A 51402-nucleotide genomic window follows, 5' to 3' on the forward strand; every position below is an offset into this window, starting at 1 on the left:
GCATTGCGGGCTTTTTTATTTGGCGATATCACATTAATTATGTGTATTGATTTGACCAGTCGTGAGCGGTTCTAGATCCGCATCGATGATCTCTTCAATAAAGTCTTCAACCACTTGCTCCACTTCATCGTCATCTTCTTCGAAGTAAGCTAGGTGGAAAATAGCGTCGCCTTCGTTCACGAGTGGCAGTGTTTGTTGGCCAATAACGATACCGCCTTTACGCGCCGTTAGCTCAATTTCACTGTGTCCAAGTGGTGCGCTGATGTACGCCAACACCTGACCTTTATCTACTTTTTCGCCTAGTGTGACTAGGGTACGTAGAATGCCATCGCTTTCTGCGCGCAACCAACTGGTTGATTTTGCAATCACGGTGTTTGGCAGCTTTTTACGGCTAGCACGCAGCATACCAATAGCTTGCATCACACGCTGTACGCCAATAAAACCAGCACTGATACAAATAGGTTCAAAGCGCAATGCTTCGCCCGCTTCGTAAGTCAGTACAGGAATACCCAGACGCTCTGCTTCACTGCGAAGTGAACCATCACGCAGAGGGGCATCCACCGTTACAGGTGTTGCAAACGCTTGAGCAATTCTTAGTGTTTCTGGGTTGCTCAAATCCGCACGGATTTGAGGCAAGTTTGTACGATGAATCGCACCAGTATGCAAATCTAAGATGTAGTCACAGCGTTTTGCCACTTGTGAGAAAAAGGTATGTGCCATGCGTGAAGCAAGCGAGCCTTTTTCACTACCCGGGAAGCATCGGTTTAAATCACGACGGTCAGGCAAGTAGCGAGACTTATGGATAAAACCAAATACGTTCACGATAGGCACCGCAATGAGGGTACCTTTCAGTTTGTTCACATCAATGGTGTTGATTAACTGACGAACGATTTCTACGCCATTCAGTTCATCGCCATGGATAGCAGCGTTAACCATCAATGTTGGACCAGCCAATTTACCATTGATGATTTCGACTGGAATCGATAAAGGTGAGTGAGTGTAAAGCTTGGCTGCTTCTAACTCGATTACCTTACGTTCTCCTGGTGCAACTGTTTCACCGAGAAATTCAAAAGCACGATTCTTTTTAGCCTTTGCCACGAGTTTTAGTCCTTTTGCTTGCCGCGTTTTTCTCAATAAATTCGACAATCATTCCAGCGATGTCCTTACCGGTAGCGGCCTCAATACCCTCAAGACCTGGAGATGAGTTTACTTCCATGACTAATGGACCGCGGTCAGAACGAAGTAGATCAACCCCAGCCACATTTAGACCCATTATTTTCGCAGCAGCAACCGCAGTGCGGCGCTCTTCTGGCGTGATTTTGATAAGCGAAGCGCTGCCACCACGGTGTAGGTTCGAGCGGAACTCACCTTCTGCACCTTGACGTTTCATCGCGGCAATCACTTTATCACCCAGAACGAAACAGCGGATGTCAGCACCGCCAGCTTCTTTAATGAATTCTTGTACCATGATGTTGGCTTTTAAGCCCATGAAAGCTTCAACAACGCTTTCTGCCGCTTTACGCGTTTCTGCTAGCACAACACCAATACCTTGGGTGCCCTCAAGAAGCTTGATAACTACTGGCGCACCGCCAACCATTTCCAGCAAATCTTTTACATCATCTGGTTTGCTTGCAAAGCCAGTGATAGGCATACCAATGCCTTTACGAGACAAAAGTTGCATTGAACGCAATTTGTCACGAGAACGCGTAATCGCTACCGATTCGTTGATTGGGTAGACACCCATCATTTCAAATTGGCGTAGCACTGCAGTACCGTAAAAAGTCACAGATGCACCGATGCGAGGAATAATAGCATCGACACCAGAAAGATCTTCACCCTTAAAGTGAATTTCTGGTTTATCTGAATTGATATTCATGTAACAGCGAAGAGCATCAACTACTTTAACTTCATGGCCTCGAACTTCACACGCTTCGATTAGGCGACGAGTCGAGTAAAGATTCGCGTTGCGTGACAGAATACCAATTTTCATTATTTGTTTTCCTCAAACGGGATTAAAAATGATTCTACAGGATCGACTTGGATGCGGTGGTGCATTGCAGTACGACCTAATAACATACGAAAAGCCATGTTCTCGCGGTTGTTTAATGTGATCTCAATTGGCCAAGTTTGACCGCCGAGGCTCATCTCGACTTGAATCACATAGCGTTTTTCTTCATGACCACCAGAGTCACGAACAACGCGTTCATCGATAACTTTCGCTTCGCAAACGACTTCTACTTCCGTGTTGTGTTGAATAGGGTGTAGCCAAAAGCGTACCCATTGTGTCTCTTCCTTGTAAAAGCTCTCTACTTTGAACGCGTGTAAGCAAGAGGTTCTGGCGCCGGTATCAATTTTAGCGTTAATTTTATCAATACCAAGACATGGTAGGGATAGTGTTTCACACCAGCCTACGAGCAGTTTTTCTTTCTTCATCACAATTATTCAGTTCGTTGATATACAAAAATGTGTTGGTTCATCATCAACCAATAGGGGGAATTCCTATTAGCAGTGCCAATAAAAATAGGCAGTAAAAGGTTATGACTGCAAATGAATATTTCAGTGCACAACGAAATACACGACTACCTAATACAGATTAGTATATGAGAGAAATAAGACACCCCAGGAAGGAGCGCTCCCAACATAACAACACGGTGTTATGGTGCTTGAAGAAGGCAAGATGGTTTGCCCAAAGACGCTTCAAGGACGGGGACTGTAACAACCTGATATATCCGTGACTAACGAAAATAATTAGTGATGACGATAAATCTTTTTTATCGTCATCACTAAAAAAGCCAGCTAATCCAAGCTGGCTTTTCGGATAACTTCTACTAATGCTTCACTGAGTTGCTTATGCTTTGTCAGGAATATTTTCGAGTAGAGCGACCATTTGTTCCCAGAATAGCGCCACTGTGCTGATCTCCACTTTTTCATCTGGAGAGTGTGGGAACTTGATGGTTGGACCGAAAGAAAGCATATCCATTTCTGGGTATGGTTCTTTAAATAGACCACATTCAAGACCGGCGTGAATCACCATAATATTTGGCTTGTGGCCATAGATATTGTCATAAAGATCACGGAATACTGCCATGATCTCTGAGTCTGCATCCGGTTTCCAACCTGGGTATGCGCCACTGAATGCCACGTTCGCACCAGCTAGCTCGGCGACTGATTTTAGCGTGCTCTCTACTTGTTGGCGACCTGAGTCGATCAAAGAACGGATAAGACAAAGTACGGTGATTTTGTCCTCTTCTGTCACGATAACACCTACGTTAAGTGACGTTTCTACCACACCTGCAATGTCGTCACTCATACGAATAACACCATTTGGTAGTGCGTTCAGAGTAGCAATAAAGCGTTGTTGATCGCTTAGTGTAAATGCTTGTGCTTCGCTGCTCACTGCTTGGTTAAAGCTCGCGATATCTGTTTCTACACGGCCCAGTTCAGCGCGAAGTAGGTTGGTGTAAAACTCAAATGTTTCCGCTAGTTTTGCTTCGTTCTCTGCTGGTAAGGCTACTGTCACAAATGCTTCGCGAGGGATGGCATTACGTAGGCTACCACCACGGAACTCGATCAGACGTAGATCAAGTTCTTGAGCGTGGCCAGCAAGGAAGCGACCAAGCAGTTTGTTAGCGTTGCCACGACCAGTGTGGATATCACAACCTGAGTGACCGCCTTTTAAGCCTTTCAGGACCAGTTGACGAGTAATGTAACCTGCTGGAATAGCTTCACGAGTAAGTGGCAAAGTGACCTCGCCATCAATACCACCAGCACAGCCCATGTAAACTTCGCCTTCTTGCTCTGAGTCGGTATTGAGTAGAATATCGCCTTCTAACCAACCGGCTTCTAGACCGAATGCGCCCGTCATGCCCGCTTCTTCATCAATGGTTAATAGAACTTCGATCGGACCATGTTTGATATCCGTTGACGCTAAGACAGCGAGACAAGATGCCATACCAATACCATTGTCAGCGCCTAGGGTCGTACCTTTCGCTGTGACCCATTCGCCATCAATATATGGCTGAATAGCATCAGTAGTGAAGTCATGCTGAGTGTCTTCATTCTTCTGCGGTACCATATCGATATGCGCTTGTAGAACAACACCTTTCTTATTTTCCATCCCCGGAGTTGCTGGTTTTTTGATGAAAACGTTACCAGTAGGATCGCGGCGAACATCGAAGCCTTGCTCTTGTGCCCAAGTGACAATGTACTGAGCGAGAGCTTCTTCATGTTTTGATGGATGCGCAATAGAACAGATCTTATCGAAGAACTGCCAAAGTGGCGCAGGGGATAAGTGGCTAATCTCAGAATGGAATTCAGACACGGATGACTCCTTATTTGGTACAGGGCAATATCAAATTGGTTAATAAGTAGACCAATGTAGAATGAAAAACTACAAATTGCCCATTAACTAGTGCGAGCTAGCATAGCACTCTCCTCAAGTAGAGAGTAGGGGTAAAAAAGTGATTTTCTTGCTGTACAAGATCGCAGCAAACACAGGGCGCCCATGATGAGCAATCGTTTTCATTGCTGCTTGATATTTGAGCTCCATGTATTGCTAATTCTGTAATTAACTTACAGAATTGGCGTGACATAGATCAATAAATGAAGTTTTTGTGACTTTTATCACCAATTTACTTGTAATTTATTTTCTTTGGGGTATATTTATAACCAACTTCGAAAGCGAAGAGAAAATGCTCAAAGGATGAGTCCGATTTATCGCCTCCAAGGAACCGAGAAATCAATATTTGTTATTTAATTAATTGATTTAAAAGGTGATAGTATGAAAGGTTTACCAAGTGCAATGTTCTGGATAAACAGCTCTGTTTATACGAGTAACTTTGTATACCCAACAAGCTTTGGCTATTAGTTTTTAGCTTGTTATCGAACAGTTTTGTTCACCCCTATTATTGGAATTTATTTACAGCTTTCTTTTTTAGCTGACATGATTCAACCGCCACTCAATTTGAGTGGCGTTTTTTTATCTGCTCGATATGTACATTTCTTAAACACCATCTCACTCTTTTCCTAAACTGGCCAATTAAAGCGCAATGACTGGCATATAAATCCGCTTTAAAATGTAGAATGACACAATAAACCCGTTGAAAGTTTACAACATGGCTCGAAATTTAGCCGATTGATTAATATGCTGAAATGGTGGCTTAATCTATGAATAATAAGGTTTTTATCTTTGTTGTTAGTGGCTTTAACTGTTGTGTTGAGGAACGGCAGAATAAAAATATTGATTAGAGCATTAAATCTATCTGGAATTTGCTATTTGATAACTTTATAATCATAGCCAATCGATTACGCAAACGTTTACCTTTTATCTTGATGGGATTTAACCATGTTCGAGAAACTTTTTAAGCTCAGTGAAAATAACACGAGCGTCAAAACTGAAATCATTGCAGGTATTACTACCTTTTTAACTATGGCTTACATCATTTTTGTAAACCCTGCGATGCTTGCTGATGCTGGAATGGATAAAGGCGCCGTATTTGTCGCGACCTGTCTGGCTGCGGCAATTGGCTGTTTTATTATGGGCTTTGTGGCGAACTACCCAATCGCACTTGCTCCGGGTATGGGGTTGAACGCCTTCTTCACCTACGGTGTTGTCCTAGGTATGGGACATACATGGCAAGTGGCCTTAGGGGCTGTTTTTGTTTCTGGTTTGCTGTTCATGGCTTTAAGTGTGTTTAAAGTTCGTGAATGGATCATCAACTCAATCCCACTTTCTCTTCGCACGGGCATTTCAGCCGGTATCGGTCTTTTCCTAGCTTTCATCGGTTTGCAAAATGCCGGTATCGTGGTTGATAACCCAGCAACATTAGTCAGTGGTGGCAATCTAGCCAGCTTGAAACCGGCTCTAGCAGCACTCGGTTTCTTCTTAACGATCGGTTTGGTTTACCGTGGTGTGCGTGGTGGTGTGATGATTGCGATTCTGATTACCACGGCAATCGGTATTGTGCTTGGTGATGTGCAATGGGGCGGTGTGATGTCTACCCCGCCAAGTATTGCGCCAACGTTCATGCAAATGGATATCGCCGGTGTATTCGAAGTGGGTATGATTTCGGTTGTGTTCGCTTTCCTATTCGTAGACCTATTCGATACCGCGGGTACGTTAGTCGGTGTGGCAACGAAAGCGAACCTAATTAAAGAAGATGGCAAGCTACCTCGTTTAGATAAAGCATTATTGGCTGACTCTACTGCGACCTCTGTAGGTGCGGTATTGGGTACTTCAAGTACGACGTCATTTGTTGAATCAACCGCTGGTGTTGCTGCTGGTGGCCGCACGGGATTAACGGCGGTTGTGGTTGGTGTGCTATTCCTACTGGCGATTTTCTTCTCGCCTTTAGCGGGCATGATCCCAGCTTACGCAACAACGGGCGCATTGTTCTATGTTGCGATTCTGATGATGTCTGGCTTAGTGAGCGTTGACTGGCGTGATCTGACTGAAGCTGCACCAGTGGTTGTGACGTGTTTACTGATGCCTTTGACTTACTCTATTGCAGAAGGTATCGCATTGGGCTTTATCTCTTACGCGGCAATTAAGCTACTGAGTGGTAAAGGCCGTGAAGTTTCTGTCAGTGTTTGGGCATTGGCTGCATTGTTTGCGATTAAGTATCTTGTTGCCTAATTCGTCGTTTAATTAAATTGTCAGTGGCGAAGGGGAATAGGGCTAAGAAACCCGCATCCCCCGCCTAACAGTGACGGAATTCACATCGCCATAGTGGTTTGCGCTGCTATGGCGTTTATTTTTTTGAAATGGTGAATTCTCCATTGGTATTGCCCAGCGCTTTCGGTAGAATAATCGTTTGCGTCGCTTTTCCCCTATTTGCCTGTTGCTACTTGCACTGTAAACCATCATCGGTTTAATTTTGCCTAATACGGGGATGCAAACTTCAAAATTATTAGGTTATTACAATGAGCAAAAAATTCATTATCACTTGGGACGCCATGCAAAATTACTGTCGTCAGCTTGCTGAAAAACAGATGCCAGCTGAACAGTGGAAAGGTATTTGGGCGGTGAGTCGTGGCGGTCTAGTACCGGGTGCTATTCTTGCGCGTGAACTTGGTATTCGTCACGTTGATACCATTTGTATCTCTAGCTACGATCATGATCACCAGCGTGATATGACCGTGCTAAAAGCGCCAGAAGGTGATGGCGAAGGTTACCTAATCGTCGAAGACCTAGTGGATAGCGGTGATACAGCGCGTAAACTACGTGAAATGTACCCGAAAGCGAAACTGATTGCTGTTTGCGCTAAGCCATCAGGTGCCACTCTTCTTGATGATTACGTGGTTGATATTGCTCAAGATACATGGATTGAGCAGCCATGGGATACCACAGTGCAATTTGTGGAACCAATTAATCGCAAGCAAAAGTAAGCGTTTAAAGTTATTTTAAAATGACCCGCCTAGGGTCATTTTTTGTTTATGGTGTCGTTAAATGTGAGTTGTGCTATTCAACATGGCATCTTGAGTTAACTTGAGTATAGTATGTTGGGGTAGTCATTAGTTAGGTATCGTCATGTCTGAACTGGATAATCAAAACCTTTCCGAAACGTTATTTGTTAATCACAAGCAAGCGAAAGAGACATCAGAGCTCACTCGTTATATGCCAACTAATCGTGCGTTGCTCGATGAAATGCGTGAAAATTCAGGTCAGCGTTGGTATCGTAATCTTCGTCGTCTGCAGTGGGTATGGCAAGGTGTTGACCCGATTGAAATGGAAAGTGTGCTGGCAAAAATAGCAGGCTCATCTCATTCGCGTACTCATGAAGAATGGCTCGATACAGTGATGGGTTATCACGGGGGAAACTGGACCTTTGAGTGGACGAAACTGGGCATGTTGCATCAAAAGCGTGCCGGGGAAAAACAAGGCGAAGAAGCCGCTGATGAATTGTTTAATGCTTCTCTTTGCTACAGCATTGCCGGCTACCCTCATTTAAAAAATGATAATCTCGCTATTCAAGCGCAAGCCTTATCGGCAAAAGCGTATCAAGATGCGGCAGACAAAACTAAGTACATTATTAAGCGTATTGAAGTGCCGTATAAGGGTAAAAAAATCATAGCGCACTTGCACCTTGCCTCGACAGATAAACCAAAACCCGTGGTGATTGTGAGTGCGGGATTGGATAGTTTGCAAACTGATATGTGGCGTTTATTCCGTGATCATCTCGCACCAAAAGATATTGCGATGCTGACCGTGGATATGCCTTCACTTGGTCACTCTAGCCATTGGTCGCTATCAGAAGACTCTTCTTGCCTACATCAAGCGGTACTCAACGAATTGCCAAATATTCCATGGGTTGATCATTTCCGCGTTGGTCTGATTGGTTTTCGCTTTGGAGGCAATGCACTGATTAGGCTGTCATTTATGGAGCAGTTTAAAATTAAGGCTTGTGTCTCTTTAGGGGCGCCAATCCACGATGTATTCTCTTCACCGGCTAAGTTGAAAAAAATGCCAAAAATGTATTTGGATCTCCTCGCCACTCGTTTAGGTAAAGAAGTGGTCGATATTCACAGTCTTGCCGGGCAAATGATGGCGTGGTCATTAAAAACGCAAGGTTTCTTATCAAGTCGTAAAACCAAAGTGCCTATTTTAGCCATGAGTCTGGAAGGGGATCCGGTGTCACCTTTCAGTGATAACCAGTTGGTCGCTCTTTTTAGTGATTATGGTAAAGCAAAGAAAATCAGTTCCAAAACAATTACACAAGGATATGAGCAATCCCTCGATTTAGCGATCAAATGGTTAGAAGATGAGTTGTTGAGATGACTTTCTTACTAATTTAGTTAACAGTAATGTTAGGTTAAGTTAATAACCTGCTGATAATTAAAATAGAAAAATGGAGAGTCTATATGTCAAAAGTGACAAAAATCCCGACTCATTTTCGCTTGCTAACGAGTTTAAGAGCCATTGGGCCTTACCTCAGGGAATCGCAAAGTAGGGAAGGGTTTTATTTATTTGATTGCTTAGCGGTTTGCGTAGATGACAAGAAGTCTCCGGAAGAGCGCGAATTTTGGGGATGGTGGCTTGAGCTTGAGATGCAAGGTCATGAGTTTGCTGCGCGTTATCGTGTGGGGAAATACGATAAAAAAGGCGAGTGGATTGATCATAAAATCCCCAAAGATGCGATTGCGGAAGTAAATCGCATTCAAAATAGCTTTCATCAAAAACTGACTGAACTGTTAGAAAAAGAGTTTGGCATGTCAATCTCCCTGCACGACAAATCAGTGGAATTTGTCTAAAAAGGGCACTTAACAAAACGTAACCAATAAAAAGGCGCTTTTAGCGCCTTTTCTGCTTGTTAAATGCGGCGTTGATTGATAAAACAACAGCTCTTGTTTTTTAATAATTCAATCGATCATGACAACGAATCAACAATGCGGAACAGTGACTCAGCCACAAACTGTGGTTGTTAAACTTGGTACCAGTGTATTGACTGGCGGAACGCTACAACTTAACCGTGCTCATATGGTGGAGTTGGTACGTCAATGTGCAGAGCTCAAAAAAATTGGCCACTCAGTGGTTATTGTATCGTCTGGCGCAATTGCCGCTGGCCGTGAGCACCTTGGTTACCCCGCACTGCCCAACTCGATGGCAAGCAAACAGTTGCTTGCCGCTGTTGGTCAAAGCCAGTTGATTCAAACTTGGGAAGCGCTATTTGCCATTTATGGCATGAAAATCGGTCAAATGCTGTTAACTCGCGCTGACCTTGATGACCGTGAGCGTTTTCTTAATGCGCGTAATACGATCAATGCCTTGGTTGAGCATGACATCATTCCTGTCGTTAATGAAAATGATGCTGTGGCGACCACGGAAATAAAAGTGGGTGACAACGACAACCTTTCGGCGCTCGTCGGTATTTTATGTGGTGCAGATAAGTTATTGCTACTCACCGACCAAAAAGGTCTTTTTACTGCTGATCCGCGCAAAGATCCGAACGCTGAGTTGATCAAAGAAGTCAAAACCATCGATGATACCTTGCGTAAAATTGCCGGAGGTAGTGGTACAAATCTTGGTACTGGTGGCATGGCGACCAAACTGCAAGCTGCCGATATCGCTCGTCGAGCAGGCATTGAAGTGATCATCGCTGCTGGCAGTGCGCCAGATGTCATTTTTGATTCTTTGGGTGACGATCCACAAGGGACGCGATTCCTTCCATGCGAAGAAGCGTTGGAAAACCGTAAGCGTTGGATTTTGGCTGGCCCAGCAGCAGCCGGTGATCTGGTGATTGACGATGGCGCTGTTAATGCTGTTTTAGCCAAAGGCAGTAGCTTATTGGCGAAAGGTGTCGTGTCGTTGAGCGGTGAATTTGCTCGTGGTGATGTTGTTCGTGTGACCGACCAAGCCGGTAAACTGATTGCTCGCGGTATTTCAGCTTACTCAAGTGCTGACATGGAGAAGATTCGCGGCACGCACAGTAAAGACATTCATTCAGTATTGGGTTACGACTATGGTTCAGAAGTCGTACACCGTGACGATATGGTCGTCATTCAAGAATAAAGCATTAGAAAGGAACGAACGTGGATTTAACCAATATGGGTAAAGCGGCCAAGGAGGCGGCTTTTGTACTCGCGACAGCATCGACTGCGCAAAAAAACCAAGCATTGGCTCTGATTGCTGATGAACTTGAAGCGAACGCCGCTGACATTCTGGCGGCAAATGAAAAAGATATCGAGTTAGGCCGCCAAGCTGGCCTGACTGAAGCTCTGCTTGACCGCCTGTTGCTTAATGCTGAGCGTTTGACGGGCATTGCTAATGACGTACGTAATGTCATTAGCCTAAATGACCCTGTTGGTAGCGAAATCGATAGCAAAGTGTTGGAAAACGGCATGTCATTGGCACGTCGTCGTGTACCTCTCGGTGTGGTTGGTGTGATTTATGAAGCGCGCCCTAATGTCACGATCGATATTGCTGCATTGTGCTTGAAAACCGGTAACGCCAGTATTCTACGCGGCGGCAAAGAAACCTTCTTCTCTAATATGGAGTTAGTGAAGGTGATTCAATCTGCATTGGGCAAAGTTGGCCTACCAGCTGCGTCAGTACAGTATATTGAAAAACCCGATCGTGAGTTGGTGTCACAACTGCTTAAGTTGGATGACTACGTGGATATGATTATTCCTCGTGGTGGTGCGGGCTTACACAAAATGTGTAAAGAGAACAGCACCATTCCTGTGATCATCGGTGGTTTTGGCATCAGCCATATCTTTGTTGATGACAGTGCTGACCTGGCTAAATCACTTAATGTGGTTGAAAACTCAAAAGTACAACGTCCTTCTGCTTGTAATTCGCTTGATACCTTGTTGGTTCATGAGAAAGTAGCGGGAGAGTTTCTACCAATGTTGGCTGAGCGTTTAAATGGCAAGGTGACCTTGGTCGTTGAACCAAAAGCGAAAGCACTGCTTGGCAATGCGCAAGAGATGCGTGATGCGGTTGATGGAGACTTTGATACTGAATGGCTAAGCTACACGCTTGGCGTAAAAGTGGTTGCAGATGTTGCTGAAGCGGTTGATCACATGCGCGTCCATAATGCGAGTCACTCAGACGCTATTATGACCAATAGTCTGGAAAACGCAGAGCGCTTCATTAACTCTGTTGGTTCTGCCGCCGTCTATGTCAACGCATCAACACGCTTTACTGATGGTGCGCAATTTGGCTTGGGTGCTGAAGTTGCGGTATCGACTCAGAAGTTGCATGCGCGTGGTCCAATGGGCTTAGAAGAGTTGACCAGCTATAAGTGGGTGGGTAAAGCCAACTACTTGGTACGTAGCTAAGTTAGCGTCATAAATGAGTACTCACTAAATTGCAGCTCTCGCTGTCATTATTTTGAGTACGATGCGATATAGATAGTGAAAAGGGGCGTTGTCGCCCCTTTTTCTTTTCTTCAAGTTATCAATTCCGTTACACTACGAGCATTGATATGGAGGTGATATGCATTGTCCTTTTTGCACTGAGACTGATACAAAAGTCATCGATTCTCGGTTAGTGGCTGATGGCCATCAAGTACGTCGTCGTCGACAATGCTTAGCTTGTAGCGAACGCTTTACCACGTTTGAAACCGCTGAGTTAGTTATGCCACGAGTGATCAAGTCGAATGGTAACCGTGAGCCGTTTAATGAAGATAAAATGATCGGTGGTTTGCAGCGTGCGTTAGAAAAACGTCCGGTGAGTGCTGACGCGGTTGAGCTGGCTATCAGCATGATTAAATCCAAATTGCGCGCGACTGGCGAGCGAGAAGTCCCTAGCGATATGGTTGGGAACTTAGTGATGGAACAACTCAAAGAACTCGATAAAGTGGCGTATATTCGTTTTGCTTCGGTTTACCGTAGTTTTGAAGATATTCGTGAATTTGGCGAAGAAATTGCCAAGCTAGAAGATTAAACGGATCGGCTGATGGCGACATTTACTCCGCAAGATTACCTTATGATGTCACGAGCGATTAAATTGGCGCAAGGTGGCATCTATACCACTGCGCCCAACCCGAATGTCGGTTGTGTGATCACTCGTGATGATCAAATCGTTGGTGAAGGTTTTCACTATCGTGCTGGTGAACCCCATGCCGAGGTACATGCTTTGCGCATGGCTGGTAAATTGGCTGAAGGTGCAACCGCTTATGTGACATTAGAGCCTTGTTCTCATTATGGACGAACGCCTCCGTGCGCTGAAGGCTTGATTAAAGCCAAAGTCGCTAAAGTGATCTGCGCGATGCAAGATCCGAATCCGCAAGTGTCAGGCCGTGGCATTAACATGCTGCGCGAAGCGGGAATTGAGGTGCAAGTCGGTTTACTTGAAGCTGATGCTCAAGCGCTTAACCCGACCTTTATTAAACGCATGCAAACAGGTATGCCGTTTGTTCAATTAAAAATGGCCGCCAGCCTCGATGGCCAAACCGCATTGGCTAATGGTCAGAGCCAATGGATTACATCGGCGCAAGCGAGGCAAGATGTACAAGCCTTTCGAGCTCAATCTGGCGCAATTCTCTCAACTAGTCAAACCGTGATTGAAGATAACGCTTCGCTCAATGTTCGTTGGGATGATCTTCCCCTATCGATTCAAGCCCATTACCCAGCAGAAGAGTTACGCCAACCAGTACGTGTAATTCTTGACCGTCAAAATCAATTGTCAGCGGATTTGAAGTTATTTCAAACCGCAGGAGATCGATTAATTGTGGCACCGGGTGGCGATATGGAGTGCTTGCTGAATGACGATCAGCAAATAGATTTACGCGCAACATTTGAAATGTTAGCTAAACAGCACAATATTAATCATATCTGGGTCGAAGCGGGGGCGACGCTTGCTCGTTCACTGATGCAACAGCAGCTGGTGGACGAAGTCGTACTTTACCTGGCTCCTAAACTAATGGGCAGTGATGGTCGCGGTTTATTCGGCGCATTGGGTTTACAAGATATGTCGCAAGTGATCGAACTTGATATTTCCGAGCTTAAGCAAGTAGGGCGCGATATTCGCATCCTTGCTAAGCCAATCTATAAAGAACAGTAATTATGTTTACAGGTATTGTAGAAGCAGTTGGTACGCTGACTGCCATTACGCCAAAAGGCGAAGACATCAGTGTCACCGTGAGCAGTAACAAGCTTGATATGTCGGATGTTAAACTCGGTGATAGCATTGCTACGAATGGCGTTTGCTTAACCGTTGTGGCGTTTAATGACCACAGTTACACCGCTGACTTGTCGCTCGAAACATTGAATAAAACCGGTTTTACTCATTACCAAGCCGGCGACAAAGTAAACCTAGAAAAAGCGATGTTACCGACCACGCGTTTTGGCGGTCATATTGTCTCTGGTCATGTGGATGGTGTCGGTGAAATTGTTGAACGTAACCAAGTTGGTCGTTCGATTGAGTTTTGGGTCGCCATGCCGGAAGAGCTCAACAAGTACGTCGCAGAAAAAGGCTCAATCACTGTTGATGGCATTAGCCTGACAGTCAATGCATTACGTAAGAATGCTTTTAAGTTGACGATCGTTCCGCATACTGGAGAAGAAACGACTATCGCCGATTTTCATGTTGGTCGTAAGGTTAACCTTGAAGTTGACGTGTTGGCTCGTTATATGGAACGATTACTGACCAGTCAGCAAGTGGCACAACCAGAATCACGTATCACGATGGAATTTCTCCAGCAAAATGGATTTGCTTAAATCGTGAGCGAGAAGCACTCTTGTTAACGAACACAAAGCGGTAATATAACGCGCAGTCAAAATAGGAACTAAAGATGCCAATTAGTACGCCACAAGAAATTATTGAAGACATTCGTTTAGGCAAAATGGTCATTTTAATGGATGACGAAGACCGTGAAAACGAAGGCGATTTGATCATGGCCGCGGAACATGTGACTCCGGAGGCGATCAACTTTATGGCAACTTACGGCCGTGGTTTGATTTGTTTAACCATGACCAAATCCCGTTGTGAGCGTCTTGGCTTACCACCAATGGTGCAAGACAACAACGCGCAATACACCACTAACTTCACCGTTTCAATTGAAGCGGCGGAAGGCGTAACCACAGGGATTTCAGCAGCGGATCGCTCACGCACCGTGCAAGCGGCAGTCGCGGCAGACGCTAAAGCGGCAGACTTGGTACAACCTGGCCATATCTTCCCCCTAGCTGCGCAAGAAGGTGGTGTATTAACACGTGCAGGTCACACGGAAGCGGGTTGTGATTTGGCGCGTTTAGCAGGGCTAGAACCAGCTTCGGTTATCGTTGAGATCTTAAATGACGATGGCACCATGGCGCGTCGCCCTGATTTGGAAATCTTTGCGGAAAAACACGATATCAAACTAGGCACGATTGCCGATTTGATTGAGTACCGTAACAACACCGAAACGACCATCGAACGCGTGGCAGAATGTAAGCTCCCGACCGAGTTCGGCGAGTTCAACCTGGTCACTTACCGTGACACGATTGACAACCAAGTACATTATGCAATGTGTAAACAAGGTGCGGCAGATACCTCACCACTGGTTCGTGTTCACCTGCAAGATACCTTTACTGACTTGCTACGCAGCGACCGCAATGCCGAACGCAGCTGGACGCTTGATAAAGCGATGAAGCGTATTGGCGAAGAAGGTGGGGTGTTGGTAATTTTGGGTAACGAAGAGCCAAGTGATCTACTGATTCATCGTGTCAAAATGTTTCAAGCGCAAGACAACGGTAGCGCACCGACGTTAGCCAAGAAACAAGGCACTTCACGCCGTGTGGGTGTGGGTTCACAAATCCTTGCTGACCTTGGTATACATGACATGCGTTTACTTTCTTCAAGCAATAAGCGCTACCATGCCCTTGGCGGTTTTGGATTGAATGTTGTTGAATATATTTGTGAGTAACTCACAACAGTAAACCAATGGATTAAGCGAGATGTATTGTATGTCTCGCTTTTTCGTTTTAGGAATGTAAAAACCTATTAGATATTGCTCACAGTTTTGTGCTAGAATCCGGCGATTCTCACTTGATGAACATAGTTAAAGGAAAGCTTATGAAAGTGATCGAGGGTGGCTTCCCAGCGCCAAACGCAAAAATTGCTATCGTTATTTCTCGTTTCAACAGTTTTATTAACGAAAGTCTATTGTCTGGTGCCATCGATACTTTAAAGCGTCATGGACAAGTTAGCGAAGACAACATTACTGTAGTTCGTTGCCCTGGTGCAGTGGAATTACCGCTAGTTGCTCAACGTGTAGCGAAAACGGGTAAGTACGATGCCATCGTATCTTTAGGTACCGTTATTCGTGGCGGAACGCCACACTTTGACTATGTTTGTAGTGAATGCAACAAAGGTTTGGCACAAGTGTCTCTGGAGTTTTCACTTCCAGTCGCATTCGGTGTTCTAACTGTTGATACTATTGATCAAGCAATTGAGCGCGCAGGAACCAAGGCTGGTAATAAAGGTGCAGAGGCTGCACTGAGCGCACTTGAGATGATTAACGTTCTTTCTGAAATCGATTCCTAATGGGGGCCAGTGTGAAACCAGCCGCACGTCGTAATGCACGTCGATTCGCTCTACAAGCGATCTACTCTTGGCAAATTACTAAAGAAAATGTTGCCACAATTGAAGAGCAGTTTTTATCTGGTGGTAAGTATGATGAAGAAGAACATCATGCCGCAGAACCAGCGCTAACTGCACCAGACACAGACGTTGCCTACTTCCGTGACCTGTTAGCAGGTGTTGTGCTAAGTCACACAGAGCTAGATTGTAAGATTCGCCCATACACATCTCGTCCAATGCAAGATTTGGATTTGATGGAGTTAGCGCTACTTCGTCTTGCTATGTACGAGATGACTCGTCGCGAAGACGTTCCTTACAAAGTTGTTATCAACGAAGCGATTGAACTTGCAAAAGTATTCGCAGCAGAAGATAGCCACAAATTCGTTAACGGTGTGCTTGATAAAGCCGCGCCGCACGTACGTAAGAAATAATCGCCAGATTAGTAAAAAGGTCAGCAAATTGCTGGCCTTTTTTTATATACTGAATTCCTCAAAAATAGCCTGTTAGAAACGACACCTCTCTATGCCCGGTGAATTTAATCTGATCGACAAATATTTTGTTGGTCGCCAAGCTCAGCGCGAAGACGTTCTTTTGGCGGCAGGAGATGATTGCGCTTTAGTGCAAGCTCCTGTCAATCAAGCGATTGCAATCAGCACTGATACCTTAGTGGCTGGAACTCATTTCCTCGCCTCTGCTAATCCTGCATGGGTGGCGCATAAGGCCCTAGCGTCGAATATTAGTGATCTCGCGGCAATGGGGGCAAGTCCAGCTTGGGTCTCTTTTGCTTTAACCATGCCAGAGGTCGATGAAGCGTGGCTAAAGCCATTCTGTGACAGTTTTTTTGCACTCGCGAACGAATACGGTATTCAGTTGATTGGTGGTGATACTACTAAAGGCCCACTGAGCTTAACGCTGACAGTGCAAGGTTTCGTCGCGGCCGATAAAGCGCTCAGACGTGATGGCGCCAAAGTGGGTGATTGGGTGTACGTTTCAGGCAACCTTGGGGATGCTAAAGCAGGTCTCGATGTACTGTTAGGGAATGCCGCGCTCAACGCTCCCTATGCTGCCGAGCTGGAAAAGCGCCACTATTTATCTACGCCGCGAGTTTCGCTTGGGCAGAGGCTACAAGGCGTCGCGAGTGCCGCGATTGATATCTCAGATGGGGTGATTTCTGATCTGCCGCATATTCTTAAACGTTCGGGGGTTGGGGCGCAATTGCAAGTTGATGAGCTGCCGATTTCTGCCGAGTTATTGGCATTTACACGTGATCGTGAACAAGCATTGCAATACGCACTCACCAGTGGCGAAGAATACGAACTTTGTTTTACTATTTCACCACAGCATCGCGACGCATTAGAGAGTATGCTATTAGAGAGCAATACCAAAGTCACTTGTATCGGCCAAATTGTCGCACAGGCAGGGCTGTCATTGACTTTACAAGGTAAACCACTCGAATGGAAATTGAGTGGGTATGATCATTTCAATAATAATTAAGATGTAATTATGGCCAATCCTCTTTCATTGATTTCTTTAAAAAACCCATGGCATTTTTTAGCGACTGGGTTTGGTAGTGGTTTATCTCCTATTGTGCCGGGCACTATGGGGACGTTGGCATCGATACCACTTTATTTGCTGTTGGTTCAATTACCGTTACCGGCTTATATCATTGCGGTGCTGTTGGCGTGTGTGATTGGGGTGAAAATTTGCCAAGTGACCTCTGATGACATGGGTGTCCACGATCATGGTTCGATAGTGTGGGATGAGTTTGCTGGTTTTTGGATCACCATGGCGATTGTGCCGTTATTCCAATTGTCACCAACTGATTGGAAGTGGTTATTGAGCGGATTTATTCTCTTCCGCTTTTTTGACATGGTAAAACCGTGGCCAATCGGCTGGTTAGATAAGCGCGTGCACGGCGGTTTGGGTATTATGATTGATGATATCGTTGCTGGCGTAATGGCGGGTGTCGCGCTGTATTTAGTCGGCAAATACGCGGGGTGGCTGTAAGCGAAGCACCTCTCGGCGAGAACCGAGAGGTTTGCTGACTAGCTGAACCTAAAAGGGTTGACTCATAAAACCAACCCTTAAAATTCCTTCTCGCTTCTCGCTTCTCGCTTCTCGCTTCTCGCTTCTCGCTTCTCGCTTCTCGCTTCTCGCTTCTCGCTTCTCGCTTCTCACTTCAACTTTTCTAGATCCGCTTCTATCTCTGCGATCTTACTCGACACGACTTTTTCCAAATGGCGTAAATCAGATAAGATTTTCTGTTTTACATCCACCTCTGCCAATTTTACCGGCTTGGTGATCTTGTTGAGCTCATCAATGACCAAGGTGAGGTTGCGGTTGATTTCGGTAACTTCTTTGTATTTATGGCTACCACTATCAACTAAAACGTTTTTGATCTGGCGTGGGTATTTGAACTTAACGCTTTTGGCGAACAATTCTCCCTTTTGTTTACGGAAATAGATTTTTAACACGTCTTTATGGGCTTCTTGACGCAAAGAATAACGCTCAATCTGCTGCGGATCTTGAATGCCTAAACCGATAAGATTTGCAAACATAGGCTACCTCATAAAATAGGGTGAAAGTGGCTTACTCTTCAATGACTTCGAGAATGATGTCGAGTATTCACCCATTTAATGTAGCAGCCTATACTGATTGGAGGTAGCCGCCTTAGTGGCTATTTTATCAACTTGTGGTCGAGATCAGTTTGGTGCGAGTTCCTCAACGTTAGCGCATAAAGCCTCGCGCAATAGGCTCTTTTCTTGTTCACTAAGCTTGCCGCCTTCAGTGCCTGTAATGATAAACAAATCTTCGGCTCGCTCCCCAATCGTGGTGATTTTTGCTGCGTGGAGATTAATATTGAGATCGGCAAATGTTGCCCCAACAGTGGCCAATAAACCAGGGGTGTCTAATGCGACAAACTCCAACGTGGTGCGTTTTTTACTTTTACTTGGTAAAAAATCCACTTTGGTTTTTACCGTAAAGTGCTGCAAGTTACGTGGCGTGCGTCGGGTGCGGATCTTAGTTGGTCGGCCATCTTGTAGTACGTGAGTTAAATGCTTAATGACGGCCTTATGGCGGCCAACTTCAATCGCATCACCATGCTGGTCTAAAACCATAAAAGTATCGAGTACATAACCATCTTTGCTGGTCATGACCTGTGCGTCATGGACGTTGAAGTTACGCCTGTCCAGTTCTGCTACCACGGTGGCAAACAGCGCGTGCTGGTCTTTATGATAAACAAAGACCTCGGTGCCACCGCGTGTGGCTTTTTCGCTGATCAACACCAATGGTTTGCTTGGATCATCGTGACGCAGTAGATGGCTACAATGCCACGCAATTTGTTTATGCGTATGACGCAGGAAGTAATCGGCTTTAAAGCGTTGCCATAACACTTCAATTTCTCTGGCGGTAAAGCCCTCTTTGCGCAGCACGGCTGAGGCCATTTGTTGGTTGTGGCGGATACGCTCGCGCACATCAACGGGGTTTTCTAAGCCGCGCCTTAGAGCTCGTTGAGAGGAATAGAAGAGCTCTGCTAGTAAGGTGCGCTTCCAGCTATTCCACAACTCGGGGTTAGTCGCACAGATGTCGGCAACGGTTAGGCAGACTAGGTATTCGAGATACTCTTCATCTCGTACCAGCTTGGCAAATTCGGTGATCACTTCTGGATCGTAAATATCACGACGTTGAGCGGTAACTGACATCAGTAAGTGATGACGTACTAGCCAAGAGACTAAGTTGGCTTCTGGCGTTGAGAGGCCATGTTCCATACAGAAATCATACGCTTCTTTGGCGCCAATCACTGAGTGGTCTCCGCCACGTCCTTTACCGATATCGTGGAAAATAGCGGCAATGATCAGCAGTTCTTTCTTTTGGATGCGCGGATATACCTCGCAGCAAATAGGGTGTTTGCCGTGGTTTTTTGCATAACTAAAAGTATTGATGTGTTTGAGCAAGCGCATGCTGTGTTCATCCACGGTGTATACGTGGAATAGGTCGAACTGCATTTGACCAACAATTTGGCTCCACTGCGGTAAATAGGCGGCTAATACGCCTAATTTGTGCATCAAGCTAAATGCTTTATGCAGCGCGTTGGGGTGGCGACATAGTTCCAAAAACTTTTCTCGAGCCGCAGGTATGGTATGGAGAAATTTGTTGAGGCGACGACGAGCCGTTCGTAGCTGGCGCAGTGTTGGCGGTGCAACGCCTTCAATAGTTGAGTCGTTGGCGATGAGCAAAAACATGTCCAAGATGGTTTCTGGGCGAGCTTGAAACAGCGCAGGTTTACGAGCTTCGATTAAGTTACCGCGCCGTTGGAAATCGTCGGTGATGATTTGCGGTGGACTTTCTGTGCCGTTATTTAGGATCGCTTGATCAAACAGTTTGAGCAGCATTTTATTAAGTTCAGCCACACGGCGTAGTGTGCGGTAAAACTCTTTCATCATCATTTCCACGCCGCGATTGCCTTCGCCAACAAAGCCGAGGTTTTCGGCGACTTGGGCCTGATGAGCAAAGGTGAGGCGATTGTCGTAACGACGTAGTTCGATATGCAGCGCAAAGCGCACTCGCCATAAAAAATCCTGACACTCGACCAGTTCACGATATTCCGCATCGGTTAGAAAGCCGTAACGGCTCATCTCGAGCAAGGAAGTTGCGCCAAAGTGGCGTCTAGCAACCCAGCTTAGAGTATGGATATCTCGCAGTCCACCAGGCGTTGACTTGATATCAGGTTCAAGGTTGTAGGTGGTGTCGTGATAGCGTGCATGACGGTTTTTTTGTTCTTGAACTTTGGCTTTGTAGAAGGTTTCGCTTGGCCAGAATGACTCTGAGTGAATCACCATTTTCAGCTGGTGGAAAGTCTCTTCACAACCACACAGTAAGCGGGATTCTTGTAGATTGGTCGCGACGGTAAGATCGGCGCGACCGATTTCAGCGCATTGCTCAATGGTACGGACAGCGTGACCGATCTCTAAGCGTAAGTCCCACAGCAAAGTAATAAATTCACTTACCTTGCTGGCTAAATGCTCAGGTAAGTTTTTTTTCGACACGATCAGCATGTCGATATCGGAAAGAGGGTGAAGTTCTCCGCGGCCATAACCGCCCACGGCCACCAAACTGATATTGGGTAAGCGAGCAAAACCAAAATGTTGCCACAAACGGTTGAGCAGTAAATCGGTATATTCGGCGCGACCGAGTACTAGATCATTGACTGGATGGTGGTTAAGGAACTCTTTTCGTTGATAGTCAGCAAACTGCTCTAATTGAGCTTTCAGCTCGCTAATATTAATTTGCTCGTCACTGAATGTGAGCGGGGATTGAAAAGGCATAGTGGCTTCCGTGCTGAGTTGTTGATTGCACTTTATCAAATTCGGTAAGACAAAAAAATATCCCCGCAAAAGCGGGGATAGGGAAGATATTATGCGTTTTTCATCAAACGAGGGATGCTTTCATCACTGCGTAGAGTGAAGACTTCACAGCCATCTTTGGTCACCATTATGGTGTGCTCGTACTGAGCTGATTTTTTGCCGTCACCGGTGTATACCGTCCAATCGTCTTGCGCGTCGACGGTACAGCCAAATTTACCCGCATTGATCATCGGTTCAATGGTGAAGCACATGCCTTCTTTTAGTACGCGGCGATCGTTGTTTTTGTAATGGACCACTTGTGGTTCTTCATGGAACTCATTACCGATGCCGTGACCACAAAAATCTTTTACGATAGAGAACTTATTGCGTGGGTTGTTTTTGTTGTTGGTTTTGATGTGCTTTTCAATCGCAGTACCGATGTCACCCACCGTTGCACCTGGTTTTACTTGCTTCATGCCGACATAAAGTGCTTCTTGAGTGACCATACATAGACGCTTGTCTTCAGGTGATGCATCACCAACGAAGAACATTTTAGACGTATCGCCGTGGTAACCTTCCGGACGCACGCTGAGATCGGCGTTTTCATCGTCAGGAATAATCACAGTGATGTCGACGTTAATGATGTCGCCATTTTTAAGTACAGCTGGCTTCATTTGGCCATTGCTACCCATTTCATCTTGCGCCGCAGGAATGCCGTGACACACGATGTGGTTAATAGAAGTACAGATTGATTTCGGGAAACCATGGTAGTCAAGTGGGGCAGAATATGCGCCTTTTTCTAGAGCATAATCGTGACAGATTTGGTTCAACGTGTCGGTGTTTACCCCAGCTTTAATATGAGGTTCGATCATTTCTAGAATATCGGCAGCTAGGCTACCTGCGATGCGCATACGTTCGACTTCTTCAGCCGTTTTGATCTTGATTGACATTGGCTTTTCTCTACTTACTCAACGGCACAAAAATGTGCGGATTACGCTATTTTAACAGGAACAACTGAGAATGTGTATTTGTGTTATTTAGCGAAACCCAAATCCGCAGTTAAAGAGAAGGGCTGCAATTGCAGTAAAAGGAATTTTTACTAGCCAAAACGTAGTGAAATATGGTATAAAGCGCGCCGGAAACATCGTCCGTTCTCTTTGCTGAGGGTGACTTTAGCAGCGAAGCTGACGAGTTCCATAAACTTATATCTTTAAATCACACACATTCCGACACATGTTCCGGGGTGCCTCAGCTGTAAAACTATTTGTGCTTTAACAAATAGATGTTGGAGGTCGGATTCATGGGGGATGTGGAGGCCTAACCCCATTAGAGGATTTTAAAATGGCAACTGTATCAATGCGCGATATGCTGAAAGCTGGTGTTCACTTCGGTCACCAAACTCGTTACTGGAACCCAAAAATGAAGCCATTCATCTTTGGTGCTCGTAACCGCGTTCACATCATCAACCTAGAAAAAACTGTACCAATGTTCAACGAAGCTCTAGCTGAACTAGCTAAAGTTGGCGAGAAGAAAGGTAAAGTTCTATTCGTAGGTACTAAACGCGCTGCATCTGAAGCTGTTAAAGAAGCTGCAATCGCAAGCAACCAGTACTACGTTAACAACCGCTGGTTAGGCGGTATGCTAACAAACTACAAAACTGTTCGTCAGTCTATCAAACGTCTTAAAGAGCTAGAAGCTCAAGCTCAAGACGGTACTTTTGATAAACTAACTAAGAAAGAAGCTCTAATGCGTACTCGCGAAATGGAGAAGCTAGAGAAATCTCTTGGTGGTATCAAAAACATGGGCGGTCTACCTGACGCGCTTTTCGTTATCGATGCTGATCACGAACACATTGCGATTAAAGAAGCTAACAACCTAGGTATTCCAGTTTACGCTGTGGTAGATACTAACTCTAACCCAGACGGCGTTGACTACATCATCCCAGGTAACGACGACGCAATCCGCGCTGTTAAACTGTACCTAGACGCTGTTGCGACTTCTGTAAACGAAGGCCGTAACAAAGACGTTGCAGTTGTTGCTGAAAAAGACGGTTTCGTAGAAGCTGAATAATATCGGCTCCGAGCCATACTTGGTTTGTGCATTTCTTGCGCAGACTGAGTTATAGTTATCAGCAGGGGCCGACAATGTAGGCCCCTGTTTTTTACCTTATTTCGAATCAACGAGGAATAGAGAATGGCAACTGTAACTGCTGCTCTAGTTAAAGAACTTCGCGAGCGCACTGGCGCTGGCATGATGGAATGTAAAAAAGCGCTTGTAGAAGCAAACGCTGACATCGAACTAGCAATTGAAAACATGCGTAAATCTGGCGCAGCGAAAGCAGCTAAAAAAGCTGGTAACGTTGCTGCTGAAGGCGCAATCATCATTCAAGAAGCAAACGGCGTAGCTGCTCTTCTTGAAGTTAACTGCCAAACTGACTTCGTTGCGAAAGACGCTAGCTTCAATGCATTCGCTCAAGAAGTAGCAGCAGAAGCTCTAGCTTCTAAAGCTACTGTTGAAGAGCTACAAGCTAAGTTTGAAGACGCACGTGTAGCACTAGTTGCTAAAATCGGCGAAAACATCAACATCCGTCGCGTAGCATACGTTGAAGGCGCATCTATCGCTTCTTACCGTCACGGTGAGAAAATCGGTGTAGTTGTAGCTGGTGAAGGCGAAGCTGAAACTCTTAAGCACGTTGCAATGCACGTAGCTGCTTCTCGTCCTGAGTTCGTAAACCCAGAAGACGTACCAGCAGACGTAGTGGCTAAAGAGCAAGAAGTTCAAGTTGAAATCGCTATGAACGAAGGCAAGCCTCAAGAGATCGCTGAGAAGATGGTTGTTGGCCGCATGAAGAAATTCACTGGCGAAATCTCTCTAACTGGTCAAGCATTCATCATGGAGCCTAAGAAAACTGTAGGCGAAATGCTGAAAGAAAAAGGCGCTTCTGTAACTAACTTCGTACGTCTAGAAGTTGGTGAAGGCATCGAGAAAGCTGCAGAAATGAGCTTTGCTGATGAAGTAGCAGCGGTACAAAAAGGTTAATCCTTAGTTACCCGAAAATTCTGAGACCGTAGCCATGGCTGCGGTCTTTTTACGAATAAGAGATAACAACGAACCGTGATGATTTGGAATTTTTGATTCTGAGTTTTAAATCATGACTGTTAATTGATAACTCCCTTTGGAAGGTAAACTCCATGACAACGAACCCTAAACCAGCATATCAACGTATTCTGTTAAAACTAAGTGGCGAAGCGCTTCAAGGCAACGAAGGTTTTGGTATTGATCCTACGATTCTTGACCGCATGGCTCAAGAAGTAAAAGAGTTAGTTGAACTGGGTGTTCAAGTGGGTGTCGTTATCGGCGGTGGCAACTTATTCCGTGGTGCGGGCCTTGCTGAAGCAGGTATGAACCGTGTTGTTGGTGACCATATGGGCATGCTAGCAACTGTAATGAATGGTTTGGCGCTACGTGATGCACTGCATCGTGCATACGTGAATGCTCGCGTTATGTCAGCAATCCCACTAAAAGGCGTTTGTGACGATTACAACTGGGCGGATGCGATTCGTGAATTGCGTCAAGGCCGCGTAGTGATCTTCTCTGCAGGTACTGGTAACCCGTTCTTCACGACAGACTCAGCTGCATGTCTACGTGGTATCGAAATCGAAGCTGACGTGGTTCTAAAAGCAACTAAGGTTGATGGCGTATTTACTTCTGACCCAGTAGCAAACCCAGACGCAGAGCTGTATGATAAATTGTCTTACGCAGAGATTCTTGACAAAGAACTTAAAGTGATGGATTTAGCAGCATTTACTCTTGCTCGCGACCACAAAATGCCAATCCGCGTATTCAACATGAACAAGCCAGGCGCACTACGTCGCGTGGTTATGGGTGAAGCTGAAGGTACGCTAATCAGCGATAACGCTTAATTTAGCCTGCTTGACGAGTTTAAGTGCTATTTGGTAACCAAGTAGCACTAAACTTTACTCAGCCCTGTTAGACTCTCTTTGAGAAAGAAGAATCATTAAGGTGAAACCGTGATTAACGAAATCAAAAAAGACGCACAAGAGCGCATGGAAAAAAGTGTTGAAGCACTAAAGAACAACCTTTCTAAAATCCGTACTGGCCGCGCTCACCCAAGCTTGCTATCTGGTATCTCTGTTGAGTACTACGGCGCGCCAACACCTCTAAACCAAGTAGCAAACGTTGTTGCAGAAGATGCACGTACTCTCGCTATTACCGTATTTGACCGTGAGCTTACTCAAAAAGTTGAGAAAGCAATCATGATGTCTGATCTTGGTCTAAACCCAATGTCTGCGGGCACGATTATTCGTGTTCCACTTCCAGCGCTAACAGAAGAGCGTCGTAAGGACCTTGTTAAGATCGTACGTGGTGAAGCAGAAGGCGCACGTGTTGCTGTTCGTAACATTCGTCGTGACGCAAATGGCGATCTTAAAGCGCTACTTAAAGAGAAAGAAATCTCAGAAGATGAAGACCACAAAGGTCAAGATGAGATCCAGAAGTTAACTGACATCGCGGTTAAAAACGTTGATGAAGTACTTGCTGCTAAAGAAAAAGAGTTGATGGAAGTTTAATTCTCAAACATTCATCAAAAAAAAGCGCTGTGCTCGCCGCATAGCGCTCTTTTATGCTACCCTCTGTCACCTGCCCGCAATCCAATAAGCTCTATGCATAACACACAACTCTCACCTGATTTACTTCCTAAACATATCGCTGTCATTATGGATGGCAATGGCCGCTGGGCGAAAGCTCAAGGCAAACCGCGTATTTTTGGCCACAAAAATGGTGTAACAGCAGTTCGTAAAACGATCTCTACCGCCGCGCGCCTCGGTATTAAAGCGGTGACTTTATTTGCTTTTAGTAGTGAAAATTGGCGTCGTCCAGAAGAAGAAGTCGGTGTGTTAATGGAGTTGTTTATCACTGTGTTGTCCACAGAGGTGAAAAAGCTGCATAAAAATAATCTACGCTTACGTGTTATTGGTGATACTGCGCGCTTTAGCGAACGCTTACAGAAAAAAATCGCTCAGGCGGAAGCGCTTACTGCGAGTAATGATGGCATGGTGATTAATATCGCAGCCAACTATGGTGGTAAATGGGATATTCTGGAAGCGACGAAATCAATCGCGGCGAAAGTGCAGGCAGGGGAAATGAGTATTGATGCGATTGACGAAGATGTCATGACTGCGCATCTTACTATGTCAGATTTACCCGAAGTGGATCTCTTAATTCGCACCAGTGGTGAGTGTCGAATTAGTAATTTCATGCTTTGGCAATTGGCTTATGCGGAGATGTACTTTACTCCGATTTATTGGCCTGAATTTAATGAAGACAGTTTGATTGAGGCGGTGTCTTGGTTTGTTGACCGTGAACGTCGTTTTGGTTGTACTGGCGAACAAGTTAAAGCATTAATGGAATGCAACTAAGGACTAGAGTTTGAAACAAAGAATTATAACCGCGCTTATTCTTGCTCCATTAGTTATCCTTGCGATTTTTAAGCTTTCTTTGCCCCTTTTTATCGCACTGATCGCGATGGTGACCTTGATCGGTTTTTGGGAATGGACACAATTTGTTGATGCAAAATCTCGCGTACTTGCTTTAATACCAAGTATTGCGGTGACGATTGCTAGCTTTGTATTTATCCCTTCCGATGCCTTCTCTCTTAATTCTCTCACTAGTGCTCACTATACATTGCTAGCGATTGGCAGTGCCTGGTGGATTATTTCTAGTGTTTTAGCGATTACTTACCCTCGTTCTGCTGCCTGCTGGCAAAACTCCAAGTTATTGCGTCATTTATTTGGCCTTTTAACCTTGCTGCCTTTTTTGTGGAGCATCGTCATGCTGCGTGCGCAGGGAATCACGGTTGATCCATATCATGGTGCTAAACTGGTACTGTATGTTTGTTTCATTGTGTGGGCGGCAGATAGTGGTGCGTATTTTGCTGGCAAGAGCATGGGGAAACGTAAGATGGCACCGCATGTAAGCCCAAATAAAACCATTGAGGGTTTAGTTGGCGGTATCTTAACTGCTTTGTTGGTCGGTTGGGGCACTGCGCAATGGTTTGATATCGAATTTAGCAGTACCAGTGCTTTTGTGCTGATCACGTTAGTCACGGTGGTTATTTCCGTGCTAGGCGATCTGGTTGAAAGCATGTTCAAACGCGTGTCAGGCATTAAAGACAGCAGTAATATTATTCCTGGCCACGGCGGTGTGTTAGATCGTATCGATAGCTTGACGGCTGCATTTCCTGTTTTTGCTCTTCTGTATTTCTCATTTTAAGTATGGTGCGGCCCATGGCCGCACTATCAATGACTGGTTCTCGTAATGCGTAAATTAACAATCCTAGGTGCTACTGGCTCTATTGGTGCTAGCACTTTGAAAGTTATCGAAAACAACCCTGATCAATTTCGTATTGTCGCGCTAGCTGCAGGACAAAATGTTGAGAAAATGGCTCAACTTTGTCTTAAGTGGCAACCTCGTTATGCTGTCATGGCAACTGAGCGAGCGGCGAATGAGTTGAGAAATACGCTACAAACCACCAATGTTAAGACGGAAGTGCTATCTGGAGTGGAGGCGATGTGTTTGGTCTCTTCTTTTGACGAGATCGACACGGTGATGGCGGCGATTGTTGGTGCTGCGGGCTTGATGCCAACGATGGCTGCAGTCAAAGCGGGTAAGCGAGTGCTGCTCGCCAACAAAGAAGCCTTGGTTATGTCTGGCCAGCTTTTTGTTGATGCGGTTAAAGAAAGTGGCGCCGAGCTATTGCCCGTTGATAGTGAACACAATGCTATATTCCAATGCTTACCTCATGAAGTGCAAACGAATCTAGGTCATTGCGATTTGGATCATTATGGGATTCATAACATCTTGCTGACTGGCTCTGGTGGTCCATTTCGTTACAGCGACCTAGCAGAACTGAAAAATGTTACCCCAGAGCAAGCTATTGCTCATCCAAACTGGTCTATGGGGCCAAAAATATCAGTCGATTCAGCAACCATGATGAACAAGGGCTTAGAGTACATAGAAGCTAAGTGGTTGTTTAATGCCAGTCGTGAACAACTTAAAGTCGTTATCCATCCACAATCAGTGATTCACTCGATGGTGCAATATCGTGACGGTTCAACGCTTGCCCAATTGGGCGAACCGGATATGGCCACACCGATTGCTTTAACCTTATCTTATCCTGAGCGTATTCAAGCGGGTGTTAAGCCCTTGGATTTCACTCAAATCGGTGAGCTCACTTTTCTAGCGCCTGACTACAATCGTTATCCATGTTTAAAACTCGCGATCGACGCTTGCTACGAAGGTCAACACGCGACAACCGCTCTAAATGCTGCGAATGAAATCGCAGTTGAAGCGTTTTTAAATCGAAAATTACCCTTCACTGACATTGCAGCAGTCAATAGCTGGGTAACCTCAAAAATATGTGCGATGAATGCACAACTGAGTTGCGATAGCTTGGAAAGCATTCTTGAGGTCGATAGAATGGCGCGAGCACTCGCGATGGAATTTATTGGTAGGCATCAAGTATGAGCGGAATATTATGGAACTTTGCCTCGTTCATTGTCGCCTTAGGTATTTTGGTCACAGTGCACGAGTTTGGTCACTTTTGGGTTGCTCGTCGTTGCGGCGTAAAGGTTGAACGGTTTTCGATCGGTTTTGGTAAATCGATTTGGAATAAAATCGGTAAAGATGGCACGGAATACACCATTGCGATGATTCCTTTGGGTGGTTACGTAAAAATGCTCGATGGCCGTGTTGATGAACTTACTGAAGACACCAAGTCATTTGCTTTTGATTTAAAACCACTATGGAAGCGCACCGCGATTGTTGCCGCAGGACCGGTGTTTAATTTCCTCTTTGCTATTTTTGCCTATTGGCTGGTTTTTCTTATAGGCGTACCAGCGGTAAAGCCTGTGATCGGTCAAGTGACGCCTTATTCAATTGCCGCACAAGGCGGTTTAGAATCAGGAATGGAACTAAAGACAATTTCAGGCGTCAAAACCGCGGATTGGGAATCGGTTAATATGGGGTTGGTTTCTCATATTGGTGATGAACGCCTAACCTTGACGGTTGCGCCAGCCAATGAACTCGGATTAGAGCAGCAATTGACGTTAGATATTTCGCAATGGCAGTTTGATCCAGAAAAAGAATCGGCAATGTCATCCCTAGGCTTTAAACCTTATACGCCAGAGATATCACTGAGATTGCAAACGATCTCTCCTGATGGAGCTGGAGCGGTTGCAGGACTGCAGGTTGGTGATACCTTAACCGCGCTAAATGGTGAACAGATTGACAATTGGCAGCAGGTAGTTGACGCGATTCGCTCGAATGCCAATCAGGCGCTTGAGCTTACTGTGTTGCGCCAGGGAGAGTTAATCGCATTGACGATTGTCCCTGATAGTCGAGAGTTAAAAGACGGTGAGCGGATTGGTTTTGCCGGAATCGCACCTGAAGTCGCAGAATGGCCGCAAAACTATCGATTCGATCTGCAATTTGGTGTATTTGAATCTATCGGTAAGGCGATTGATAAAACCGGTCAAGTGATTGACTTGACCATTAGTATGCTCAAGAAGCTGATTGTTGGTGACGTGGGGTTAAATAACCTCAGTGGACCGATTTCGATAGCAAAAGGAGCCGGAGCCACTGCTGATTATGGCTTGGTGTACTTTTTAGGTTTCTTAGCGTTAATCAGTGTCAATCTAGGCATTATAAATTTAGTTCCACTGCCGATGCTCGATGGTGGACATTTATTGTTTTTCGCAATCGAGGCGGTAATTCGACGCCCAGTACCAGAAAAGGTACAGGAAATGGGCTATCGTCTGGGGGGCGCGATCATATTTACACTTATGGCGGTCGCAATTTTTAACGACTTTGCGCGTTTATAAAGTAGATGCAGGTTGTAGTAAGGAATAACTAAAACAAGTATGGCGATGAAAAAAATTCTGTTGGCGACTTTGCTAGCAACGAGCGTATCTGCGAACGGCGCTGAAAATTTTGTTGTGCAAGATATCCAAGTTGATGGCTTGCAGCGTGTAGCTTTGGGTGCTGCACTGCTGAAAATGCCGATTCGTATTGGTGATACAGTCAGTAATCAAGATGTTGCTGGTATTATTCGCGCACTTTATTCAACCGGCAACTTTGAAGATGTCAAAGTTTCACGTGATGGTGATGTTCTGGTCGTGCAAGTGATCGAGCGCCCGACTATCTCAACGGTTTCTTTCTCTGGCAACAGCGCGATTAAAGATGAGCAGCTACAGCAAAACCTTGATGCATCTGGTATTCGTGTTGGTGAGGCGTTAGATCGCACTACGCTATCAAACGTTGAAAAAGGTCTTGAAGATTTTTATTACAGCGTTGGTAAATATAATGCCAGTGTTAAAGCAGTTGTGACGCCTTTGCCACGTAATCGAACCGATTTGAAGTTTGTCTTCACGGAAGGTGTTTCGGCAAAAATTAAACAAATTAACTTTATCGGTAACCAAGTGTTTAGCGATGAAGATCTGCGTGGTCGCTTTAACCTCAATGAAAATGTCTCATGGTGGAACTTCCTTTCTGATGATAAATATCAGAAGCAAGTTTTGGCGGGTGATATCGAGGCATTACGCTCGTACTACCTCGATCGCGGGTACTTAAAGTTCCAAGTGACGTCGACGCAAGTTGCCATTTCACCGGATAAGAAAGGGGTTTATATCACCCTTAATATCGATGAAGGCGACCAGTACAGTGTCGAAGATGTTAAATTCCGTGGTGAGCTGATTGGTAAAGAAGCCGATTTTGAAGCTTTAGTTCCTTTTGAAGCCGGTGAGGTCTATAACGCATCTCAGGTCACGGGGTTAGAAGGTGGTGTGAAAAAGGTACTGGGTGAAGCGGGTTACGCTTATCCACAAGTACGTACCATTCCTGAATTTAATGAAGAGACTAAGCAAGTCTCTTTGATCGTCAATGTTGAACCGGGCAAGCGTATTTATGTGCGTGACATTCGTTTTGTGGGTAACAATGCCACTAAAGATGAAGTGTTGCGTCGTGAAATGCGTCAGATGGAGGGCAGTTGGCTCAATGGCAAAGCACTTGAGACCAGCAAAGCACGTTTGAATCGTCTCGGCTTTTTTGAAACCGTTGATGTGCAGACCGTACGTGTTCCGGGTAGTGAAGATCAGGTTGATCTAGTCTATAGCGTAAAAGAAGCAAACTCAGGCAGCGTCAATTTTGGTGTTGGCTATGGCACGGAGTCTGGTGTGAGCTTCCAAGTGGGCTTGCAGCAAGATAACTTTGCCGGTACTGGTAATCGTGTTGGCATTAATGCCATGATGAATGATTATCAGAAGAACTTAACCTTAGAATATCGCGACCCCTATTGGAACCTTGATGGTGTTAGCCTTGGTGGTAAGATTTTCTATAACACTTTTGAAGCGGAAGAAGCCGGTATTGTTGACTATACCAATGAAAGTTACGGTACCAGTTTAACGTGGGGTTTCCCAGTTGATGAGCTCAATCGTATCGATTTTGGTATTGGTTATACCCATAACAAGATTGGTAACGTACCTACTTATGATCAAGCTCAGTTGTTTGCTCAAAGTATCGGTCAAGCCGATGGTGATATTATTACCAATGACTTTGATATTAACTTATCTTGGACTCGCAATAACTTGAACCGTGGTTACTTCCCGACAGCGGGTAACTATCAACGTGCTTTTGGTAAAATGACTGTTCCAGGCTCAGATGCTCAGTACTTTAAGTTGCAATATGATGTGCGTCAGTATGTGCCTTTAACCAAGAAACATGAATTTACCTTGCTAATGCGCGGCCGTCTTGGCTACGGTAATGGCTATGGTGAAACGGATGGTAATGAGAACCTATTCCCGTTCTATGAAAACTACTATGCGGGTGGCTTTACCACCTTACGCGGTTTTGGCTCAAATAGTGCGGGGCCGAAAGCGGTTTATACCGATAACTCAGGCAGTTGTGGTAACAATGGCTGTGTGACCACTACAGATGATTCTGTGGGTGGTAACGCTGTGGCTTTAGCGAGCTTAGAGTTGATTTTCCCAACACCATTCGCATCGGAAGAGACTCGTAGTCAATTACGTACCAGTGCTTTTGTTGATGCGGCGAGTGTGTGGGATACTGAGTTTGTTTATCGAGGTGATATTGGTGACGAACAATATTATGATTACTCCGATCCAGGCAATTACCGCGCCTCTTATGGACTTGCTCTACAATGGATGTCACCGATGGGGCCGCTGGTCTTCTCGGTAGCGAAACCAATTGAAAGTTATGAAGGTGATGACGAAGAGTTCTTCACTTTCACAATCGGCAGAACCTTCTAATTTAAGGAAAATCTAGTGAATAAAATGATGAAAGCGGCTGGTCTTGGCCTTGTAGTAATGACCTCTTCTCTTTTTGCTAATGCAGCAGAAGCCGCTCAGAAGATTGGCTATATCAATACAGCACAAGTTTTTCAAGCGCTGCCGCAACGTGAAGTCGTATTGCAGAAGATGCAAGAAGAGTTTAAGGATAAGACCGATGAACTGAAAGCGATTCAAGCGGAAGCAAAGACCAAAATTGAAAAGCTGAAGCGTGATGGTGAGCTGCTAGGCCAAGATGAAATCGAAAAACTACGTATCGAAATCGGCCAACTGGATAGCAAATACAAGATTAAAGGCCAAGCGCTTGAGCAATCATCAAAACAGCGTGAAGCGCAAGAAACACAAAAATTGTTCAAAGTGATTCAAGATGCAGTAGATAAAATCGCAGCGAAAGAAGGCTACGATATGATTATCGATGCACAAGCAGTTCGTTTCGCTAAGCCAGAGTTCAACATCTCTGAAAAAGTAATTAAAGCACTAAAATAAGATTTTATGAAGACATTAACATTAGCCGAATTGGCAACCATTACAGGGGGAGAGCTCCATGGTGACGCTGCTGCGACAGTGACCATGGTTGCACCAATGGATAAAGCGCAGCAAGGTCATGTGACGTTTCTGTCTAATCCTAAGTACGCAAAACACTTAGTTGAGTGTCAAGCGACGGTTGTTATGGTGAAAGAAGCCCAGCGCGAGCTTTGTTCAGGTAATGCGCTTATCGTGGCAGATCCTTACGTCGCTTTTGCTAAAGTGGCGCAAGCTCTCGATGTAACACCAAAATCGGCGTCAGGCATTGCACCGTCGGCGGTTATCGATCCTACCGCTTCTCTTGGCGAGAATGTTGCAATCGGAGCCAATGCGGTGATTGAAGAAGGCGTTACGCTGGGCGATAACGTTGTTATCGGTGCGGGGTGTTTTGTCGGTAAGAATGCAAATATCGGCAATAACACTCAGCTATGGTCTAATGTAAGTGTCTATCATAACGTTGAGATCGGTTCAGATTGCCTAGTGCAAGCGAATACGGTCATCGGTAGTGATGGTTTTGGTTATGCCAATGAAAAAGGGGAGTGGATTAAAATTCCTCAGCTTGGCACCGTGCGAATTGGCAATCGAGTTGAGATTGGCGCTTGTACCACGATCGATCGTGGCGCACTGGACGATACCATCATTGCGGATAACGTGATCATTGATAACCAGATGCAAATTGCGCACAACGTTGAAATTGGCTATGGCACAGCGATGGCTGGAGCTACGGTTGTTGCGGGAAGCACAAAAATTGGCAAATACTGCATCATCGGTGGGGCCAGTGTCCTTAACGGCCATATTGAAATTGCAGATGGTGTTACGATTACCGGTATGGGTATGGTGATGCGCAGTATTGAAGAGAAAGGTATGTACTCTTCAGGTATTCCACTGCAAACCAATAAAGAGTGGCGCAGAACGGCCACTCGAGTCCATCGAATTGATGAGATGAATAAGCGTCTGAAAGCGGTTGAAAAACAGCTAGAAGAAAACGCGGATTCTTAACTCGTTTTGGGTAATTAGAAGGCTCGCAACTGCGGGTCTTTTTTCGCTATATACTTAACAACATAGGATGTGGCTTAGCATCACGGCTTTAGTTGGGTATAATGTTAAGCAGAAACCACATTTAGCATGCAAAATATTTAGGAATATGACTTTGACTACTGAGAAGAAAACGATGGACATCACTGAGATTCAGCAACTGTTGCCGCATCGCTACCCATTTTTATTGATTGATCGTGTTATCGACTTCCAAGAAGAAAAGTATCTGACAGCGATCAAAAATGTCTCTGTAAACGAACCGCAATTTACCGGTCATTTCCCTCAGCTCCCAGTATTTCCAGGTGTATTAATTCTTGAAGCAATGGCTCAAGCAACAGGTCTACTTGCGTTTAAATCGTTTGGTGCGCCATCGGGTAATGAGCTTTACTATTTTGCCAGCGTTGATAACGCGAAATTCCGCAAGCCAGTAACGCCTGGTGATCAGCTTGTGATTGAAGTGGAATTTGTTAAAGAGCGTCGTGGTATTGCTGCGTTCAAATGTGCTGCGAAAGTAGACGGTGACGTAGTGTGTTCTGCAGACCTAAAATGTGCACGTCGAGAGTTTTAATATGATTCATGAAAGCGCTCAAATTCACCCATCAGCGGTTGTTGAAGAAGGTGCAAAAATCGGTGCTAACGTTACAGTTGGACCTTTCACTTACATTACGGCTAACGTAGAAATTGGTGAAGGTACTGAAGTAATGTCTCATGTGGTGATCAAAGGCCACACCAAAATTGGTAAAGAGAACCGTATTTTTCCTCACGCAGTGATTGGTGAAGAGAACCAAGACAAGAAATATGGTGGCGAAGATACTACTGTAGTGATCGGTGACCGTAACGTGATTCGTGAAGCAGTACAGATCCACCGTGGTACAACGCAAGATAAAGCCACCACGGTTATTGGCGACGATAACTTACTGTGTGTTAACGCTCACGTAGCGCACGATGTCATTGTTGGCAATCATACTCACATTGGTAACAATGCAATTTTAGGTGGTCATGTAACGGTAGGCGATTACGCTGGCGTTATGGCTCTATCAGCTATTCACCCATTCTGCACCATTGGCGCATACGCTTATATTGGTGGTTGCTCTGCGGTGGTACAAGATGTATTGCCGTACGTATTGGCGCAAGGTAACCATGCTTCTCCATTTGGTCTAAATCTAGTAGGTTTGAAGCGCAACGGTTTTGAAAAGCCGGAAATTCGCGCACTACAGAAAGCGTACAAAGAGATTTACCGTTCCGGTAAAACAATGGAAGAAGTAAAACCAATTTTAGCTGAAATGGCTCAGGAGTGGCCTGCGGTGGAACCAATGCTGAAGATTATCGAATCAACAGAACGTGGTATTATCCGCTAAGTCTCAGAGTGGTTGAGTGAAGAAAAGATCGCAGCACCAAACTGCGATCTTTTTGCGTTTTAAGGTAAGAGGATAGAAAGATGGAAAGGCCACTACGAATCGGTATCGTTGCGGGTGAACTCTCAGGGGATACGCTGGGAGAAGGCTTTATTAAAGCGATTAAGTTGCGTTACCCAGATGCTGAGTTTGTTGGCATTGGCGGACCTAAGATGATGCAGCAGGGCTGCCAATCATTGTTTGATATGGAAGAGCTTTCCGTGATGGGTCTAGTCGAAGTTTTAGGCCGTTTGCCGCGTTTGCTGAAAGTAAAAGCAGAACTGGTAAAGTACTTCACTCAAAATCCACCCGATGTATTTATTGGTATCGATGCGCCTGATTTTAACCTTCGCCTTGAACTTGATCTGAAAAATGCGGGCATTAAAACGGTTCACTATGTCAGCCCTTCTGTTTGGGCTTGGCGTCAAAAGCGTATTTTCGGTATCGCAAAAGCCACGAATTTGGTTTTGGCTTTTCTCCCTTTTGAAAAAGCGTTTTACGATAAGTTTAATGTGCCTTGTGAGTTTATTGGTCATACCTTAGCCGATGCGATTCCTCTCAAGTCGGATAAAGCCCCCGCCCGAGAACTCCTTGGTCTTGCGCAAGATAAATCGTGGCTGGCGGTATTGCCGGGCAGTCGTGGTAGCGAATTGAATATGTTGGCTGAGCCTTTTATTCAAGCTTGTAAACGCTTGCATGCTCAGCAGCCAGATTTAGGCTTTGTCGTTGCATTGGTTAATCAGAAACGTCGTGAACAGTTTGAAGCGGCTTGGCGAGAATATGCCCCAGAGCTTGAGTTTGTCTTGGTCGATGATACCGCTAAGAATGTGATCACAGCAGCCGATGCGGTGATGTTGGCTTCGGGCACCGTTGCTCTAGAATGTATGCTGATCAAGCGACCAATGGTTGTCGGCTATAAAGTGAATGCGTTTACCGCCTTTTTGGCGCGTCGTATGCTGAAAACGAAATATGTTTCTTTACCGAATATTTTGGCCGATCAAGCGTTAGTCAAAGAGTTTCTTCAGCAAGATTGTACCCCGGAGAATTTGAGCCAAGAAGTGCTGCAATTGTTAGGGCAACACGGTGACGATATGGTCGAAAAGTTTACCGAGATGCACCATTGGATTCGTAAGGACGCCGATACGCAAGCGGCCAACGCGGTACTGAGTTTAATTGGAAAGAGCAAACAAGCATGACAACAGTAAAAAGCAAAGAAAAAAAAGAATTGCCGCCATTTGAATACCCACAAGGCTACCAGCTTATCGCGGGTGTGGATGAGGTGGGGCGTGGCCCTTTGGTGGGGGATGTCGTGACCGCCGCTGTTATTCTTGATCCTAACAATCCGATTGAAGGCCTCAACGATTCAAAAAAATTGAGTGAGAAAAAACGCTTAGCGCTACTTCCTGAAATCAAAGAAAAAGCATTAGCATGGGCAATTGGTCGATGTTCTCCTGAAGAGATTGACCAACTGAATATTTTGCAAGCAACCATGGTGGCTATGCAGCGTGCCATTGCGGGTTTATCGGTGCAACCAGATCTCGCGCTGATTGATGGTAACCGCTGCCCGGCATTGTCAATGGATGCGATTGCGGTGGTTAAAGGTGATTTGCGTGTGGCAGAGATCAGTGCAGCATCAATTTTGGCTAAAGTGGTACGTGACCAAGAAATGGAAGAGTTGGATAAACAATATCCACAGTTTGGTTTTGCCAAGCACAAAGGCTACCCAACCAAAGCGCATTTTGATGCCATTGAGCAACATGGCGTGATTGAACAACACCGTAAAAGCTTCAAACCAGTGAAAAAAGCGCTCGGAATAGAGTAACAATCACGTAGAATAACCACAGCCAAGAATAAAGCGTCAACACCGGAAAGTATTAATGTCAGAACCAAAGTTTATCCATCTTCGTGTCCACAGTGACTACTCCATGATCGATGGCCTATCAAAAGTGCCTCCGCTGGTGAAGAAAGTCGCCGAGATGGGTATGCCTGCAATGGCATTGACCGATTTTACCAACTTATGTGGTTTGGTGAAGTTTTATGGTGCGGCGCACGGCTGTGGTATCAAACCCATCATTGGTGCTGATTTTGTCATGCAGTCACCAGAATTTGGTGATGAACTGACTAAATTAACCGTTATTGCGAGCGATAATACGGGTTATAAAAACTTAACTCTGTTGATCTCGAAAGCGTACTTGCGTGGGCACGTTCAACACCAGCCCGTTATCGATAGAGAGTGGTTAGTGGAATTAGCGGAAGGGCTGATCATTCTCTCTGGCGGTAAAAGTGGCGAAATTGGTAAAGCGCTTTTAAAAGGCAACCAAGCATTGGTGAATCAGTGTGTGGGCTTTTATCAGCAACACTTTGCCGATCGCTTTTACCTTGAATTGACACGTACGGGTCGTGCCGATGAAGAGAGCTACCTTCACTTTGCGTTAGAGTTGGCCGAGCGCGCTGACTTACCTGTTGTCGCCACCAATGAAGTGGTCTTCTTGCGTGAAGATTTGTTTGATGCGCACGAAATCCGCGTGGCTATCCACGATGGTTATACCCTAGAGGACCCTCGTCGTCCTAAGAATTACAGCTCTCAGCAATACCTACGTAGTGAAGAAGAGATGTGCGAGCTATTCGCGGACGTCCCTGAAGCACTCGAGAACAGTGTTGAGATTGCTAAGCGTTGTAATGTGACAGTAAGGCTGTGGGAGTACTTCCTACCCGCTTTCCCAACTGAAGGGATGGAAGAAACAGACTTTCTTGTGATGAAGTCACGTGAAGGCTTAGAAGAGCGTTTAGAATTCCTCTTTCCTGATGAAGCCGTCCGTTTGGCTCGTCGCCCAGAATATGATGAGCGTCTGCAGATTGAACTCGACGTAATCAACCAGATGGGATTCCCAGGTTACTTCTTGATCGTAATGGAGTTTATCCAGTGGTCAAAAGACAATGAGATTCCTGTTGGTCCGGGTCGTGGTTCAGGTGCTGGCTCATTGGTGGCATACGCCCTGAAGATCACGGATTTGGATCCACTTGAATACGATCTGCTGTTCGAACGTTTTCTAAACCCAGAACGTGTCTCAATGCCCGATTTCGACGTCGATTTCTGTATGGATAAGCGTGACCAAGTGATTGACCACGTAGCCGAAATGTATGGGCGTGATGCGGTATCACAGATCATTACCTTTGGTACCATGGCGGCGAAAGCGGTTATTCGCGATGTTGGCCGTGTTTTAGGTCATCCATTTGGTTTTGTTGACCGCATCTCCAAGCTTGTGCCGCCAGATCCGGGTATGACACTCGAAAAAGCCTTTGCTGCAGAGCCGGCATTACCAGAGTTGTATGCTGCGGATGAAGAAGTCAAAGAGCTGATTGATAAGTGCCGTATTCTGGAAGGTTGTACACGAAACGCAGGTAAACATGCGGGTGGTGTAGTTATCTCTCCAACCACGATTACCGATTTTGCGCCTATCTATGCCGATGCGGAAGGGCACTTCCCTGTTACTCAATTTGATAAGAATGATGTTGAAACAGCAGGTCTGGTAAAATTCGACTTCTTGGGTCTGCGTACGCTGACTATTATTGACTGGGCATTGCGCCTGATCAACCCGCGTCTTGAGCGCGAAGGAAAAGCTCCGGTACGTATCGAGTCTATTCCGCTGGCTGATGAAGCGTCGTTCCGGTTGCTGCAAAACTCAGAAACCACGGCGGTATTCCAGCTTGAATCTCGTGGTATGAAAGAGCTGATCAAGCGTCTGCAACCAGACTGTTTTGAAGATATCATCGCATTGGTGGCTCTATTCCGTCCGGGCCCACTACAGTCGGGCATGGTAGATAACTTTATCGACCGTAAGCATGGCCGAGAAGCGGTCTCTTATCCAGATGAAAAGTGGCAACATGAGTCACTAAAAGAGATTCTAGAGCCGACGTACGGCATCATTCTTTATCAAGAACAGGTCATGCAGATCGCACAGGTGTTATCTGGTTATACCCTTGGTGGCGCGGATATGCTTCGTCGTGCGATGGGTAAGAAAAAACCGGAAGAGATGGCCAAGCAGCGTGCTACCTTCGAAGAAGGCGCGGTAGCCAACGGCGTTGATGGCGAATTGGCGATGAAAATCTTCGACTTAGTAGAAAAGTTCGCAGGTTACGGTTTTAACAAATCGCACTCAGCCGCTTACGCACTGGTTTCTTACCAAACATTATGGTTAAAAACCCATTACCCAGCTGAATTTATGGCGGCTGTAATGACGGCCGATATGGACAACACCGAAAAAGTGGTTGGCTTGGTCGATGAATGCTTGCGCATGAAGCTGAAAGTGTTACCGCCAGACATTAACTCAGGTTTGTACCGCTTTAATGTTGATGAAGACGGCGCAATTGTTTACGGTATCGGTGCAATTAAAGGGGTTGGTGAAGGTCCAATTGAAGCGATATTAGCGTCGCGAAACCAAGATGGTCACTTTAAGGATTTGTTTGATTTTTGCGCTCGTATTGATTTGAAAAAGGTCAATAAACGCGTGATAGAAAAATTGATCTATGCTGGTGCATTGGACCGATTAGGCCCACACCGTGCCGCTTTGATGGCCTCATTGAATGATGCGGTGAAGGCCGCGAGTCAACATCATCAAGCTGAGTCCTTTGGTCAAACAGATCTGTTTGGTGTACTCACCGAAGCCCCTGAAGAAGTTGAGCATAAATATACTAAAGTGCCGCCGTGGCCTGAAAAAGTATGGCTGGAAGGTGAGCGTGATACACTTGGTCTTTATTTGACCGGTCACCCAATTAATGCCTACATCAAGGAACTGGGCAAGTACACTAGCTGTCGACTTAATGATGCAACACCGACTCGTCGCGATCAATCGGTTACGATTGCGGGCTTGGTGATTGCCGCGCGAGTGATGACCACCAAGCGAGGAAATCGTATTGGCTTGATGACACTCGATGATCGCAGTGGCCGAATGGAAGTGATGTTGTTCTCAGATGCGCTAGAACGATATGCAGAATTACTTGAAAGCGATAAAATTTTAGTCGTTTCAGGACAGGTCAGCTTTGATGATTTCAACGGGGGTCTTAAAATGACCGCGCGCGAGGTCATGGATCTTGGCAGTGCCCGCGAAAAATACGCGCGTGGCCTTTCTGTTTCGATTAGTGAAGCACAAATCGATAACCAATTTTTTGAGCGCTTTAATACCATCTTAGAGCCTTATCGTGCAGGAACGATTCCTGTCCATGTATACTACCAACGTTCAGATGCTAGAGCGCGCTTAACGTTGGGTACTGAGTGGCGCGTAACGCCAAGCGACACGCTACTTGATGATTTAAAACAGCTGCTTGGACCTGACCAAGTAGAACTCGAATTTAACTAAATTCGGCACTGATTGCCGAATATAAAAGGATCGATAGATGAGCCTAAACTTTCTAGAATTTGAAAAGCCTATCGCAGAACTTGAAGCTAAAATCGAAGCGCTGCGTGACGTTTCTCGCCATGGTGGTGATGCTGGTGTAGATCTTAATAAAGAGATTGAGCAGCTAGAGAAGAAGAGCTTAGAGCTTAAGAAGAAAATCTTCAGCGACTTAGGTGCGTGGGAAACGGCTCAACTTGCTCGTCACCCTCGTCGTCCGTATACCTTGGACTACATCGAGCATATCTTTACTGAATTTGATGAACTTGCAGGCGATCGTGCTTACGCTGATGATAAAGCGATTGTTGGTGGTATTGCACGTTTAGAAGGCCGCCCAGTGATGATCATTGGTCATCAAAAAGGTCGTGAAACCAAAGAGAAAGTAAGACGTAATTTTGGTATGCCAAAACCGGAAGGCTACCGTAAAGCACTGCGTTTAATGCAAACCGCAGAACGTTTTAACATGCCGATCATCACCTTTATCGACACCGCGGGCGCATACCCAGGTCTTGGTGCTGAAGAGCGTGGCCAATCAGAAGCGATCGCAACCAACCTAAAAGTCATGGCTGGTCTAACCGTTCCCGTTATCTGTAACGTAGTCGGTGAAGGCGGTTCAGGTGGTGCATTGGCGATTGGTGTAGGTGACTATGTCAATATGCTACAGTACTCAACCTACTCAGTGATTTCGCCAGAAGGCTGTGCTTCTATCTTATGGCGTGATTCAGATAAAGCGCCTCAGGCGGCGGAAGCGATGGGTCTTATCGCTCCACGTTTGAAAGAGCTAGAACTAATCGATGAGATTATCAGTGAGCCGTTAGGTGGTGCGCACAGCGACCATAAACAAACGGCAGAAAATGTAAAAGAAACGCTATTGCGTCAACTTGCTGAGTTGGAACAGTTTGACGAAGAATCTTTGATGGCTCGTCGTTACCAGCGTTTAATGAGCTACGGTTACTGTTGATTCATTGAATAACAAAGAAAAGGGTTGAGCATGGTCTCAACCCTTTTTGTTTTGCGCTAGAATAGCGATGACTTAAGACACTCTTGTGAGCGGCCATGGACTCTCTTTACGCCATTTTTTCTCAATCACTGCAACAGCAACAGCCTAACAAAATCGTTTTAGCATTGAGCGGCGGGGTTGATTCCCGCTTACTATTGGCTTTATTGAGCCGCTATCAACAAACGCATGGTGTTGTCTGCTTGGCAGTGCACGTGCACCATGGATTAAGTGTAAATGCTGACCAATGGGCTCTGCAGTGCCAGCAATGGTCACAGCAAGCAGGAATAAAATGTGTGGTTGAGCAGGTTCAGCTTGATCATAGTGGGCAAAGCCTTGAGGAATGTGCCCGCGAGGCTCGCTATCAAGCGCTTAACCTGCACGTTGGGGCTGGCGATATATTGATTACCGGTCAACATAGCGATGATCAATTAGAAACATTTTTACTGGCCTTAAAGCGGGGGAGTGGTCCAAAAGGACTCTCGGCGATGGCGCAAGTGATGCCGTGGCGAAATGGCTTAATCGTACGGCCTTTACTTACCGTGCCACGTACAGAGATTGAGCGAGTGGCACAGCAGTTACAGTTGCAATGGGTGGAAGATGAAAGCAATCAAGATACGCGTTTTGACCGTAACTTTATTCGCCATCAAATTACTCCTGTACTCAAGCAGCGTTGGCCTCATATCCATAGTGCGGTGCAGCGCAGTGCAGAGCTATGTGCAGAACAAGAAGCGTTACTCGTCGAATTACTGACAGAGCAATTTGAAAGCGCGTTGGCGAGTGATGGCAGCCTTTCTATTGCTACTCTAGAAAGCAAAAGTGAGCGGGTACGCATGCAGTTACTGCGCATGTGGTTTGCCGAGGCTCAATTGCGTATGCCAAGCCGTGATCATCTGGTTTTAATTTGGCAGCAAGTGGCTTTGGCGACCGATGATGCCAACCCTATTCTCAATTTAGGTCAGATACAGATACGTCGTTTTGCGCAATGTTTATATCAAGTATTGCCTGCCGAAGAAATCAGTCATTGGCAGGCGCCATTGTATGTTGAACAATGCCTGATACTTCCTGATGGCGTTGGAGAATTGCGGTTATCAGCCTCTCCAATGGGAGAGCTGGCACTAACCGAGCAGCAAGTGAGCCAACTGTCGATAAGTTTCAACCCGGAAGGTTTAACTGCTCATCCGGTTGGTCGTGGGCATAGCCGTAAATTGAAAAAATTATTTCAAGAGTATGGCGTGCCGAGCTGGTTAAGACGTCGTACACCGATCTTATTATGTGGTGATGAGGTGGTTGCGGTGCTAGGGCTATTTATTTGCAAACCTTTTGCTGGTAAAGGTTATAAATTGGATTGGCGAGCAAAAGCACGTTAGGCTAAAGGCTTGGGCTTTTTATTCGCGACTCTTTTTGGGATAATGATTGAAATAACGTAAGTTTAAGGGATGAACATGAAAAAGATTGAGGCGATCATTAAGCCTTTTAAGCTGGATGATGTGCGCGAAGCACTCGCAGAAGTTGGTATTACCGGTATGACTGTATCGGAAGTAAAAGGCTTTGGCCGTCAAAAAGGTCATACAGAGCTGTACCGTGGTGCAGAGTATATGGTCGACTTTTTACCAAAAGTGAAGCTTGAAATCGTCGTGACTGATGATGTCGCGGATCAGTGTGTCGATACCATTATTGAAACGGCGCAAACCGGAAAAATTGGTGATGGTAAAATCTTTATCACTAGCGTTGAACGTGTTGTTCGTATTCGTACTGGTGAAGAAGACGAAGACGCAATCTAATTCAGATAAAAGAGCCGCATGGCTCTTTTATTTTTTGGGCTGGCCATATTGGATGGCGACGCTTTAAATCAATAAGGATATTCAATCAGCTTTTGGCTGGATGAGCATTATCCCCCATTATGAAAAAAAGAACTCTCCTCATATTTACATTGGTAGTCACTGTTGCCAGTTACGCAGGCTATCGAAGTGTTTTTACCTTACCTGACACCGCACAGGTCACGACGATTACGCCGCCGACAGTCTCGGCCAATGACATGCAGCCCGAATTGGCTTGTTATCAAAACCCAGCCCCTCAAATACTTGATCATGATGGTCAATTAAACCTATTGGTATGGAATATCTATAAGCAAAATCGTTCTAACTGGCAACAGGCTCTAGAGGGACTTGCTCAAGATAAGCAATTGCTACTGTTGCAAGAAGCGAGCATGACAGAAGAGTTACGCGCTTGGATCGATGCTGGGCAGTGGAGTGGAAATTTGGTTGATGCCTTTAAAGCATTTGATACTTCGGCAGGTGTGCTCAATTTGGCGCATCAATTGCCTAAACGTGCTTGCGGGTATACTGAGATGGAGCCTTGGTTACGCTTGCCGAAATCAGCGCTGTTTGCCACTTATGCACTATCGAATGGGCAGACGCTGGCGGTGGTTAATATCCATGCGGTGAACTTTACTTATGGTACGCAAGAGTATCATCATCAACTTGAAAAGTTAGCTAACGTTCTCAAGGCGCATACAGGGCCTGTTATTGTTGCAGGTGACTTTAATAGCTGGAGTGAACAACGTTTAGCGGTGATGAAAGGGGTATTAGCACAGGTTGGAGTGCAAGAAGTGGATTATCAATTGGATCATCGTAAGCAATTTATTAATGGTTTACCGCTTGATCATCTATTTTATCGTGGCTTAACGCTAGAAAAAGCAGAGGCGCCCATTTCTGACGCCTCTGACCATAATCCGATTGAAGTCTATTTTCGTTTGTTACCGTCAGTGCAAAGCGTATTAGAAAATCAGTAGAAACAGCGCCCAAATAGTGTAAACAACCACCCAAGGAAGGGCAGAAATCGCTAAGGCTTGGCCACGTTCGAATTCTGTCCATGTACCGACCGCGGCATAACCGAGGGCGATATACCATGGCATTAACAGCGGTAATGAACTGGCAAATGAAAACCAATCATTGGTCATTGGCAGTTTCAATAAACCATTAAGGCTATTAAGGTTGGCTGCATAACTTAGCACTTGGCCGTGCTTGAGTAAGGCGCTGACATAGCTCGCCAAATCGCCCAGTACGGCCGGGAATAAAATCGCGCAGCTGGCTGCAAACCATTTCCAGTATCCCTGTTGATGCTGGCTTGGCTTCGTCGCAAAATGAAACCAAAAAGCCAATAGTGTTACACTGGTAATACGACCTAAAACCTCGGCAATGATTTCACTTGCCATCAAGGTATTAGCATCTAGCAAGGCTACTTGGCTTGGATTCACTTGCTCTAATTGGGGGAGCAAAGCTTGCTTAAGCCATGCAAAATTGACGATGTCAAAGTAGGCGCCCCAGAATAAAAATGGTGTCAGCAGCAAAACAATGAAAGGCTGCCAACCCCACATACCATTTTGATGTAGGGCGATAAAAGTGGCGCTAGGCGAGCGAAAAATATCAACTAGCATGCTCAAAGGGTTGCTTGATGGCGTCATACACTCACCTTAGTCACGTCGACATACAGCTTCAGTTTTTGACCTGGCTTTAAGTACTTTTTCTTCTCAAGACCATTCCACTTCACGACATCGGTGGTTCTTACCTTGAATTTACTCGCAATGCCACTCACGGTATCACCGCTACGAACTTGATAAAAGACCGTGCGGATCACAGCACCATCAGCGCTGTTTTTCCAGATCACTAAATCTTGGCCAATACGTAGCGTGTCACGTGGGCCCATACCATTCCATTTCGCCAGTGAAGTGTGTGACACCTTATTGGCTTTGGCGATACTCCACAAACTATCGCCTTTGGCGACAGTATGAGTCAATTTGTATTTACCACGAGCTTTCGCTTGGGTTTTCGCTAGACGATTGCTGGCACTGAGTGCGTAAGCCTTGTCATCTTTGGTTGAAATTGGGATCAGCAGATGTTGACCAATACGGATGTTATTGTTGGTCATGTTATTCGCAGTACGAATCACTTGGCTGGTGGTGTTGTACTTGGTTGCTAGCACGCTGATGGTGTCGCCTGATTGCACTTTATAGCGAGCAACCTTCATGCCTTTGCCGCGATTTTGTGCCAATTGCGCGTTAAATTTATCGACTGAAGCGATAGGCAGCAACAGTTGTGTATTACCGTCAGGTGAGGTAGCCCATTGGTTGTAAGCTGGATTTAAGCTTTGTAGCTCATGGACAGAAATATCGGCGTAGTTGGCGGCAATCGCGAGATCAAGCTGTTCATTCGGTTTCACCAATTCGACCACAGGCTTGTTAGCAATCGGCGGGATATCAATTCCGTATTTTTCTTGATTGGCGATCACGTCCGCAAGGGCTAGCAGCTTAGGTACATACGCACTGGTCTCTTTTGGTAACGAAAGAGAGAAGAAGTCGATCGGTTTACCTGCTTTGGTGTTTTTACGAATGGCGCTCGATACACGACCACCGCCACTGTTGTAGGCAGCAATCGCATGTGACCAGTTGCCGTCAAAGCGTTTGTTGAGGTCGGTTAGAAAGTCTAAGGCTGCATCCGTTGCTGCATCGACGTCACGGCGACCGTCATACCAAAAGTCTTGTTCAAGGCCGTACATTTTGCCTGTTGAAGGGACAAACTGCCAAAGACCCGCCGCACTGCCGTGTGAATACGCAAAAGCATCAAACGAGCTTTCTACAACGGGCAATAGAGCGAGCTCTAATGGTAAACCACGTTGCTCAATTTTTTCTGTAATTAGATAAAGAAATGGCTGGGCGCGTTGAGAAACGGTTTTTAGATGCCCTGGGTGTTTGAGATACCAAGTACGGTAGTAATCGACCGTTTTATGGTCGGGAATTGGCATCTCAAGCTGCATCGCGATACGTTTCCACACATCTTGTTGTGACTGAGGTGTCACAACCGGCGTTGCAACTACTTGAGATTCTACAGGCGTAGTGGCTGATGTTGCAGGAACTACTGTTGCAGTAGAGGTCTTATCTGAGGTGGTTTCTACATCAGAATCTTGAGTAGTAGGCTGGGTCATTTGACAACCGGTTAATACCAGTGCCAGAACCCAGCTGTGTTTAAATCGCATGTTACAGCCCTTCTTTTCAACGGCTGCTGATAATACTTGTCTCATTAGCTGAGTGACAAGCAGGAAAACGTTAAAATTCGTTTTTCCACTCACGCAATGCTGTAAAAATTGACACAGGATCCATTTGTGTCGTTCGGTTGCTTACTGATTTTATGACACTGGCTTCATCAACACGTAAAAAAGGATTAATCCATTTTTCACGACGGATGGTGCTTGGCAGTGTTGGTTTATTTTGCGCTCTAAGACGATTGACTTCTTCACGATATTTTTGCAATTGGGCGTTGTCGGGTTCGACCGCCATAGCGAAAGCAAGATTGCTCGAAGTGTATTCATGAGCGCAGTAAACTTCGGTTTCTTCCGGCAGTGCCGCCAGTTTGCTCAGTGATTGATGCATCTGCTCCATGGTGCCTTCAAAAACACGCCCGCATCCGGCAGAGAATAGCGTATCACCACAGAAAAGTTTGCCATCGCCCACATAACCGACATGGCCCAAAGTGTGACCTTCCAGACCGAGTACAAAAAAGACTTCATCAAAAAGATGAATTTGATCGCCGGCTTCAACAGGGTGGGTTAAGGTTGGAACTGGCTCATTGGCTGGGCCGACCACGTCAATGGTTGGGAATTGACGAACTAACTCAGGAATGCCGCCAATGTGATCATGGTGGTGGTGGGTAATTAAGATTGCTTCTAGAGTTAACTCATGTTGTTGTAAGTAGGCTAGTACGGGCGCCGCATCGCCTGGGTCGACAACCGCGCAACGACGATCGCTATTTTGGATGAGCCAGATGTAATTGTCGTTAAAGGCAGGTATGCTTTTGATATCTAACATGGTTTTATCTCCATTTATCAAAGTGAGCTCGTTATGAAACCAGCACGCAGTGAAAAAAAGCTTGTACAGCCCCATTCTTGGGCACAATTAAAAAATGGCCAATGGGTTAACGAATCGATCCAAACTCGGCTTGATGAGTGGTGCCCTAAGCTTTTTGGCTACCACATGCTCAAGTTAGGTGGTTTAAGCTGCGAGCTTACGAGCTGCAACTGCAATATACAACATCAAGTTAATCTCGATATCCACAATCCTTTGCATAACGTGATTGCAGATGGTTACGATTTGCCATTTTTGGAAAAAAGCTTTGATACGGTGATTCTCGCCCATCAACTCGACTATTGTAATGATCCTCATCGCATGTTGCGAGAAGTCGATCGAGTGATGATTGATGATGGTTATTTGATTCTAACCGGTTTTAACCCATTGAGTTTTACTGGGCTCGCCAGTTTCATGCCTTGGCGCAAAAATAATTTGCCGTGGAGTGGCCGCATGTTTACCGCCAGTCGAATTAAGGACTGGTTGGGGATCTTGAATTATCAAGTGGTGGCTTGTGATCAGTATGGGTTGTTTCCGATGCAGACTCATCGCACTTGTTGGACATGGCTGGAAAACAGTATTGGTGATTGGGCTGCGCCAATGGGGAGTTTGTATTTTATTGTCGCGCGTAAAAGAACTTATCCATTAAAGCCGATCAAACCGCATTGGAAGCTGAAACGGAAATTGACGCCAGTGGGCGTCAACTACAAAGTTTCGTCTAAATCGAATTGTACTAAGTCGTAAGCTTATGAGGGCTAAGCGTAATGGCCTAATTGCCTAGTCCTTAGGAATACAGTTCTTAGTAATTTAGCTGCTTGGGATATAGCCGTGATCCACTTTTGTTGGATTTTCAGCGGCTGTACGGGCCAGTTCATCACACATTTCGTTCTCGCGATGACCGGCGTGACCTTTTACCCAGCGCCAGTCGACATCATGACGCTGGGTTTCTATATCCAGTGCCTTCCATAAATCAGCATTTTTTACCGGTTTTTTATCGGCGGTTTTCCAGTCGCGTTTTTTCCAATTGTGGATCCATTGCGTGATGCCTTGACGCACATATTGGCTATCCGTAGTCAGAATCACTTGGCATGGTTCCTTTAAGGCTTTTAGAGCCACAATGGTTGCCAGCATTTCCATGCGATTGTTGGTGGTGAGGGTGAAGCCTTCAGCGAGTGTTTTTTCCACTTGCTTATAACGGAGAACAACGCCATAGCCACCTGGGCCTGGGTTACCTAAACAAGAACCATCAGTGAAAATTTCCACTTGTTTCGTCATGATTTGATACTATAGGTGTTAGCTCATAATCCATATAGTCTGACATATAGCCTGCAATGAATACCAGTAACAATTCAAATCAGCATCGCATCGTGGTTCTCGATACCGAAACCACCGGTATGAATCAAGATGGCGGCCCACATTACCTTGGTCACCGTATTGTTGAAATCGGTGCGGTGGAAATCATTGACCGCAAATTGACGGGTCGTCATTTCCACGTCTACATAAAGCCCGATCGTGAAATTCAAGCCGAAGCGGTGGCTATCCACGGTATCACCGATGAATTTTTGCGTGATAAACCAGAATACCGTGATGTGCACCGCGAGTTTTTAGAATTTATCCAAGGTGCAGAATTGGTCGCGCATAATGCGCCCTTCGACGTCGGCTTTATGGATTATGAATTCGAGAAGTTGGATGCCTCGATAGGTAATACTGAGCAATATTGCAAGGTGACCGATACCCTTGCCATGGCGAAGAGAATCTTCCCTGGTAAACGTAATAACCTTGATATCTTGTGTGATCGCTACGGCATCGATAACTCGCACCGTACCCTCCATGGCGCATTGCTCGATGCGGAAATCCTAGCCGACGTTTACTTATTAATGACGGGCGGACAAACCACTTTACAATTCAATCCCGGCAGCGGAGATGGTGAAGGAGTGGGAGGTGAGTCAATAAAACGAGCTTCTAGTCAGCGAAAAGCACTAAAGGTTTTACGCGCTACTGCCGATGAGATAGAAGCCCATAATAGTCGTTTAGATATCGTAGAGAAAAGCGGAAGCTGCCTCTGGCGTCAATAGGAGAGAAGATGTTGAGGATTTGGTTTGCCTTGCTAGGGTTATGCATTTGTTCATTGAGCTTTGCCGCTCAGAGCTCCTCAACGTCCGCAACGGCAACATCTGAAAGTTCGATGACGCTGTTAGATAACCGTTTTCGGGTTGATCCTAGTATTGAACACATTACTTTTGTTATTTATCGCGCAGAATCCTCACAACCTGTGGTGCTGGTGCGTCCTGACGGTCGTAAATACTACTCCCATCGTAGCCCCGATAACGTCAGTTGGTATCAAGAGTCGGCGATGGATATCGTGTCGATCGAAAACCCAATGCCAGGTCCTTGGCAGGCGATTGGCAAAGTAACGCCAAAAAATAAAATTAAACTGATTTCCCATCTTAAACTGTCAGCGCAAGCATTACCTGAACGCCTATTTCAAGGCGAAGAGATGAAGTTTACGGCTCGCTTAACATCCAATGATAAACCCTTAGTGCTGCGTGACTTTTTGGATCGCGTGGAGCTAAAAGTCACCTTTACTAAGTACATTGAAAATGAAGCTAGCTTGATCAAGGAAGCGCGCCCTGTGCCGATTGAGGTCGGCGTTTTTGCTGATGACGGCCAAGGTTTGGATGAAAAACCGGGTGATGGCGTGTTTACGGTTTCATTGCCGATTACTTCCGCTCCGGGTAAATATCGGGTGCGCATTACTTCAGGCAATGGGGTTTTCTTACGGGCTCAAGAGCAAGAGGTATTGGTTTACCCAAGCCCAATCGAACTTTCCTTTATTCAGTCTCGGACGGAAAATCAAGCTCACCAAGTGATCTTCTCTGGTGAACAAGGCATGATTCAACCGGGGTCACTGGCCGCTCATATTGAACATAGGGATGCGCGGGGTGAGGAAATAGCGGTTGAAAACTCTGCGGCAGATAAAGAGGCAATGAAGGTTGAACTTGATATCCCATACAGTGGCGTGATTGGTGAGTATTCTTGGAATGGCAAAGTGTTTGCCACTGAGCTTGGCTCACATCGCGAGTTGATGTTCCCTCTATCTGAGCAAACTTACAGTGTAGTGAAAGACATTGATCTGGCTGAAACTCGTCGCTTGCAAGAAGAAGAGCGCATCAAACAAGCTCAGCGTTTAGAAGAAATCCGCATTAAACAAGAGCGTGAATCACAGCGTAATCGAAGTTTGATGATTATCGCGTTAGGGAATATTGTGATGATTACTTTGGGCTTAATTGTTTGGTTAGTTATGCGCAAAGTGAAAGCGAAAAAAGCGGCGATTCCTGAAATGCAGTTGGAAATACCGACGAAAGGCTAATGCATTCGAGATTGTATCTGAATAATCTCCTTTTAGAGTACAAAAGGAAAGGGCTGCCGAGCA

General features: G+C 45.5%; 47 protein-coding genes and 1 pseudogene. 37 read left to right on the forward strand and 11 right to left on the reverse strand.

The annotated features are described in order from the left end of the window. Positions 1–33: 33 nt before the first annotated feature. The 4 genes from RH86_RS01905 to RH86_RS01920 form a co-directional block, all read right to left on the reverse strand. The gene (locus RH86_RS01905) at positions 34–1098 is read right to left on the reverse strand and encodes a succinylglutamate desuccinylase/aspartoacylase family protein (protein WP_005592786.1); all 1065 of its coding nucleotides are present in this window, start codon (positions 1096–1098) and stop codon (positions 34–36) included. Next, positions 1085–1990 (reverse strand): 30S ribosomal protein S6--L-glutamate ligase, encoded by a 906-nt coding sequence (gene rimK, locus RH86_RS01910; protein WP_009384631.1) that lies wholly within the window; start codon positions 1988–1990, stop codon positions 1085–1087. The genes RH86_RS01905 and rimK overlap by 14 nt, the downstream gene beginning before the upstream one ends. After that, positions 1990–2433 (reverse strand): ATP-dependent zinc protease, encoded by a 444-nt coding sequence (locus RH86_RS01915; protein ID WP_005592784.1) that lies wholly within the window; start codon positions 2431–2433, stop codon positions 1990–1992. The genes rimK and RH86_RS01915 overlap by 1 nt, the downstream gene beginning before the upstream one ends. A 415-nt stretch (positions 2434–2848) precedes the next feature. After that, positions 2849–4321: an aminoacyl-histidine dipeptidase gene (locus RH86_RS01920; RefSeq protein ID WP_009384637.1), complete on the reverse strand. Its 1473-nt coding sequence runs from the start codon at positions 4319–4321 to the stop codon at positions 2849–2851. Positions 4322–5344: 1023 nt separating this feature from the next. Here RH86_RS01920 and RH86_RS01925 point away from each other — a divergent pair. From RH86_RS01925 to pgpA, 14 genes are all read left to right on the forward strand, one after another. After that, a complete protein-coding gene (locus RH86_RS01925; protein ID WP_009384639.1) occupies positions 5345–6634 on the forward strand; it encodes an NCS2 family permease in 1290 nt (429 codons plus the stop codon). A gap of 287 nt (positions 6635–6921) precedes the next feature. After that, positions 6922–7386, forward strand: a complete 465-nt coding sequence (gene tet(34) / locus RH86_RS01930; RefSeq protein WP_005592781.1) for an oxytetracycline resistance phosphoribosyltransferase domain-containing protein Tet(34) — start codon at positions 6922–6924, stop codon at positions 7384–7386. Between the two features lie 142 nt (positions 7387–7528). Continuing rightward, on the forward strand, positions 7529–8776 hold the full coding sequence (gene frsA / locus RH86_RS01935) for an esterase FrsA (RefSeq protein ID WP_005592780.1): 1248 nt from the start codon (positions 7529–7531) through the stop codon (positions 8774–8776). A gap of 83 nt (positions 8777–8859) precedes the next feature. Further along, positions 8860–9249 carry a sigma factor-binding protein Crl gene (gene crl / locus RH86_RS01940; protein WP_009384642.1) on the forward strand — a complete coding sequence of 130 codons (390 nt, stop codon included), beginning with the start codon at positions 8860–8862 and terminating at the stop codon, positions 9247–9249. 118 nt (positions 9250–9367) lie between these two features. After that, positions 9368–10507, forward strand: coding sequence for a glutamate 5-kinase (gene proB, locus RH86_RS01945; RefSeq protein ID WP_038219099.1), 1140 nt, complete (start codon positions 9368–9370; stop codon positions 10505–10507). Between the two features lie 20 nt (positions 10508–10527). After that, on the forward strand, positions 10528–11778 hold the full coding sequence (locus RH86_RS01950; protein WP_009384644.1) for a glutamate-5-semialdehyde dehydrogenase: 1251 nt from the start codon (positions 10528–10530) through the stop codon (positions 11776–11778). Between the two features lie 157 nt (positions 11779–11935). After that, entirely contained in the window at positions 11936–12385 is a 450-nt protein-coding gene (gene nrdR / locus RH86_RS01955; RefSeq protein WP_005592773.1) for a transcriptional regulator NrdR, read from the forward strand. 12 nt (positions 12386–12397) lie between these two features. Further along, complete coding sequence (ribD, locus tag RH86_RS01960; protein WP_009384645.1) at positions 12398–13504, forward strand: bifunctional diaminohydroxyphosphoribosylaminopyrimidine deaminase/5-amino-6-(5-phosphoribosylamino)uracil reductase RibD; 1107 nt, start codon at positions 12398–12400, stop codon at positions 13502–13504. 2 nt (positions 13505–13506) lie between these two features. After that, entirely contained in the window at positions 13507–14160 is a 654-nt protein-coding gene (locus tag RH86_RS01965) for a riboflavin synthase (protein WP_009384647.1), read from the forward strand. Between the two features lie 74 nt (positions 14161–14234). Then, positions 14235–15344: a bifunctional 3,4-dihydroxy-2-butanone-4-phosphate synthase/GTP cyclohydrolase II gene (gene ribBA, locus RH86_RS01970; protein ID WP_009384648.1), complete on the forward strand. Its 1110-nt coding sequence runs from the start codon at positions 14235–14237 to the stop codon at positions 15342–15344. Between the two features lie 149 nt (positions 15345–15493). Beyond that, positions 15494–15964 carry a 6,7-dimethyl-8-ribityllumazine synthase gene (ribE, locus tag RH86_RS01975; RefSeq protein ID WP_005592769.1) on the forward strand — a complete coding sequence of 157 codons (471 nt, stop codon included), beginning with the start codon at positions 15494–15496 and terminating at the stop codon, positions 15962–15964. Continuing rightward, the gene (nusB, locus tag RH86_RS01980) at positions 15964–16431 is read left to right on the forward strand and encodes a transcription antitermination factor NusB (protein ID WP_005592767.1); all 468 of its coding nucleotides are present in this window, start codon (positions 15964–15966) and stop codon (positions 16429–16431) included. Before ribE ends, nusB begins: the two co-directional genes overlap by 1 nt. A 91-nt stretch (positions 16432–16522) precedes the next feature. Beyond that, positions 16523–17494, forward strand: coding sequence for a thiamine-phosphate kinase (thiL, locus tag RH86_RS01985; protein WP_009384649.1), 972 nt, complete (start codon positions 16523–16525; stop codon positions 17492–17494). A 9-nt stretch (positions 17495–17503) separates the two neighbouring features. Beyond that, positions 17504–18007, forward strand: a complete 504-nt coding sequence (pgpA, locus tag RH86_RS01990) for a phosphatidylglycerophosphatase A (RefSeq protein WP_009384650.1) — start codon at positions 17504–17506, stop codon at positions 18005–18007. Positions 18008–18174: 167 nt separating this feature from the next. Here the strand turns inward: pgpA and RH86_RS01995 are convergent, their stop codons facing one another. The 3 genes from RH86_RS01995 to map all read right to left on the reverse strand — a co-directional run bounded on the left by RH86_RS01995 (position 18175) and on the right by map (position 22295). Further along, a complete protein-coding gene (locus tag RH86_RS01995; protein WP_005593378.1) occupies positions 18175–18558 on the reverse strand; it encodes a DUF3461 family protein in 384 nt (127 codons plus the stop codon). A gap of 144 nt (positions 18559–18702) precedes the next feature. Then, entirely contained in the window at positions 18703–21363 is a 2661-nt protein-coding gene (gene glnD / locus RH86_RS02000; RefSeq protein WP_263053150.1) for a bifunctional uridylyltransferase/uridylyl-removing protein GlnD, read from the reverse strand. A 53-nt stretch (positions 21364–21416) separates the two neighbouring features. Then, the gene (gene map / locus RH86_RS02005; protein WP_009384654.1) at positions 21417–22295 is read right to left on the reverse strand and encodes a type I methionyl aminopeptidase; all 879 of its coding nucleotides are present in this window, start codon (positions 22293–22295) and stop codon (positions 21417–21419) included. Positions 22296–22686: 391 nt separating this feature from the next. On the opposite strand from map, the gene rpsB reads away from it, so the two are divergent. From rpsB to RH86_RS02105, 20 genes are all read left to right on the forward strand, one after another. Continuing rightward, the gene (rpsB, locus tag RH86_RS02010; protein ID WP_005593375.1) at positions 22687–23415 is read left to right on the forward strand and encodes a 30S ribosomal protein S2; all 729 of its coding nucleotides are present in this window, start codon (positions 22687–22689) and stop codon (positions 23413–23415) included. Positions 23416–23538: 123 nt separating this feature from the next. Then, entirely contained in the window at positions 23539–24384 is an 846-nt protein-coding gene (tsf, locus tag RH86_RS02015; protein WP_005593374.1) for a translation elongation factor Ts, read from the forward strand. Positions 24385–24536: 152 nt separating this feature from the next. After that, a complete protein-coding gene (gene pyrH / locus RH86_RS02020) occupies positions 24537–25268 on the forward strand; it encodes a UMP kinase (RefSeq protein ID WP_009384655.1) in 732 nt (243 codons plus the stop codon). Between the two features lie 108 nt (positions 25269–25376). Then, positions 25377–25934, forward strand: a complete 558-nt coding sequence (frr, locus tag RH86_RS02025) for a ribosome recycling factor (protein ID WP_005593372.1) — start codon at positions 25377–25379, stop codon at positions 25932–25934. A gap of 93 nt (positions 25935–26027) precedes the next feature. Beyond that, positions 26028–26783: a polyprenyl diphosphate synthase gene (uppS, locus tag RH86_RS02030; protein WP_009384657.1), complete on the forward strand. Its 756-nt coding sequence runs from the start codon at positions 26028–26030 to the stop codon at positions 26781–26783. A 10-nt stretch (positions 26784–26793) separates the two neighbouring features. Further along, positions 26794–27636 carry a phosphatidate cytidylyltransferase gene (locus RH86_RS02035; protein WP_009384658.1) on the forward strand — a complete coding sequence of 281 codons (843 nt, stop codon included), beginning with the start codon at positions 26794–26796 and terminating at the stop codon, positions 27634–27636. Between the two features lie 45 nt (positions 27637–27681). Next, positions 27682–28890, forward strand: a complete 1209-nt coding sequence (ispC, locus tag RH86_RS02040; RefSeq protein WP_009384660.1) for a 1-deoxy-D-xylulose-5-phosphate reductoisomerase — start codon at positions 27682–27684, stop codon at positions 28888–28890. Further along, positions 28887–30245, forward strand: a complete 1359-nt coding sequence (gene rseP / locus RH86_RS02045; RefSeq protein ID WP_009384662.1) for a sigma E protease regulator RseP — start codon at positions 28887–28889, stop codon at positions 30243–30245. Before ispC ends, rseP begins: the two co-directional genes overlap by 4 nt. Positions 30246–30284: 39 nt before the next feature. After that, a complete protein-coding gene (bamA, locus tag RH86_RS02050; RefSeq protein ID WP_009384664.1) occupies positions 30285–32687 on the forward strand; it encodes an outer membrane protein assembly factor BamA in 2403 nt (800 codons plus the stop codon). A 24-nt stretch (positions 32688–32711) separates the two neighbouring features. Continuing rightward, the gene (locus RH86_RS02055; protein ID WP_175422490.1) at positions 32712–33212 is read left to right on the forward strand and encodes an OmpH family outer membrane protein; all 501 of its coding nucleotides are present in this window, start codon (positions 32712–32714) and stop codon (positions 33210–33212) included. 6 nt (positions 33213–33218) lie between these two features. Continuing rightward, complete coding sequence (lpxD, locus tag RH86_RS02060; protein ID WP_009384666.1) at positions 33219–34250, forward strand: UDP-3-O-(3-hydroxymyristoyl)glucosamine N-acyltransferase; 1032 nt, start codon at positions 33219–33221, stop codon at positions 34248–34250. A 151-nt stretch (positions 34251–34401) separates the two neighbouring features. Further along, positions 34402–34854: a 3-hydroxyacyl-ACP dehydratase FabZ gene (fabZ, locus tag RH86_RS02065; RefSeq protein WP_065545989.1), complete on the forward strand. Its 453-nt coding sequence runs from the start codon at positions 34402–34404 to the stop codon at positions 34852–34854. A gap of 1 nt (position 34855) precedes the next feature. Continuing rightward, positions 34856–35644: an acyl-ACP--UDP-N-acetylglucosamine O-acyltransferase gene (gene lpxA / locus RH86_RS02070; RefSeq protein WP_005593363.1), complete on the forward strand. Its 789-nt coding sequence runs from the start codon at positions 34856–34858 to the stop codon at positions 35642–35644. Between the two features lie 80 nt (positions 35645–35724). Then, a complete protein-coding gene (gene lpxB / locus RH86_RS02075) occupies positions 35725–36876 on the forward strand; it encodes a lipid-A-disaccharide synthase (RefSeq protein WP_005593362.1) in 1152 nt (383 codons plus the stop codon). After that, positions 36873–37502, forward strand: a complete 630-nt coding sequence (rnhB, locus tag RH86_RS02080; RefSeq protein ID WP_005593361.1) for a ribonuclease HII — start codon at positions 36873–36875, stop codon at positions 37500–37502. The genes lpxB and rnhB overlap by 4 nt, the downstream gene beginning before the upstream one ends. A gap of 55 nt (positions 37503–37557) precedes the next feature. After that, positions 37558–41037 (forward strand): DNA polymerase III subunit alpha, encoded by a 3480-nt coding sequence (gene dnaE / locus RH86_RS02085; protein WP_009384667.1) that lies wholly within the window; start codon positions 37558–37560, stop codon positions 41035–41037. A 37-nt stretch (positions 41038–41074) separates the two neighbouring features. Next, positions 41075–42034: an acetyl-CoA carboxylase carboxyl transferase subunit alpha gene (gene accA / locus RH86_RS02090; protein WP_009384668.1), complete on the forward strand. Its 960-nt coding sequence runs from the start codon at positions 41075–41077 to the stop codon at positions 42032–42034. A 95-nt stretch (positions 42035–42129) separates the two neighbouring features. Further along, entirely contained in the window at positions 42130–43440 is a 1311-nt protein-coding gene (gene tilS / locus RH86_RS02095) for a tRNA lysidine(34) synthetase TilS (RefSeq protein ID WP_009384670.1), read from the forward strand. Between the two features lie 75 nt (positions 43441–43515). Continuing rightward, positions 43516–43854 carry a nitrogen regulatory protein P-II gene (gene glnB, locus RH86_RS02100; protein ID WP_005593356.1) on the forward strand — a complete coding sequence of 113 codons (339 nt, stop codon included), beginning with the start codon at positions 43516–43518 and terminating at the stop codon, positions 43852–43854. Positions 43855–43973: 119 nt separating this feature from the next. Beyond that, entirely contained in the window at positions 43974–44864 is an 891-nt protein-coding gene (locus RH86_RS02105; RefSeq protein WP_038219105.1) for an endonuclease/exonuclease/phosphatase family protein, read from the forward strand. On the opposite strand, the gene RH86_RS02110 is transcribed toward RH86_RS02105, so the two are convergent. The 3 genes and pseudogenes from RH86_RS02110 to gloB form a co-directional block, all read right to left on the reverse strand. Continuing rightward, positions 44850–45536: a YIP1 family protein gene (locus RH86_RS02110; protein WP_005593354.1), complete on the reverse strand. Its 687-nt coding sequence runs from the start codon at positions 45534–45536 to the stop codon at positions 44850–44852. The two genes, RH86_RS02105 and RH86_RS02110, sit on opposite strands and share 15 nt — an antisense overlap. After that, positions 45533–46945, reverse strand: a pseudogene (locus tag RH86_RS02115) (LysM peptidoglycan-binding domain-containing protein); the annotation flags it as partial. The pseudogene RH86_RS02115 and the gene RH86_RS02110, both read right to left, overlap by 4 nt. A gap of 229 nt (positions 46946–47174) precedes the next feature. Continuing rightward, positions 47175–47933: a hydroxyacylglutathione hydrolase gene (gloB, locus tag RH86_RS02120; protein WP_009384675.1), complete on the reverse strand. Its 759-nt coding sequence runs from the start codon at positions 47931–47933 to the stop codon at positions 47175–47177. Positions 47934–47966: 33 nt separating this feature from the next. Between gloB and RH86_RS02125 the strand changes: the two genes are divergently transcribed. Next, positions 47967–48713 carry a class I SAM-dependent methyltransferase gene (locus RH86_RS02125; RefSeq protein WP_009384677.1) on the forward strand — a complete coding sequence of 249 codons (747 nt, stop codon included), beginning with the start codon at positions 47967–47969 and terminating at the stop codon, positions 48711–48713. Positions 48714–48776: 63 nt separating this feature from the next. Here RH86_RS02125 and rnhA read toward each other — a convergent pair whose 3' ends face one another. After that, the gene (gene rnhA, locus RH86_RS02130) at positions 48777–49244 is read right to left on the reverse strand and encodes a ribonuclease HI (protein WP_009384678.1); all 468 of its coding nucleotides are present in this window, start codon (positions 49242–49244) and stop codon (positions 48777–48779) included. A gap of 56 nt (positions 49245–49300) precedes the next feature. On the opposite strand from rnhA, the gene dnaQ reads away from it, so the two are divergent. Next, positions 49301–50044 carry a DNA polymerase III subunit epsilon gene (gene dnaQ, locus RH86_RS02135; protein ID WP_005593348.1) on the forward strand — a complete coding sequence of 248 codons (744 nt, stop codon included), beginning with the start codon at positions 49301–49303 and terminating at the stop codon, positions 50042–50044. 8 nt (positions 50045–50052) lie between these two features. Continuing rightward, complete coding sequence (locus tag RH86_RS02140; protein WP_009384681.1) at positions 50053–51339, forward strand: TIGR03503 family protein; 1287 nt, start codon at positions 50053–50055, stop codon at positions 51337–51339. The last annotated feature ends 63 nt before the right edge of the window (positions 51340–51402 follow it).

Origin of the sequence: Vibrio sp. N418 (assembly GCF_000222565.1) — a bacterium.
GTDB classification, from domain to species: Bacteria; Pseudomonadota; Gammaproteobacteria; order Enterobacterales; family Vibrionaceae; genus Vibrio; species Vibrio scophthalmi.

Bases quoted from the DNA above. Each gene is read 5' to 3' on its own strand.
- rimK (WP_009384631.1), bottom strand. From the start codon at position 1,990: ATGAAAATTGGTATTCTGTCACGCAACGCGAATCTTTACTCGACTCGT.
- RH86_RS01915 (WP_005592784.1), bottom strand. From the start codon at position 2,433: ATGAAGAAAGAAAAACTGCTCGTAGGCTGGTGTGAAACACTATCCCTA.
- RH86_RS01925 (WP_009384639.1), top strand. From the start codon at position 5,345: ATGTTCGAGAAACTTTTTAAGCTCAGTGAAAATAACACGAGCGTCAAA.
- frsA (WP_005592780.1), top strand. From the start codon at position 7,529: ATGTCTGAACTGGATAATCAAAACCTTTCCGAAACGTTATTTGTTAAT.
- crl (WP_009384642.1), top strand. From the start codon at position 8,860: ATGTCAAAAGTGACAAAAATCCCGACTCATTTTCGCTTGCTAACGAGT.
- proB (WP_038219099.1), top strand. From the start codon at position 9,368: ATGACAACGAATCAACAATGCGGAACAGTGACTCAGCCACAAACTGTG.
- nrdR (WP_005592773.1), top strand. From the start codon at position 11,936: ATGCATTGTCCTTTTTGCACTGAGACTGATACAAAAGTCATCGATTCT.
- ribD (WP_009384645.1), top strand. From the start codon at position 12,398: ATGGCGACATTTACTCCGCAAGATTACCTTATGATGTCACGAGCGATT.
- RH86_RS01965 (WP_009384647.1), top strand. From the start codon at position 13,507: ATGTTTACAGGTATTGTAGAAGCAGTTGGTACGCTGACTGCCATTACG.
- ribBA (WP_009384648.1), top strand. From the start codon at position 14,235: ATGCCAATTAGTACGCCACAAGAAATTATTGAAGACATTCGTTTAGGC.
- ribE (WP_005592769.1), top strand. From the start codon at position 15,494: ATGAAAGTGATCGAGGGTGGCTTCCCAGCGCCAAACGCAAAAATTGCT.
- nusB (WP_005592767.1), top strand. From the start codon at position 15,964: ATGGGGGCCAGTGTGAAACCAGCCGCACGTCGTAATGCACGTCGATTC.
- thiL (WP_009384649.1), top strand. From the start codon at position 16,523: ATGCCCGGTGAATTTAATCTGATCGACAAATATTTTGTTGGTCGCCAA.
- pgpA (WP_009384650.1), top strand. From the start codon at position 17,504: ATGGCCAATCCTCTTTCATTGATTTCTTTAAAAAACCCATGGCATTTT.
- RH86_RS01995 (WP_005593378.1), bottom strand. From the start codon at position 18,558: ATGTTTGCAAATCTTATCGGTTTAGGCATTCAAGATCCGCAGCAGATT.
- map (WP_009384654.1), bottom strand. From the start codon at position 22,295: ATGTCAATCAAGATCAAAACGGCTGAAGAAGTCGAACGTATGCGCATC.
- rpsB (WP_005593375.1), top strand. From the start codon at position 22,687: ATGGCAACTGTATCAATGCGCGATATGCTGAAAGCTGGTGTTCACTTC.
- tsf (WP_005593374.1), top strand. From the start codon at position 23,539: ATGGCAACTGTAACTGCTGCTCTAGTTAAAGAACTTCGCGAGCGCACT.
- pyrH (WP_009384655.1), top strand. From the start codon at position 24,537: ATGACAACGAACCCTAAACCAGCATATCAACGTATTCTGTTAAAACTA.
- uppS (WP_009384657.1), top strand. From the start codon at position 26,028: ATGCATAACACACAACTCTCACCTGATTTACTTCCTAAACATATCGCT.
- ispC (WP_009384660.1), top strand. From the start codon at position 27,682: ATGCGTAAATTAACAATCCTAGGTGCTACTGGCTCTATTGGTGCTAGC.
- rseP (WP_009384662.1), top strand. From the start codon at position 28,887: ATGAGCGGAATATTATGGAACTTTGCCTCGTTCATTGTCGCCTTAGGT.
- bamA (WP_009384664.1), top strand. From the start codon at position 30,285: ATGGCGATGAAAAAAATTCTGTTGGCGACTTTGCTAGCAACGAGCGTA.
- RH86_RS02055 (WP_175422490.1), top strand. From the start codon at position 32,712: ATGATGAAAGCGGCTGGTCTTGGCCTTGTAGTAATGACCTCTTCTCTT.
- lpxD (WP_009384666.1), top strand. From the start codon at position 33,219: ATGAAGACATTAACATTAGCCGAATTGGCAACCATTACAGGGGGAGAG.
- lpxA (WP_005593363.1), top strand. From the start codon at position 34,856: ATGATTCATGAAAGCGCTCAAATTCACCCATCAGCGGTTGTTGAAGAA.
- lpxB (WP_005593362.1), top strand. From the start codon at position 35,725: ATGGAAAGGCCACTACGAATCGGTATCGTTGCGGGTGAACTCTCAGGG.
- rnhB (WP_005593361.1), top strand. From the start codon at position 36,873: ATGACAACAGTAAAAAGCAAAGAAAAAAAAGAATTGCCGCCATTTGAA.
- dnaE (WP_009384667.1), top strand. From the start codon at position 37,558: ATGTCAGAACCAAAGTTTATCCATCTTCGTGTCCACAGTGACTACTCC.
- accA (WP_009384668.1), top strand. From the start codon at position 41,075: ATGAGCCTAAACTTTCTAGAATTTGAAAAGCCTATCGCAGAACTTGAA.
- tilS (WP_009384670.1), top strand. From the start codon at position 42,130: ATGGACTCTCTTTACGCCATTTTTTCTCAATCACTGCAACAGCAACAG.
- glnB (WP_005593356.1), top strand. From the start codon at position 43,516: ATGAAAAAGATTGAGGCGATCATTAAGCCTTTTAAGCTGGATGATGTG.
- RH86_RS02105 (WP_038219105.1), top strand. From the start codon at position 43,974: ATGAAAAAAAGAACTCTCCTCATATTTACATTGGTAGTCACTGTTGCC.
- RH86_RS02110 (WP_005593354.1), bottom strand. From the start codon at position 45,536: ATGACGCCATCAAGCAACCCTTTGAGCATGCTAGTTGATATTTTTCGC.
- gloB (WP_009384675.1), bottom strand. From the start codon at position 47,933: ATGTTAGATATCAAAAGCATACCTGCCTTTAACGACAATTACATCTGG.
- RH86_RS02125 (WP_009384677.1), top strand. From the start codon at position 47,967: ATGAAACCAGCACGCAGTGAAAAAAAGCTTGTACAGCCCCATTCTTGG.
- rnhA (WP_009384678.1), bottom strand. From the start codon at position 49,244: ATGACGAAACAAGTGGAAATTTTCACTGATGGTTCTTGTTTAGGTAAC.
- dnaQ (WP_005593348.1), top strand. From the start codon at position 49,301: ATGAATACCAGTAACAATTCAAATCAGCATCGCATCGTGGTTCTCGAT.
- RH86_RS02140 (WP_009384681.1), top strand. From the start codon at position 50,053: ATGTTGAGGATTTGGTTTGCCTTGCTAGGGTTATGCATTTGTTCATTG.